Origin of the sequence: Solibaculum intestinale (assembly GCF_040096205.1) — a bacterium.
Lineage (GTDB): Bacteria > Bacillota > Clostridia > Oscillospirales > Acutalibacteraceae > Solibaculum_A > Solibaculum_A intestinale.
On the sequence record NZ_JBBMFD010000002.1, the window covers coordinates 1 to 55,884 of the forward strand.

The window sequence follows — 55,884 nt, forward strand, 5'->3', positions numbered from 1 at the left end:
CCGATCTCCCTACGGTGCGCGGCCTTTTGGTGGACGCAAACGGACTCGAACCGCTGACCTCCTGCGTGTGAAGCAGGCGCTCTAACCAGCTGAGCTATGCGTCCAAAGGAAAGAAGATCAGCGAAGGCCGGCCGGAAACAGCCGGCCTAACGCAAATCTGGTGACGCGTAGGGGAATCGAACCCCTGTTACAGCCGTGAAAGGGCCGTGTCTTAACCGCTTGACCAACGCGCCAAATAAAATACGGACTTTTACTCGACTGATCTGGGGAAAAGTCCGTATTATGGTAGCGGCAGTTGGAGTTGAACCAACGACACTGCGGGTATGAACCGCATGCTCTAGCCAACTGAGCTATGCCGCCGAATGCATGTCCCCGTAAGGGGCGAGTAACATTATAATATGCTTGGTTGCGCTTTGTCAAGAGAATTTCCAAATTTCTTTGTTTTTTTCAATTCCCCGGCATTTATCCCAATGCAAACGCTTTATGCGGCTCTTTTTTGATTGCTTTTGCACCAGGATCGTGTATAATTTTAGATATCGCCTGAATGAAATTGCAAGGAGGATGCCGTATGCCTGTGGGCTTGGTTTTAGAGGGAGGAGGCATGCGCGGCGCATATACCGCCGGCGTGCTGGAGGCCTTTACCGATCGCCAGATTGCCTTTCCCTACGTCATCGGGGTTTCTGCCGGCGCGCTTAATGCCACCGCTTTTGTGTCAGGGCAGCCGGGGCGCACCCGCCGGGTGCTGGTGGACTATTGCCAGGACCCCCGCCTCTTGAGCGTGCAGAACATGATGATTACCGGTTCGCTGTTCGGCTATGACTTTATTTTTAACCAGATCGCCGCCGAACATGCGCTCATTGATTACGACGGACTGCACCGTTCTCCCGTTACCATGCTGGCAGGCGCCACCGACTGCGCCACCGGCGAAGAAGTCTGGTACGGGAAGGAACACATCGGCCCCGGCCGTACCGATGTGCTGGCCGCCTCCTGCTCGGTGCCATTCGTGTCCAAGGTGGTGGAGTACGAAGGCCGTCCGCTTCTCGACGGGGCCTGCGTCTGCCCCATCCCGGTGGAGAAATCCATGGAGGACGGCAATGCCCTCAACGTCATCGTACTCACAAAGCATTTCAGCCATGAGAAAAAGATCGGCTATCCGTTGGGCATGATTAAGTCGGTCTACGGCCGATTCCCAAAGCTGGTGGAGGCCCTTTCCCGTTCCAACGGGATTTACAACGACCAGGTACGGCTCTGCCGCAGGCTGGAGAAAGAGGGCAAGGCGGTGGTTATCCAGCCGCCCGCCTCTCTGATGGTGAGCACCTATGAAAAGGACCCTAAGGTGCTAAACGACCTAGCTGACCGGGGTTATGCTGACGGAGAGGCAAAACTCAAAGAGGTCCGGGCGCTCCTGTCCCGGGGCGTCTAATCTTTGTCCTTCTTTGCTGGCGGGGTTCAAATAGAACCGGGAGTTCCCGTCCATACTAATAGAATACCGCCTCCTTTCGCAAGGGGGGAAAGAAAAAACGCACCGGCAAAACCGCCGGGTCAAACGGAAATGGGGTAGGAACATTGGAATGGCTGCAAAGCTTTGACTTTTTATGGAACGGCATTCTTTCCATCGGCTGGCAGCAGGTGGTGATGTACGTTATCGGCGCGCTGCTGATCTACCTGGCGCTGGCGAAAAACTTTGAACCGGCGCTGCTGATGCCCATGGGCTTCGGGGCGATTCTGGTGAATCTCCCGCTGTCTGGCGTGCTCGACCAGACCATGGCGGGCGTGGGCGAGGTCAAAGGCATCGTCCAGTGGCTTTACGAGGTGGGGATCGAGGCGTCGGAGGCCCTGCCGCTCCTGCTTTTTGTGGGCATTGGGGCCATGATCGACTTTGGCCCGCTTTTGAGCAATCCCAAAGTCATGCTGTTCGGCGGCGCCGCCCAGTTCGGCATTTTCTTCACCGTCATGCTGGCAGTGGTGTTCGGGTTTGACCTGCGCGACGCCGCATCCATCGGCATCATCGGCGCGGCGGACGGCCCCACCTCCATTCTGGTGGCCAACATCTTTAAGAGCAATTACCTGGGAGCCATCGCGGTGGCCGCCTATTCCTACATGGCACTGGTCCCCATCATCCAGCCCTTCTGCATCAAACTGGTGACGACCAAGAAGGAACGGTGCATCCGTATGCCCTATAATCCCAAGTCGGTTTCCCGGACCACGCGGATCTTGTTCCCGATCCTGGTAACGGTGGTGGCCGGCCTGATTGCACCCGCATCGGTAGGGCTGGTGGGGCTTTTGATGTTCGGCAACCTCCTGCGGGAGTGCCTGCGGCTTGACAGCCTCGCCCAGACCGCTCAAAGCGTCCTCGCTAACTTAATCACGATTTTCTTAGGGATCACCATCGCCTTCAAGATGACGGCGGAAAACTTCGTGACCATCGAAACCCTGATAATTTTGGTGCTGGGCCTGGTGGCCTTTATGATCGACACCATCGGCGGTGTCCTTTTCGCCAAGTTTATGAACCTGTTCTTAAAGAAGGACAAAAAGATCAATCCCATGATCGGCGCGGCGGGCATTTCGGCCTTTCCCATGTCCGCCCGGGTGGTGCAGAAGATGGCGCTCAAGGAAGACAACCAAAACCACCTATTGATGCACGCGGTGGGCGCCAACGTATCCGGTCAGATCGGTTCGGTTATCGCCGGCGGTATTATTTTGGCGCTGGTACCGGGCATGTTGTAAGAGAGGGGATGGAGTACGATGCCGCAATTGCTTTGGGTCATTGATATGGCGGATTTCTGGAATTCATTAAAACTGATGGGTTTGGGGATGCTGGGCATCCTGGTGGTCATGGCGCTGATTATGGCGATCATCGCCGTTTTGAACGCGGTGACCAAACCGAAGGAAAAGGGCGGCGGGCCGTCGTCCAAATAAGAACGAGACAAAGAAAAAACCGCCCCGCCGCCAACCGGCTGCCGGGCGGTTTCCATCGGGAGAGCTTACCCCAGCACGATCTGGGTCCGGCCGTTTAAATAAGCGTCGGCAAACTGGGAGAACACCTGCTTGATGAGCTGGTGCCCCTCTTCATTGGGATGAATGCCGTCGTCGCAAAGAAGGTCTTTATAATTGTGTTTGTCTAAGAAGGCGGCCCGCACGTCCACAAACAGGCTCTTCGTCTCGTAGGCCAGCATCATAATGGTATGGGAATAAAGCTCCTGGAACCGGTAAATCATCTGGGTGTCTCCCAGCCATTTGAGAATATTCTCCCGGTTTAGTCCCGCGCGTGTGATCCAGCTGAGGTATTTCTCCGCGTCAATGGGGGGAAGGGACATGAGGATGGGCTGGATGGCGTGATCCTTTAGCGTTGTGAGCATCCGCCGGTAGGTAGCGACAAACTCTTTCAGGGGCGTATGAGGCTGGTGGTCCGCCTCAGGCGCGGCGGAAACCTTGTCCCAGTCATAGTCGCAGTCGTTGCCGCCGTATTCCAAAAGCACCATGTCGCAGTCGAGTCCGCGTTCCAGCTGGCGGCAAAGCTGCTGGCAACCCTTGCCGATGGTGCAGCCGAACTTGGATTTATTGAGAATGTCCAGCGCAAATTCCTCTTTAAAAGCATTTAGGTTGGTGGGCGGCTGAGGATAATAGCGGCTGCTCTTGTGGTCGAGGAGGATTCCTTTCATAATGGAGTCTCCGTAGATCTGGATGCGCCGTACCACGTTCATAAGCGTTTCTCCTTTTACAGACGGGTGATGCTTTCCTTTATTATAAAAGTCTGCTTTCGTTTGGGCAAGCGGAATTTTGTCTTACAATCCGACATGATTTCCTTTATAATTAGTATAAAACAACTCCCAACGGAATATGTGACGAATGCCTAAATTTTCTCCGAAAAATTTTCGCGAAATGCCGAATTTTTTTCTTGCATTCCCCCCTGAATTATGGTATTATAATCGAGCGTGACTGCACAGATATGCGATGATGCGGGAGGTTGCGGCCGGTAGGCCGGTTTTTTCCGCGGAGTATGTCCGATTTTAAACCGGGCGAAATGATACGGCACTGTTTTGAAGCGGCGCGGTTTTCCCGCGGCGTTTGTGCCCTTATGACGTTACAAGACGGAACCCCGGATAAAACTGCGCGCAGTTTGTCCGGCTTTTTCAATGTCCGGGGACGAAACACCCGGAGGCGTAGAACGTTTTTAACGCCGCCCGCCAACTAGTAAAAGGAGGCGACTTTCCGTGGCAGTCAAGGAAAAAATCAGAATCAGGCTCAAGGGTTACGATCATCAGCTCGTCGATCAGTCGGCGGAGAAGATTGTCGAAACCGCAAAACGCACCGGCGCTCGGGTCTCCGGCCCTGTGCCGCTCCCCACTGACAAGCAGGTGGTGACCATCCTGCGCGCGGTCCATAAGTACAAGGACAGCCGTGAGCAGTTCGAGATGCGTACCCACAAGCGCTTGATCGACATTCTCAGACCCAGCAACAAGACAGTTGAGGCTTTAACCGGCCTTGAACTCCCCGCCGGCGTCGAAATCGAGATTCAGCTTTAACCCACTGAATCCGCCGATTCGCACGGACGAGGTCACGTCGGGTTCCCCCGACCAATAACCGAAGGAGGATCATACCATGCAAAAAGGTATCATCGGCAAGAAGCTGGGCATGACGCAGGTCTTCGACGAGAAGGGCAACGTAGTTCCCGTCACCGTCGTGGAGGCCGGCCCGTGCGCAGTGGTCCAGAAGAAGACCGTCGAAAACGACGGCTATGTCGCAGTCCAGCTCGGCTACGGCGACATGAAGGACAAAAACGTCACCAAGCCGCTCAAAGGCCATTTCGGCAAGGCGGACGTGGCGCCCAAGCGTCACCTGCGCGAATTTAGGTTCGACAGCGCTGACGACATGAACATCGGCGATATTGTGAAAGCGGACGTATTTGCGGCCGGCGATCACATCGACGTCACCGGTATTTCCAAAGGTAAGGGCTATGCGGGCACCATCAAGCGCTGGAACTTCCATCGCCTGAAGGAATCCCACGGTACCGGCCCTGTCGCCCGCCACGCTGGCTCCAACGGCGCATGTAGCTCCCCGTCCCGCGTGTTCAAGGGCAAGAAACTCCCGGGCCATCTGGGCGCCGAGCGAGTCACCGTTCAGAATCTCGATGTCGTGAAGGTGGATGCGGAAAACAACCTCATCGCCATCAAGGGCGCGATTCCCGGCCCCAAGGGCGGAATCGTCGTCATCCGCGACAGCGTGAAGAACGCGTAAGGGAAGGAGGAAACACAATGCCTAAGGTTTCAGTATTCGATATGGCAGGCAAGTCTGTCGGCGAGATGGAGCTTTCCGAAGGCGTTTTCGGAATCGAGCCCAATAAGCACGTGATGCATCTGGCTGTGGTCAATTACCTGGCCAACCAGCGTCAGGGCACCCAGTCGGCGCTGACCCGCGCCGAGGTTTCCGGCGGCGGCAAAAAGCCGTGGAGACAGAAGGGCACCGGCCGCGCGCGTCAGGGTTCCACCCGCGCTCCCCAGTGGAGACACGGCGGTATCGTTTTTGCTCCCAAGCCCCGTGACTACCGCCTGAACATGAATAAGAAGGTCCGCCGCCTGGCCATGAAGTCCGCATTCTCTTCCAAGGTGCAGGACAATGAGCTTGTGGTGGTGGATTCCATCGCTCTGGAAGAAATCAAGACGAAAACCGTCGTTGACATGCTTTCCAAGCTGGAAGCCGGCAAGAAGGCTCTGATCGTCATGCCGGAAAAGGATGAAAAAGTCATCAAGTCCGCCCGCAACATCCCGGGCGTCAAGACCGCTCTGGTCAATACCCTCAACGTTTACGACATTCTCAACTGCGACAAGCTGATTGTCGCCAAGGGCGCCGTAACGCAGCTCGAGGAGGTGTATGCGTAATGACAAACGCGCATGATATCGTAATCCGCCCCATCATCACCGAAAAGAGCATGGCGGGCATCCCCAACATGCGGTACACCTTCGCAGTGGCGAAGGACGCCAATAAAATCGAAATTGCCAAGGCCGTGGAGAGCGTCTTCGATGTGAAGGTCGCCAAGGTCAACACCATCAATGTCCGCGGCAAGATGAGACGGCAGGGCCGTTTCGAGGGCTACACCCCCTCATGGAAAAAGGCCATCGTCACGCTCAAGAAGAATTCCAAGCCGATTTCCTTCTTTGAGGGTATGTTCTAAATTTCGATGGTTTGACGCAGGCTTTTTTACCTGCGAACCGGCAACGTATGGGGAACAGACAGCCCCGCAAAGCCAATATGAGGAGTGTGAGATTCCAACATGTCTATCAAGGTTTTTAAGCCGACGACCAATGCCAGACGCAACATGTCGGTTACCGATTATGCCGGCCTTTCCAAGGTCAGCCCTGAAAAGAGCCTGCTGGCTCCCCTGAAGAATACCTCCGGCCGCAACAGCTACGGCCGTATCACCGTCCGCCATCGCGGCGGCGGCAACCGCCGCAAGTACCGCATCATCGACTTCAAGCGCAATAAGCTGGACATGCCGGCGACCGTTCTCACCATTGAGTACGATCCCAACCGTTCCGCTCACATTGCGCTGGTGCAGTACGAGGACGGCGAAAAGCGCTACATCATCGCGGCCAACGGCCTGAAGGTGGGCGACACGGTGGTTTCCGGCGCGTCTGCGGACATTAAGCCCGGCAACGCCCTGCCCCTGGTCAATATCCCGGTTGGTACCTTTGTCCACAACGTGGAGCTTTATCCCGGCAAGGGTGCGCAGCTTGCCCGCTCGGCCGGCAACATGGCCCAGCTGATGGCAAAGGAAGGCGCTTACGCGCTCCTTCGTCTGCCCTCCGGTGAGCTTCGCAACGTATCCGTTCAGTGCATGGCCACCATCGGCCAGGTCGGAAACGTGGACCATGAGAACGTCAAGGTTGGTAAGGCCGGCCGCAAGCGTCACATGGGCTGGCGTCCGACGGTGCGCGGTTCCGTCATGAACCCCTGCGACCATCCGCACGGCGGTGGTGAAGGCAAGTCCCCGGTGGGCCGTCCCGGCCCGGTTACCCCGTGGGGTAAGCCTGCCCTTGGTTACAAGACCCGCGCGAAGCACAACCGCTCCGACAAGATGATCGTCAAACGTCGCGGCGGCAAGTAAGGTGTGGAAAGGAGACTAAGAACTCATGGGTAGAAGCGTGAAGAAAGGCCCTTACGTGCAGCCGGTGCTGCTCAAGAGGGTTGAAGAAATGAACAAAAATGGCGAGAAGCGCATCCTGAAGACCTGGAGCCGCTCTTCCACCATTTTCCCGGATTTTGTCGGCCACACCTTTGCTGTTCACGACGGCAGAAAGCATGTTCCGGTCTATGTGACCGAAGATATGGTTGGCCATAAGCTGGGCGAGTTCGCGCCAACACGGACCTTCAAGGGCCATGCTGGCTCCAAGACGTCCAATAACGGCAAGTAATAGCGGCCGAAAGGAGTGTACGGTATGGAAGCAAGGGCAAACCTGAAATATGCCCGTATTTCACCCCGCAAGGTGAAAATTGTTTTGGACTTGATCCGCGGTAAGGACGCAGAAACCGCCGCGGCCATTCTGAAATATACCCCCAAGGCCGCCTGCGAGTATCTCGAGAAGCTGCTCAAGTCGGCCGTTGCGAATGCGGAGAACAACCATCATATGGACGTTTCGAGGCTCTACATCGCCGAGTGCTATGTGTGCCCCGGCCCGATCCTCAAGCGCCTGCGTCCCGGTCCGCACGGACGTGGCTTTCAGATTCAGAAGAAGACATCCCACGTGACCCTCGTGCTCAGGGAAGCGGAATAAGCGTCAAAGGAGGTTAGTTTATGGGCCAGAAAATTCATCCCCACGGTTTGCGCGTGGGCGTCATCAAGGACTGGGATTCCCGCTGGTATGTGGGCGACAAGGATTTCGGCGACACGCTGGTCGAGGATTACAATCTCAGAAAGACGCTTAAGAAGCAGCTCTACGCCGCAGGCGTCCCGAAGATCGAGATCGAGCGCAATTCCGCTCGCGTTGTGCTTCACATCCATTGTGCGAAGCCCGGCATGGTGATCGGCAAAGGCGGTTCGGAAATCGAGAAGCTGCGCCTGCAGTGCGAAGCCATGCTGAAGAAACCGGTTTCCATCAACATCGTCGAGGTGAAGAACCCCGATTTGAACGCCCAGCTGGTGGCGGAAAACATCGCAGCCCAGCTGGAGAAGCGTATTTCCTTCCGCCGCGCCATGAAGCAGTCCATCGGCCGCGCCATGCGCATGGGTGCGAAGGGAATCAAGATCAACGTGTCCGGTCGTCTGGGCGGCGCGGAAATCGCCCGCAGTGAGCATTATCACGAGGGCACCATTCCGCTGCAGACCATCCGCGCGGACATCGACTACGGCTTTGCCGAAGCAAATACCACTTACGGCCGCATCGGCGTGAAAGTGTGGCTGTACAAAGGCGAGGTTCTGCAGGATGCCCGCCCGTCCCGTAAGGAAGGAGGCCGCAGATAATGCTGTTACCCAAGAGAGTCAAATACCGCAGAGTCCAGAGAGGCCGCCTTACCGGTAAGGCCATGCGCGGCAACACCGTTACCTATGGTGATTTCGGCCTGCAGGCCTTGGAGCCCGCCTGGATTTCCAGCAATCAGATTGAAGCCGCCCGTGTCGCCATGACCCGTTACATCAAGCGCGGCGGCCAGGTTTGGATCAAAATTTTCCCGGATAAGCCCATCACCGAGAAGCCGGCGGAAACCCGAATGGGTTCCGGTAAAGGCTCCCCCGAGTACTGGGTGGCAGTGGTTAAGCCCGGCCGGGTCATGTTCGAAATCGCTGGTGTCTCTGAGGAGATTGCCCGCGAGGCTATGAGACTGGCAGCCAACAAGCTGCCCATCAAGTGCAAGTTTATTGCCAAGGAAGAAACGGGTGGTGAGCAGTAATGAAGGCCAAAGACATCAGAGAATTGACCGCTGCCGAGCTCAACACGAAGCTCAAGGATTTGAAAGAGGAGCTTTTCAACCTGCGATTCCAGAACGCGATCAACCAGCTCGACAATCCCATGCGCATCAATGCCGTCAAGAAGGACATTGCCCGGGTCAAGACGGTTCTGCGGGAGCTTGAGCTCAAAGAAGCGCAGGGCGCATAAGGGAAGGGAGGAGTAAGCTGTGGAAGAACGCAACCTCAGAAAGACGAATGTAGGCAAAGTCATCAGCAACAAGATGGATAAGACCATCGTCGTAGCGATTCAGGACAATGTCAAGCATCCTCTTTATAAGAAGATCATCAAGCGCACGGTTCATCTGAAGGCGCATGACGAAAAGAATGCGTGCAACGTCGGCGACCGCGTGCTTGTAATGGAGACCCGCCCCCTTTCCAAGGACAAGAGATGGCGTCTGGTCGAGATCCTGGAGAAGGCAAAATAAGCAATCACGCTTGTTGAAAGGAGGAACACCTGAATGATTCAGCAGCAGACATTCCTCAAGGTGGCCGACAACACAGGCGCGAAGGAGCTTATGTGCATTCGCGTGTTGGGCGGCTCCGGTAGGAGATATGCAAACATCGGCGACGTGATCGTCGCTTCGGTCAAAAAGGCAACACCCGGCGGCGTAGTGAAAAAGGGCGAAGTGGTCAAAGCGGTGGTCGTTCGTACCGCCAGCGGCCTTCGCCGTGAGGATGGCTCATACATCCGCTTCGACGAAAACGCAGCCGTTATCATCAGAGAGGATAAGAACCCGAGGGGCACGCGTATCTTTGGCCCGGTGGCCAGAGAGCTTCGCGAAAAGGATTATTTGAAGATCCTCAGCCTTGCCCCTGAGGTGCTCTAATGGAGGTGCGCAGATGAACAACAAATTACACGTCAAAAAGGGCGACACCGTCATGGTAATCAGCGGCACCAGCAAGGGCAGGAAGGGAAAAGTGCTTGAGGTCAGCCCCAAGGAGGGCAAGGTCATCGTGGAAGGCATCCACATGGTCACCAAGCACGTCAAGCCCCGCAAGATGGGCGATCCCGGCGGCATTGTGAAAGCCGAAGGCGCGCTCTACGCCAGCAAGGTTATGCTTGTCTGCCCCAAGTGCGGCAAGCCCACCCGCGTAGCAACCAAGGTGTACGGCGACGGCACCAAGGAGCGGGTATGCAAACACAAAGACTGCGGCGAGACCTTTTAAGGAGGATAAGACATGGCTCGACTCAAGGATTTTTATAAAAGCGATGTCGCTCCCGCTCTCATGAAGAAATTCGGCTACAAGAGCTGCATGCAGATTCCGCAGCTCAACAAGGTCGTCATCAACGTGGGCGCAGGCGAGGCCAAGGAGAACTCCAAGGTCATCGACGCTATTATCAGCGACATTACCGCGATCACCGGCCAGAAGGCCGTCCCCACCAAAGCGAAGAAATCCGTCGCGAACTTTAAGCTGCGCGAAGGCATGCCCATCGGCGTAAAGGTTACCCTGCGCGGCGATCGGATGTATGAGTTCGTCGACCGCCTGTTCTCGGTGGCGCTGCCCCGGGTGCGCGACTTCCGCGGCATCAACCCCAATTCCTTTGACGGCCGTGGCAATTACAGCATGGGTGTCAAGGAGCAGCTCATATTCCCCGAGATCGACTACGATAAGATCGACAAGGTCCGCGGCATGGACATTTGCTTTGTCACCACCGCGAACACCGACGAGGAAGCCAGAGAGCTGTTGACGCTCATGGGCGCCCCGTTTGCGAAGTAAGGGAGGAATGAAAAATGGCGAAAACATCCATGAAGGTCCGGCAAAAAAGAGAGCCTAAATTCAGCTCCCGTGGCTACAACCGCTGCAAAATCTGCGGCAGACCCCACGCTTATCTTCGCAAATTTGGCATCTGCCGTATCTGCTTCCGCGAGCTTGCCCATAAGGGCGAGATCCCGGGCGTAAAGAAGGCAAGCTGGTAAAGCTACAGCAAAGGAGGAAACGGCATGCAGATCACCGATACCATTGCGGATATGCTCACCAGAATCCGCAACGCAACGAGCGCCAAGCATGATTCCGTGAACGTGCCCGCGTCGAATATGAAGAAAGCCATTGCGCAGATTCTTCTCGACGAAGGCTACATCCGGAATTTCCAGGTAGTGGACGACGGCAAGCAGGGCATCATCAAGATCAACCTGAAATATGCCCCCGACAAGACCCCCGCCATTACCGGCCTGCGTCGGGTTTCCAAGCCCGGCCTGCGCATTTATACAAGCTGTGAAGATATGCCCCGCGTCATGAAGGGCCTCGGAATAGCGATTATGTCCACCTCCAAGGGTGTCATGACCGACCGTCGTGCACGCAAGGAGAACATTGGCGGCGAAGTTCTCGCCTTTATTTGGTAAGGAGGGCTTAGGAAATGTCTCGTATAGGAAGAAAGCCCATCACGATTCCTGCCGGTGTAGACGTAAAGCTGGATGGCACCGTTATTACCGTCAAAGGCCCCAAGGGGACTTTGACCCAGAGCCTGCATCCGGATATGCAGGTGGCGGTTGACGCAGGTGTGATCACAGTGACCCGTCCGTCGGACGACAAAGAGCACCGTTCTCTGCACGGCCTGACTCGTACCCTCGTGGCCAACATGGTCGAGGGCGTGACCAACGGCTTCAAGAAGGAGCTGGACGTCAACGGCGTGGGTTACCGTGTACAGAAGCAGGGCAAGAATCTTGTGATGAACTTAGGATATTCCCACCAGGTTATTGTCCCGGAGATCGACGGCATCACCATCGAGGCCCCGACTCCCAATAAGATTGTCATTCTCGGCCCCGACAAGCAGAAGGTCGGCCAGTTTGCAGCAGAAGTCCGCGAGAAGCGTCCGCCGGAGCCTTACAAGGGCAAGGGCATTAAGTACGTCGACGAGGTCATCCGCCGCAAGGAAGGCAAGGCCGGTAAGGGCGGCAAGAAGTAAGGAGTGAAACATTATGGTAACTAAGGTTGACAGCAACAAGGCAAGGCTCAACCGCCACACCCGTGTGCGCGGCAAGATTTCGGGCACTGCTGCACGTCCGCGCCTGAATGTATTCCGCTCCCTTTCCAACATCTACGCCCAGCTGATTGACGACGTAAAGGGCGTGACCCTGGCTTCCGCTTCCACTCTGGATAAGGAATTCAACGGTTACGGCGGAAACAAAGAGGCTGCCCGGGAAGTGGGCAAACTGATCGCAAAGCGCGCGGCGGAAAAGGGCATCACGGAAGTGGTCTTTGACCGCGGCGGCAACATCTATCACGGCCGAGTCAAAGAACTGGCCGAAGGCGCCCGTGAGGGCGGTCTGAAGTTCTAAGTAAGGAGGAGAAAGGCTTGGCTAAAATTGACGCAACTCAGTTGGAATTAGTGGAGCGCGTGGTTTCCATCAACCGCGTATCCAAAACCGTCAAGGGCGGACGCATCTTCAAGTTCGCGGCTCTGGTCGTGGTCGGCGACGGCAACGGCACGGTGGGCTACGGCTTGGGCAAGGCCGGTGAAGTTCCGGACGCGATCCGCAAGGGCATCGAGGATGCCAAGAAGAATCTGATCAAGGTTTCCCTCCGCGGAACGACGATCCCCCACGAGGTTATCGGTAAGTTCGGCGCGGGCGCGGTTCTCCTGAAGCCCGCCGCTCCCGGTACCGGCGTTATCGCCGGCGGTGCCGTGCGTGCGGTCGTCGAGTCGGTCGGCATTAAGGACATCCGTACCAAGGCCCTGCGTTCGAACAATCCCTGCAATGTGGTCAGCGCCACCATCGCGGGCCTGAAGCTGCTCAGAAATGCTGACGAGGTCGCCGCCCTGCGCGGCAAGCCCGTCAAAGAAATTATCGGTTAAGGGGGGCGGCTGAAATGAAGAAGATTAAGCTCGTCAAGAGCCTCATCGGCAGTAAGAAGGATCAGATCGCCACCGCCAATTCTCTGGGCCTGCACAAGATCGGCGACGAAAGCGTTCAGCCTGACAACGCCGCGACTTGTGGAAAAATCACAAAAATAAGCCACCTCATAGAGGTAACCGAAGCGTAAGCAAGGAGGTGCAAGTAAATGAAACTGCATGAACTTTCGCCTGCGCAAGGCTCCAATATGGAGGTAAAGCGTATAGGCAGAGGACACGGCTCCGGCAACGGCAAGACTGCCGGTAAGGGCCACAAGGGTCAGAAGGCGCGTGCCGGCCGCGGTATGCGTGCTGGGTTTGAAGGCGGCCAGATGCCCCTGATGCGCCGTATCCCGAAGAGAGGCTTTGTCAATATCTTTGCAACGGAATATGCAGCGATCAACGTCGATGCACTGGAGGCGTTTGAGGCCGGCTCCGTCGTGGATGCCGAGGCTCTCAAAACCGCCGGCGTCATCAAGAAAGTCTACGACGGCGTGAAAATTCTGGGAAATGGCGAGATTACCAAGGCGCTCACCGTGAAGGCGGCGAAGTTCTCGGAATCCGCGAAGCAGAAGATCGAAGCAGCCGGAGGAAAGGCCGAGGTGATCTGACATGTTCGAGACATTCCGTAATGCATGGAAGATCGCGGACCTGCGCAAAAAGATCCTTTATACCCTGATGGTTATCGTGGTGTTCCGGATCGGCGCCGCCATTCCGGTTCCCTTTATCGACCTGGAGGCGCTGAAGACCCTCATGGGTTCCATGACGGGGGACACCGGGCTGCTCGGTTACTTCAACATCATTTCCGGCGGCGGACTGGAAAAGGCAACCCTTTTCGCCCTGTCCGTCACCCCGTACATTAACGCATCCATTATCATTCAGCTGCTCACCGTCGCCATTCCGCCTCTGGAACGTATGGCAAAGGAAGGCGAAGAGGGCCGCAAAAAGATCGCGAAATACACGCGTTATTCTACCATTGTCCTAGGTTTGATCCAAGCCGGCGCCTACTATGCCTATTTGTACAACAGCAACATCGTTAAGTATAACTCCGGTTTTGACGGCGTATTCACCGCCATCGTCATCATCCTGACCTTTACCGCCGGTTCTGCTTTGATGATGTGGCTGGGCGAGCAGATCAACGAAAAAGGCATTGGCAACGGCATTTCCATCCTCCTGTTCGCCGGTATCGTTTCCCGCGGCCCCTCCATGGTGCTGCAGCTGGTGGAGTACTTCAAGATGGGCTTTGAGGGCCAGACCCAGTACTTCTTCATTGTCCCGGCGATCGTGGTGATCTTTATCCTGATCATCGCCTTCATCGTTCTGATGACCGATGCGGAACGTCGCATCCCGATTCAGTACGCCAAAAGAGTGGTCGGGCGCAAGGTTTACGGCGGGCAGTCCACCCATATGCCCATCAAGGTCAATATGTCCGGTGTTCTTCCCATCATCTTCGCCTCTTCGTTCCTGTCCATCCCGTCCACCATTCAGATGTTTGTGCAGGCGAAGGAAGGGTTCTGGAAAGGCTTCTTCGACGCCTTCTCCACCACCGGCTGGCTTTACGGCGTCCTTTACTTCCTGCTCATTATCTTCTTTAGCTATTTCTATATTTCCATCCAGTATAATCCGATTGAAATGGCCAATAATCTCAAGAAGAACAACGGCGCGATCCCGGGCATTCGTCCCGGTAAGCCCACCTCGGACTTCATTATGAAGATCATCTCCAAGGTCTGCCTCATCGGCGCGCTCTTCTTGGGTGTGGTTGCGATCCTGCCGATCATTTTCGGCGCGGTTACCGGCATTCACGGCCTGTCGCTGGGTGGTACTTCCATCCTCATCGTGGTCGGCGTCGCCATCGAGACCGTTCGTCAGATCGAGTCTCAGATGCTTATGCGCCACTACAAGGGTTTCCTTGAATAAGAGCAACTTGCGTTGCTTAGGGATTAGGGACTGTTTCGTTTGGATAAGGCGATGGTGCCGCCGAGAACAGAGAAAAGTCTGATTCGACGCGGTCACCATGGCCCTAACCCCTAGAACCTAATGCACAAAAGGTGCATTCTTGCAAGGAGTGCGTTTTGTTATGAAGTTGATTCTTCTCGGCGCCCCCGGCGCCGGTAAGGGTACCCAGGCAGAGGTGATCTGTCAGCATTATCCGATTCCTGCGATTTCTACGGGTAATATTATCCGTGAAGCGCTGAAGAGCGGCTGTGAGCTGGGAAAGCAAGCAAAGTCCTATATGGACGAAGGCAAATTGGTTCCCGATGAACTGGTCATCGAGATCATCAAAAACCGCCTCTCCAAGGAAGACTGCAAAAACGGGTTTATTCTCGACGGCTTCCCCAGAACCATCACTCAGGCCGAGGCCCTGGACCGCATGGGCATCGACATCGACCGGGTCATCGACATTGAGGTCCCGGACGAAACGATCGTTCAGAGATTGTCCGGGCGCCGTGTCTGCGAGAGCTGTGGCGCCACCTATCATGTGCTTTATAAAAAGCCGGCGATTGAAGGGGTGTGTGACAAGTGCTCCGGCACCCTGATTCAGCGTAAGGATGACCGTCCGCAAACCATTGAGGAACGCCTGCGCGTGTATCACGAGCAGACCGAGCCGCTCAAAGCCTTCTATGAGCGCAAACACATTCTGTTTGTGGTAGAAGGCCAGGAGGACGTGGCGGAAACCAGCCGCCTGACTCTGGCGGTCATTGAGGATTTGGCATGATTGTACTGAAAACTTCCCGCGAACTCGCGCTCATGCGTGAGGCGGGCCGGATTTCGGCAAACGCGCTGAAGCTGGCCGGCGAGGCCGTCGAACCTGGTGTAACCACCGAGGAAATCGACCGCATCGCCCGCAAGTATATCGAAAGCTGCGGGGCCACCCCAAACTTTCTCCATTACAACGGCTTCCCTGCGACTGCATGCATTTCCGTCAACGACGAAGTCATCCACGGCATACCGAAGAAGACCCGTGTTTTGAAAGCCGGCGATATTGTGTCCATTGACCTGGGCGCGCAGATCCACGGCTATCACGGAGACAACGCCTACACCTTCCCCTGCGGCGCCATTTCCAAAGAGGCCGAAGCCCTTTTGGAGGCCACCCGGGAAAGCCTGTACTGCGCCATCAAGGCGGCGGTACCCGGCGGAAGGCTGGGGGATATCTCCAGTGCGGTGCAAAAGTATGTCGAGGCGCGCGGTTACTCGGTGGTACGCGAATTTGTCGGCCACGGAGTAGGCGCGAGTCTTCACGAAGACCCTAGCGTTCCCAACTACGGCACCCCCGGCAGAGGGGTCCGTCTGCTGCCCGGCATGACCCTGGCTATTGAGCCCATGATCAACGCCGGGAAAAAGGAGGTCCACGTTCTGGCCGACGGCTGGACCGTAAAGACCAATGACGGCAGCCTGTCTGCCCACTTTGAGCATTCCGTCGCGATTACCCCCGACGGTCCGGTCATTCTGACCCAGCCCGATTGATGCAAAGAGGAGGTCAGCATGGTCAAAGGTCGTGTGGTTATATCGCGAGCCGGCCGGGACAAGGACAAAGCGCTCACCGTGCTTTGGGCCGATGAAAGATCGGTGCTGGTCGCGGACGGAAAGGAACGGTTGCTTGAACGTCCCAAACGCAAAAACGTCAGGCATGTCCGAAAAACCGGCGTCGTCCTTCCTGACGACGCTCTGAGAACCAATCGCTCGTTACGCAAGGCACTACGCAGTTTCGTCTCTTCCCAGGAAGACGGCGGACCTCGCAACGGGACTGGAGGGAATTAATCTTGTCCAAAGAAGATGTCATTGAACTCGAGGGCGTAGTTGTTGAAGCCCTTCCGAACGCCATGTTTAAGGTAGAACTGCCCAACAAGCATCAGGTCCTGGCCCATATTTCCGGAAAGCTTCGGATGAACTTCATCCGCATTCTGCCCGGGGATAAGGTGACGCTGGAGATGTCTCCGTACGACCTGACCCGCGGGCGGATCACCTGGCGTTCCAAATAAGGCGTCTGAACGCAACGATAGGACGCCGCTTGTCCGAATCATGCCTGCATCCGCAACAATAAGGAGGCGTTTTCCATGAAGGTCAGACCTTCCGTAAAGGCTATTTGCGAAAAATGCAAGATCATCAAACGCAAGGGGAAAGTCATGGTTATCTGTGAGAACCCCAAACATAAGCAGCGTCAGGGCTAAGCCTTGGGCGTAATTAATGGAGGTGTAATGCTATGGCGCGTATTTCTGGTGTGGACCTGCCCCGCGACAAGCGGGTGGAGATCGGCCTGACCTATATCTATGGGATCGGCCGCAAAACCAGCAATGAAATCCTTGCCGCCACGGGCGTCAATCCGGACACCCGCGTGCGTGATTTGAGCGAGGACGACGTATCCAAGCTCCGTGAATACATCGACCACAACCTGCGGGTAGAGGGTGACCTCCGCCGCGATGTGGCGTTCGACATTAAGAGACTCATCGAGATCGGTTCTTATCGCGGGATTCGTCACCGCAGAGGACTCCCGGTGCGCGGACAGCGGTCCAAGACCAATGCCCGTACCCGCAAGGGCCCGAAGAAGACCATCGCCAACAAGAAGAAGTAAGGAGGGATATCAGAAGATGGCAGGAAAAACTCAAGTCAAGAAGGGCGCAACCACCCGCCGCCGCCGCGAGCGCAAGAATATTGAAAAGGGTGCGGCGCATATCCAGTCTACCTTTAACAACACCATCGTGACCATCACTGATGTTCAGGGCAACGCCATTTCTTGGGCGTCCGCCGGCGAGTTAGGCTTCCGTGGTTCCAGAAAGTCCACTCCCTTTGCCGCGCAGACGGCCGCCGATACCGCCGCGAAAGCCGCGATGGAGCATGGCCTGAAGTCGGTCGAAGTGTACGTCAAGGGTCCGGGCGCCGGCCGCGAGGCCGCCATCCGTGCGTTGCAGGCTGCTGGCCTGGAGGTCAATCTGATCAAAGACGTGACCCCGATCCCGCACAATGGATGCCGTCCGCCTAAGAGAAGACGCGTCTAAGACCGAATAATTGGAGGTGCAAGAATATGGCAAGATATACCGATGCTGTTTGCAGACTTTGCCGCCGCGAAGGTAAGAAGCTCTTCCTGAAGGGTGAGAGGTGCTATACCGACAAGTGCGCGGTGGTCCGCAGAGCATATGCACCTGGCCAGCATGGTCAGGGACGCAAGAAAGCTTCCGAATATGGAATCCAGCTGCGCGCCAAGCAGCAGGCCAAGCGCTACTACGGCGTTCTGGAAAGCCAGTTCCGTCATTATTTTGAACTGGCTGACCGCAAGCAGGGCGTGACCGGTGAAAACCTGCTCCGCCTGCTGGAAAGCCGCCTGGACAATGTCGTGTATCGTCTGGGCTTTGCCTCCAGCCGTCCCGAAGCGAGACAGCTGGTAACCCACCGTCACTTCACTGTGAACGGCAAGCGGGTGAACATTCCGTCCTTCCGCGTAAAACCCGGCGATGTGATCGCGGTTTATGACAAAAGCCGCAACAGCGATAAGTTTAAAATGATCATGGAGGCCAACGGCTCCCGTCCGGCCCCCAAGTGGCTGGAAGTGGATCGCGCGAACTTCAAGGCGACGGTCCTGTCGCTGCCGAACCGTGAGGACATTGATCTTGATGTCGAAGAGACCCTCATCGTCGAGCTTTACTCCAAGTAATGCCATCCTTTTGACAAAGGCGTTAGCGGATAGACACATTATCTGCACACATGGCAGGCGCGGGCATTTGCCGCCGCCCGCGCGCATCGGCTGTTTGCCGGTGTCGGCTTTTGGTTCGGCAAAAAACAAGTCCTGCATGTGTGCAGGTTCAACCTGCTAAGGAGGGTTTTATGATAGAGATAGAAAAGCCCAGAATTGAAACGGTCGAATTGGCGCCGGACGGTTCCTACGGTAAATTCGTGGTGGAACCTCTCGAGCGCGGATACGGCACTACGCTGGGCAACAGCCTGCGCAGAGTTCTGCTGTCCTCCCTTCCGGGCGTCGCGGTCAACAGTGTGAAAATCGACGGTGTGCTGCACGAGTTTTCCACCATTCCCGGTGTGAAAGAGGATGTCACCGAGATCATCCTCAACATCAAGGGCCTGACCGCCCGTATCCACGGAGAGGGTCCGAAGATCGTCTATATCGAAGCGGACGGGGAGACCGACGTGACGGCCGGTTCCATCAAGTGCGATTCCGAGGTGGAGATTCTCAATCCCGACCTGCATATCGCCACGGTGGGCGCCGACGGAAAGCTTTATATGGAGATCACCCTCACCAAAGGCCGCGGATACGTTCCCGCGGAGCGCAACAAGCAGACCATGGCGGCAGAGATCGGCGTGATCCCTGTGGACTCGATCTTTACGCCGTGCCTGAAGGTCAATTACACGGTTGAGAACACCCGTGTCGGCCAGATTACCGATTACGACAAGCTTACCTTAGAAGTTTGGACAAACGGTACCATTTCCGCAAAGGAAGCGGTTTCCCTGGCGGCCAAGGTGCTCACCGAGCATCTCAACCTGTTTGTGGACCTGTCGGATGAAACCTACTCAACCGAGATCATGGTGGAGAAGGACGAAAAGGGCAAGGAAAAGGTTCTGGAAATGACCATTGAAGAACTGGATCTGTCCGTACGTTCCTTCAACTGTCTCAAACGCGCTGGCATCAACACGGTTGAGGATTTGATTAATAAAACCGAGGACGATATGATGAAGGTGCGCAACCTGGGTCGTAAGTCTCTCGAAGAGGTCATCGGCAAGCTCAACGCCCTTGGCTTCTCTCTCCAGTCGGACGACGAATAACAGCCGTCCCGCGTTTATACACCAACAACTTCCGTAAAGGAGTGATTCGAATGCCAGGTACCAGAAAGCTCGGCAGAGCCACCTCCAACCGCATGGCGATGCTTCGGGCGATGGTGACCTTCCTGCTGGAAAAGGGGAAGATCGAGACCACCGTCACCCGCGCCAAAGAGGTCCGCGCGCTGACCGAAAAGTTCATCACCATTGCGAAGGAAAACAATCTTCATAATCGGCGTCTTGCCCTCGGCTTCATCACGAAGGAAACCGTCGTCAAGAAGCTGTTCGATGAGATCGCCCCGAAGTACGCCGACCGTAACGGCGGCTACACCCGCATTACTAAGACGGGTCCCCGTCGCGGTGACGCGGCGGAGATGTGCATCATCGAGCTGCTCTAAGAGCAAACAGGACGATAAAAAAGACCGCTTTCAAAACGAAAGCGGTCTTTTTTGCGTTGATTTGCCAAAATTTAACCGGTGATGGACAGCAGCATTCGAATGATTTAACGTAACGTAATCCGTACGCGTTCATTTGAGAAATCATGCTTGTCTGCCTAAAGGGAGCCAACACTCACTCGACTAGACGCAATAAAATCGTCTCTCTGCGGCAGGGTGTAGGAACCGTCTAAGAAAGATGAAAGCGTGGGCCTAGAAAAAGCAGTCCCCTAAGAACAAGCAGACTTGCCTGTTCTGGAAACACAATCGCCCTATTCCCCAAAACTTTTAATAGGTAAAAGCGTTTGATCTTCAATCCCAACATTGAGAAAACCCCATGCAGGCAGGTTTTTACACTGCCTGCATGGGGCCCTTTTGGTTACTTACTTAATCGCTTTTCCCACCTTCGATAAAGCTCACGCCGTTATAGAAGGAGCGAGCCACGATACCGCTGACGTTGGGCGCCAGCACAAAATACCGGCTTTCCAGGTAAAGGGGAATTGCCGCCACGTCGCTGTAAACAAGGGCTTCACATTCATAGAGCGTCTCCACGGCCTTGTCGTCCACAATGGCACCGGAGAGTACCTGTGAGAGCTGGTCATTGTAAATGGAAGAGGAGAACCCGGTCACATTTGCGGGTACGTCAGTCTGGAAAGTGGCCAGCAGGGAAGAAGCCCAGTCGTTTCCCCCTTGAATGGAGTAAAGTGCCATCTGATAATCGCCCCGTTCCACCCGGGCGTTTAAGTCCGTCACAGGCAATGGAACCAGATTCACATAAAGTCCTAAATGCTTTTGCAAAGACTGGAGAAGAAAACCCAAAGACAGCTTAATGTCCGCCTGGTCCGGACAGAGCAGATCAACTTGCGGGGACTCGGTAAGCCCAAGCTCCGCCGATCCAGCGGCAAAGTAATCCTGCGCCGCCTGCGGATTCTCTGCAATAGGGAAAGAGGACAATGCATTCTCCCGGTACGGCTGATCGCCCACAACGGCTTCCGGCGGCACCAGGCTGAAGGACGCCTGCAAATAGGAAGGCAGGGAAGAATACATGGATGCCCGGTCCATCACGCTTGCAATGGCTAGACGCATATTTTTCGAGCGGAAAATTTCGTCCTTCTCATTGAAGCAGAGGGACCAAACCGTATCCTGAAACTCAGTCACATGATAGTCGGTATCCTTGAATTTCCGGATCAGATTCCCCGGCACCGTCGCTGCGTCCACCTCGCCGTTTAACAGGGCGGTGGGCATTTCTTCCGGCTTTACACCAATGGTAAAGAGAACTCCCGAAGGAGTAGGGGCCAGATGCCCCTTATAATTGAGGTTTTGCTTCAGGCGCAGCGTTTTGCCGTGCTCCCACAGCATCATCCGGAAGGGACCGTTATAGACCAGGGTATCCTTATCCCGGCCGTACCGTCCCGAAGATTCTTCAAAGGCAGGCTGATAGCAGGGGAGCCAAGCGGTGGAAGCCGCCTGCCGGTGCAGGTCCTCCGACGGATACGCCAGATGTAGCACCAGCGTATAGTCGTCTACCTTTTCCGCCCCCAGCTGATCCGGTGCCAGCGTGCCTGACGCGATAGCAGAAGCATTTTTGATTACCTGGGCCTCGTGAACCAGTGTCGAATGGGTGCCGGGATCCACCAGCCGCCGCAGGGCAAATACAAAGTCGTCCGCCGTCACCGGTGCAACCCGCTCTCCATTGTAGGTAGACCAGTAGGTGTCCCGGCGCAGGTAGAAGGTCCAGGTCAGTTTGTCCTCGGAAATGTCCCATCGGGCAGCCACGCCTGGAATGACCGAGCCATCCGAGGCGATGCGGGTCAAACCCTCCATGCAGTTTTGCAGCAGGATTTTCGATTCGTAGGAATCCGCTAGCTGTGGGTCCAACTGGGTTGGATCCGCCTCCAGCGGATAGTTGAGCAGCTTGCCGGAAGTGGAGTCTTCCGAGCATCCGACAAGCGAACATGCAAGAAGCAGTGCAAGCAAAAGGCTGAGAAACGTTCTCATCAATTACTCCTAGTAAAAAACAATAGATATTATACCGAATATTGGACGGTTTGCAGGAAATGCGTCGTTTTTACTGTACGCCCACACCTTTACCCGGCTCGTCGCCGCGGGCCTTGTCAAAGACATAATTGACGTCCATCATCTTCCACACCTGAGTGCGGGCGGTGGGCTGGCCGTTGGCCTTGACCGCGTCCGGGCCTTCCTCCAGGCAAGTGCGCAGGGTCAAGCCGTCGATGTTTTTGCGGTCGTCAAATACGTAGCCAGCATCGTACACCTTCTGATAGGTGTTGATGCCGACGCCGGAGAAATAGTTGAAGCCGTATTCCACCAGCACATTGTATTGTGGCGTGCCATGGTCGGGATATTCGCCGTAGGGGAACAGGTAAACGCTGGTCTCTCCAATCAGGGACTCCACCTCGTCCTTCCAGGCCTGGCAGTCCTCCCGGATGGACTCGGCGCTCATTTTGGACATATGATGATGCCCATAGCTGTGAGAAGCGAACTGGAAGCCGTCCTTTTTCAGGCACTCGATAACCGGCTTGACCGCTTCGATTTCCTTTTGCCGGTCATCTGGGGAATCCGCCTGGGTGTGGTAACCGAGGATACCGTTATACCCGGTCAGGCCTACAATGGCCTTGGCGCCCTCAAAGGAGAAATCCGGGTGCTCTTCGACAAACTGATTGAGGATGGAGAAGACTTCGTTGCCTTGGGTGATGACCTCTTTTCCCGTCTTCGGATCCACGCTCATCTCCGCGATGTGCCCGTCGTCTCCGACTACCATCTTCCAGTTACAGCCGTTATCCCGCATGTACTGGTAATAGTTCATATCGTCGGTGGAAATAATCAGCGGCTTTTTGCCCTTGGGCAGCTTAAAGGGAAGACGGCCGTAGGAGGTGGTTCCATCGTCATTCTGGATTTCGCCGTACATCTGGTCGATGTTGACAAGAATATAATTGTTCTTATAAAGTTCTTCCAGCATCCGTTTGAACTCGGTGACGGTGGTCATGTAATCGTCCATCCCCTTGGCGGAGGCATCTCCGTCAAATGCCAGCTCCGGGTATACCACCAGCGGATGTACAAAAATATGCTCAATCGCACCCTTATATGTCACATAATTGCTCCGGTCGTACACCGGCTCGGAGGAAACCGGCGCTGTAGAGGAAGGCTCCGGCTCGGAAGAAGACGCCGGCAGTTCACTTGGCAGCTCGCTGGGGCTTTGGGACAAAACAGCGCTGTCCACCGTTCCCCCCGTGGGGACGCTGACCCCATTGGCAATCGCCACACAGACCACCGCACCGGACAGCACCACCAGCGCGATAATCACAATTGGCATAATATTCTTAATTGGATTTCTGCGCCGGTTGCCGCCCCGGCTAGTCCTTCGGTTCATATCCACTACCCCTTTTGCATTGGTTCCTTTTTGTTTTTCGGGAAGCTTCCGGAATCCCTATTTTTATACAAAAGAATCCCTTGTGTATTCTTATCTTTTATTATCATACATTTTTGTACAAAATGCAAGGGAAGCTTGCCCGTTGTAACCATTTGTTACAACGCGGATACAGTTGTGGAAACCAAGGCGGAAGACAAGAAGCCGAATAAAAACGAATTGTATAATATGCTAACGATTATACGGTTTTAGGCGGGAGCGAAAGGGATGGACCGTTTTGAGACGCAGGAACAGATGGACCGCCGAAGGGGAGATAAAGATAGAATTCCGTAGCCTGGGTGCTGCTTTTAGCGGCGATGGTGCCTCTGTGCAGCTCGACGATTTCCTTGGCGATGGCAAGTCCCAGCCCGGCTCCGCCGGTTTTGGTGGAACGGGCGGAATCCAGCCGGTAGAATTTCTCGAAAATACTCCCCAGCTTATGCTCCGGAATCTGGGGGCCATGGTTGCGAAACACGATGCGTACTCCCTGGCCGCTGACAGCAGCCTCGATGTCGATGGGGGTATTTTCGTAGCTGTAATTGATGGCGTTTCGCAGTACATTGTCAAATACCCGGGCGAGCTTGTCCGAGTCCCCGTAGACCATCAGGTCGGCGGGCACATGTATCCGGCAGGTGAGCTTTTTTTGAGAAAGCAGCGGATAGAACTCGTCCGCCAGCTGCTCGAGCAGCATGGAAAGATTGAAGCGGGTGACCTGCAGCGTGATGTTCTGCAGGTTAAACCGGGTGATTTCAAAAAACTCGTTGATCAGATCCTCCAACCGTTCCGACTTTTCCAGCGCAATGGACAAATACCGCTTTTGCAGCTGCGGGGAAATCCCTACTTCCTCGTTGAGGAGGGACAGGTACCCGATGACCGAGGTCAGCGGCGTTTTCAGGTCGTGCGCTAGGTAAACCACCAGGTCATTTTTGCGCTGTTCGGCCTCCTTGGCAAGCTGCTCGTTCTTTAAGGCGTCGAACTTGATGGAATTGAGCGTGTTCTCTATCTCCTTGAAATCTCGGGGCAGCACCACCAGGCTTTCGTCCTTGCGAAAAACCTTGTTGATAGACTGCACGAACACATCCATATATTCGGTGGACTTGGAGATGGTAAAGTACACCACCACGACGGTGATCCCCGCGAAGGCCACAAATATCAGCTCCATCTTATAGGAGACGAAAAAGCGGTAAAGGTCCGGGCTGAGCCGGTGCACCAGGTTTGCCAGCAGGTCGTTGAAAATGCCATCAGCCAAAAACAGGCACAGCAATAGCCCAATCAGGCACAGCCCGATGATCAGCAGGATTTTTCCGAATAGTTTCCTGCGGTACCGGCGAAGAAAATTATTGTTCAATTTTGTATCCAACCCCCCATACCGTTTTGATAAATTTCGGGTTGCGCGGCGGCTCGCCCATTTTTTCCCGAAGCCGGCGGATGTGAACCATGATGGTGTTGTTGGAGTCGAGATACCGTTCCCCCCACACCCGCTCGAACAGCTCCTCTGACGATAGAACCCGTCCCCGGTTTTCGCAAAGCAGCCACAAGAGGCTAAACTCAATGGGCGTCAAATTCAATTCCCGGTCGTAGAGGGTGCAGCTATGGGTGTCCTTGTTGATGACTAAGCCCGCGAAATCAATGACGTTTTCCCCAGGCTTGGGCCCCCCGTCGTTGTAGCGAGTATACCGGCGCAGCTGGGCTTTCACCCGGGCAACCATCTCCAGCGGGTTAAACGGCTTTGTGATATAGTCGTCCGCCCCGATGGTAAGACCGGTAATTTTATCCATGTCTTCCACCTTGGCGGTGAGCATGATGACCGGGAAGGTATAGGTCTCCCGGATTTTGCGGCACAGATCGAAGCCGCTCAACTGCGGCATCATCACGTCCAGGATCGCCAGATCCACCGCTTGGCCGCTCTTGATGAAGGACAGGGCCTTAAGCGGCTCATAAAAGGTGTGCACCTCATAGTTCTCGTTTTTCAGATAGACCTCGATCAAATCGGCGATTTCCTTTTCGTCGTCTACGACCACAATCGACGTTTCCATTTTCCCACATCTCCTCATTCGGTTGCTGCAAATTCATTATAGGAGAAGGCGCCTGCAAAAGCAAACGGTTAAGAAAATCTTAAGATTCCCATAAAGGAAGCGGTTTGCCGCCTTTCTTTTATTTTCTGCATGTAAGAAGCTTCCATGCATCCTTTCTTCAAACGGTGCAAACCATAATGTGGGAGGGATGACATTGAAAAAATTAAAAAAAACCGCCCTGCTTTTTTCCATCGGCTGCGGCGGCTACAGTCTCATCGAGGTGCTCTGGCGGGGATTTACCCACTGGACCATGGGCGTCACCGGCGGGGTGTGCATGTGCTTACTGAATTCGATCAACCAAAAATGCAAAAAGGCCAGCCTGCCCCAAAAATGTGTCTTAGGTTCAGCGGTCATCACCGGAATGGAGCTGTTCGTCGGCTGCATCGTCAACCGCAAGCTTAAATGGGACGTTTGGGACTATTCGGACCTGCCGTTTAATGTAAAAGGCCAGATTTGTCCCTTTTTTAGCATCCTGTGGTTTTTCCTCTGCATCCCGGTGATGCATCTGAGTACCTTTTTACAGAAAAATGTCCGGGCGCTGCGGTAAGAAGGAGGCACTTTTGCAGGAGAAGCCGCATGCAAGCGGCCCGATCCCCCGTTCTCTGTGAAAGTTTCACAAAACCGCACGTCTGTGAAAACAATAATTGCTATTGTGATTTTTCCCGTTTTAGTGTAGAATTCTGTAGTAGTAAGAGTGGCGGAAATCCTGCATCCGAAAGAGAACGCAGGAAGCTTCCGTCAAAGGAAGCAACGCGGTTGCGTTTCGAATTTTGCGAACGGGAGATCGATAGCATGAGAATGAGCATGTTTGACACAAATGTGCAGGAGCTGAAATATAAAGTGCTGCGCGAGGTGGCGAGGCTGGCCTTCGAGGAGAAGCTGGAAACCGACCTTATTAAAATCCCCGAGAAGATCATGCCCGGCCCTCAGGCCACCCTGCGCTGCTGCATTTATAAGGAGCGGGCCATTATCACGGAGCGTGTGAAGCTTGCCATGGGCGGCAATAAGGAGAACGACAACGTAGTGGAGGTGCTGGACATTGCCTGCGACGAGTGTCCGGTTACCCAGATGAGCGTTGGGGAGGCCTGCCGCGGCTGCATCGCCCACCGGTGCATGAACGTCTGTCCCAGGGGCGCGATTTCTCTCATTGACCACAAGGCGCACATTGATCCCAAAAAATGCGTTTCCTGCGGCAAGTGTTTGAACGTTTGTCCCTATAACGCCATTTCGAAAAATTTGCGTCCCTGTGAAAAAGCGTGCAAGGCGAACGCCATCGCCATGGACGAGGATAAGAAGGCCCGTATCGACAACGACAAGTGCGTCGCCTGCGGTGCCTGCGTCTATCAGTGTCCCTTTGGCGCTTTGATGGACAAATCCTACATACTCGACGCCATCTCTATTTTAAAGAATTCCGCCAACAATAAGAATTACAAGGTATACGCCATCGTGGCCCCCTCCATTTCCGGCCAGTTCGGCAACGCCAAGATCGGCCAGGTGGTTTCCGGCCTCAAAGCACTGGGATTCTATAACGTGGTCGAAGCGGCCCTGGGCGCGGACATGGTGGCCAATAAGGAGGCCCAGGAGCTTTACGAAAAGGGTTTTCTGACCAGTTCCTGCTGCCCCGCCTTCGTCAGCTACATCAAGATCAATTTCCCCAGCATGGTGGAGCACATTTCCCACAACCTTTCGCCCATGGCCACCATTGCCGAATACCTCAAGAAGATGGATCCCAGTGCCAAGATCATCTTCATCGGTCCGTGCATCGCCAAAAAGGCGGAGCGCAAGCTTGACCGGGTCAAAGACATCATCGACGTGGTCATCACCTTTGAGGAGCTTCTGGCCCTCTTTGACTCGCGCAACATCGAAATTCAGGATCTGCCCAACGACGTGCTGGACAACGCCTCCTATTACGGCCGCATCTTTGCCCGCAGCGGGGGCTTGACCGAAGCGGTGCGGCAGGGCCTGAAAGAGAACGGCATTACCGAGGAGGATTTCGATTATAAGCCGGTGACCTGCTCGGGCATCGACGAATGCCGTATGGCCCTGCTCAAGGCCTCCAAGAACGTGCTGGGCGGCAACTTCATCGAAGGAATGGCATGCGAGTCCGGCTGCATCGGTGGCGCCGCCTGCCTGACCCACGGGCCAAAGGATAAATCCGAGGTGGATAAGTACAGCCGGGAGGCCATGGAAAAGACCATTAAAGACGCCATCGGCGTGCTGCAGCTGTCGGATAAATAGAGATAGGATGCTTTGTGAACGTTTTCCCCTTGCGGCGTGCTTCGCCGCAAGGGGAAATTTTTATCCCGATAAAGCAGAGCGGGATAAAAGCCCACTGACTTTTCCGAGAGAAGGAACTAGGTCAACCCCTTTTTTAGGCGGCAAGAAACCGGCCTCATTTTCCGAATTTGACAAAAATCGAGAAAAGATTATAATCAGAGTATTATAGGAAAGAAAAGAACGGGCAGAAACCACCCGCGCGCCAGCCGTCAGCCAAACGCGTACCGCGGGCAAACAAAAAGGAAGGAGCCTATATGAAACGAATCGGAATAACCATATTGGCGGTTTTACTGGGATTGTCTCTTTCCGCCTGTACCGATGGCGGAGTGGTGAGCGGTCCGTCGTCTTCGCTGCCGCTGCAGTCCGAGCTGGCAAGTGCCCCCCAGTCGCTGCCGGAACAGAGTGACTTGCCTTCATCGCAGGAGCCGGAATCGAACACGGATTCCTCCACTGCGCCTGAGACGCCGTCAACCACGCCCCAGACCCCCTCTTCCAGCGAAGAACCCCAGGGCCGCCAGACGGTGGATGTGACCATTCCCGAGGGGTTTACCCTTGCGCAGATTGGGGAACGGCTGGAGGCCAACGGCGTGTGCACCAAGCAGGCGCTTTTGGACATCGTCAACACCTATGATTTCAGCTATTACCCCTTGGTTGCGGGGATCGGGAACAGTCCCAACCGATGCTATCTGCTGGAGGGATACCTTTATCCGAGCACCTATACCTTCTATGTAAACATGAAGCCTCAGGACGTGGTGGGCAAGTTTTTGCGCGCCGCCGAGGCCAACATCACGGCCGCCGACCGGGCCCGGGCCGTCCAGCTTGGCATGACCGTGGATGAGCTGATTACCCTGGCGTCCGTCATCGAGAAGGAAGCGGGCAATCCCAATGAGGTGGCCAATGTCTCCTCGGTTTTTCATAACCGGCTAGCTATCGGCATGCCCTTGCAGGCGGACGCTACCCGGGAATACGTCAACCGGTATTTGACGCCGGACTATGCGGAAGCCTACAATACCTATAAGTGTGCCGCTCTGCCCGCCGGCCCTATCTGTAATCCCGGCCGCCGGGCGATTAACGCCGCTCTTTACCCGGCGGACACCGGGTATCTCTACTTTGCCACCAGCAGCGATTCGCCGCCCCGGTATGTGTACGCGACCACCTTTGAGGAGCACCAGCAGAATCTCAGAGACCTGGGCCTTCTGTAGCGTTTGGCCCGGCTGCGTTTGTTGGTGCGGGAAAGGCGCTGGCCCTGAACAGCCGCTGCCCCGGCACCCAGATAAAAGGCGTCGTTTGGCCCGCGTTGGACGGAAAAACGCTTACCCGGCAGCGGAAACCGGTGTTCGTTCTTGCGGCAAATACCTGGAATTTCCCGGGTTTTTGCCGTGCCGGAGACATTTCCCCAAGGATTTTTCATGTAAAAAGCAAAAAGGCCCCGGGCAAATCGCCCGGGGCCTCTTTCTCTTATCAGTCACGCGAGTACCATTTGTGTACCGGCTTTCTCCCTTAGTGATGGAACAGCCGCACGCCGGTAAAGGCCATGGTCATGCCGTAGCGGTTGCAGGTGTCGATCACATGGTCGTCCCGGATGGAACCGCCCGGCTGGGCGATGTACCGTACGCCCGAGCGCTTTGCCCGCTCAATGTTGTCGCCGAAGGGGAAGAACGCGTCCGAGCCCAGCGAAACGCCCGACAGGGTCTCAAGCCAAGCTTTCTTTTCCTCCTGGGAAAAGGGCACGGGCTTCTCGGTGAAGAATTCCTCCCATTTTCCGTCCGCCAACACGTCCATAGAGTCGTCGGACAGGTAAACGTCAATGGTGTTGTCCCGGTCGGGACGGCGAATGTCCGCCTTGAAGGGAAGGGCCAGCACCTTGGGATGCTGCCGCAGATACCAGATGTCCGCCTTGTTGCCCGCCAGGCGGGTGCAGTGGATGCGCGACTGCTGCCCCGCGCCGATGCCGATGGCCTGCCCGTCCTTGGCGTAGCAGACGGAGTTGGACTGGGTGTATTTCAAAGCGATCAGAGCCACGATCAGGTCCCGCTTCGCCTCGGCGGGCAGCTCCTTGCTGCCGGTCACGATGTTTGTAAGCACGCTTTCCTCTATACGCAGCTCGTTGCGCCCCTGCTCGAAGGTGATGCCGTATACGTCCTTGTGTTCGATGGGATCGGGCCGATAGTTTTCGTCCATCTGCAGAATGGTATAATTCCCCTTGCGCTTTCCTTTGAGAATGGCAAGCGCTTCGTCGGAATAGCCGGGCGCGATGATCCCGTCGGATACTTCCCGGGCAATCAGGGCCGCCGTCTCTTTGTCACAGGGGTCGGAGAGGGCGATAAAGTCCCCGTAAGAGGACATCCGGTCGGCCCCTCTGGCTCTCGCGTAGGCGCAGGCAAGCGGGGAAAGGGGAAGATCGTCCACAAAGTAAATCTTCTTGAGCGTGTCGCTTAGGGGCAGAGCCAGCGCCGCGCCGGCAGGGCTGACATGCTTAAAGGACGCGGCGGCCGCGATACCGGTGGCCTCCTTTAGCTCGTGCACCAGCTGCCAGGAGTTGAGCGCGTCGAGAAAGTTGATGTAACCGGGCCGGCCGTTTAACACCGTCACCGGCAGCTCCCCGTGCTTGACGAAAATCCGTGCGGGCTTCTGATTGGGATTGCAGCCGTACTTGAGTTCCAACTGCGTCGCCATAGGCAATCCATCCTTTCTGATTCGACAAATTCCATTGTTTTTATTATAGCACGGTTTTTCCCTGATACAATGCGAAAGCGCCCCAAACCGGTTGGGCAATCTAAACAAAGAATCTAGGCGGCTGCCCGGCAGGACATTCGCACTAAGCAGACAAGACTCTGGACCATGTGCCGGATCTCCTGCCGCAGGGAACACAGGAGGCGGTTGTGTGCCCAGCTGTGGAAGCGGGGCATTACCTTTTTTCGATTTCGGCTTCCTTACTGCCGAAAGGAAAGCAACGCATACAAAAAGGCCCGCGGCGAACGCCGTGGGCCGGGCTTTTGATTATTGATCCGCCATCAGCGAACAAACCAGGTTCGAATATGCTACCGGATCCTCGATGGGGAACCCTTCGATGAGCAAAGCCTGGTCGTAAAGCAGGGCGGCGTAATCCTTGAGCTTCTCCTTGTCCGTCTCGTACAGGCGGGTCAGGGTAGCGAAGATGGGATGGCCTTCGTTGATTTCCAGCACCCGTTCCGCCTTCACCTTCTCGTCAGTGGGCATGGCATTCAGCACCTTCTCCATCTCCAAAGAAAGCTCCCCGTCGCTGGAAAGGCACACCGGGTGGGACTTCAGCCGCTTGGATGCCCGTACCGCCTTCACCTTGCCGGCCAGCGCTTCGCCCATAAAGGTGAAAAGCTCCCGGCTTTCCTTCTCCTGGGCCTCGTCCTCCTTCTTTTCTTCCTCGGTTTCCTCAAACCCAAGGTCCCCGGCGGACACCGACTTGAATTCCTTCCCGTCGAACTCATGAAGCACCTTGAGTGCAAACTCATCCACATTTTCCGTCAGGTACAAGATTTCGTACCCCTTGTCTTTGACCAGCTCCGTCTGGGGCAGCCGGTCGATTTTTTCCACCGTGTCGCCGCAGGCGTAGTAGATGAACTTCTGGTCCTCCTTCATCCGCTCGACATATTCCTTGAGCGTAACGAGCTTTTTCTCCGCAGAAGAGTAGAATTCCAGCAGGTCCTTAAGCAGCTCCTTATGGGTGCCATAGTCGTTATAAACGCCGAATTTCAGCTGCAAGCCAAAGTTCTTGAAAAACGCGTCGTATTTCTCCCGGTCGTTTTGCTGCATGGAAAGAAGCTCGCTCTTGATCTTCTTTTCCAAGCGGGAGGCGATGATTTTCAGCTGCCGGTCATGCTGGAGCATCTCCCGGGAAATATTCAGAGAAAGGTCCTGGGAATCCACTAGGCCCTTGACGAAGCTGAAATAATCAGGCAGAAGGTCCGCGCACTTTTCCATGATCAGCACGCCGTTTGCGTAAAGCTGCAACCCCTTTTCGTATTCCTTGGTATAATAGTCGAAAGGCGTGCGAGCCGGGATGAAAAGAAGGGCCGTATAGGTCGCCGTACCCTCGGTGCTTGAACGGATGACCCGGGCGGGATCGGTAAAGTCGAAGAACTTCTCCTTATAGAACTGGTTGTAGTCGTCCTCGGTGACCTCTGCCTTGGTTTTTCTCCAGATGGGTACCATGCTGTTGACCGTTACCTCTTCCGTGTACGTTTCGTATTCGCCCTCGCTGCCCTCCTTGGGCCTGCTCTTCTCCACCATCATTTTGATGGGGTAGCGGATGTAGTCGGAATACTTCTTGACGATCCCCTGAATGCGGTAGGAATCCAGATACTCGTCGTAGTCTTCCTCCTCCCGATTTTCCAGGATGTGCAGGATAATCGTCGTGCCGTAGGAATCTTTTTGGCATTCCTCGATGGTATACCCGTCGGCCCCCTCGGACTCCCACTTATAAGCCGTGTCCGACCCGTAGGGTCGGCTGATTACCGTCACCTTGTCGCTGACCATGAAGGCCGAATAAAAGCCTACGCCAAACTGGCCGATGATGTCAATGTCCTCCTTGGCCTCGTTTTCCTGCTTGAAGGCCAGGGACCCGCTTTTGGCGATAACGCCCAGGTTGCTTTCCAGCTCTTCCTTGGTCATGCCGCAGCCGTTGTCGGAAATGGTCAGCGTGCGGGCTTCCTTGTCCAGGTCAATGCGGATTTCAAAGGCAGCACTGTCCACCTTTACGTTCTCCTCGGTGAGAGAGCGGTAATGGAGCTTATCAATGGCGTCGCTGGCGTTGGAAATGAGCTCGCGCAGGAAAATCTCCTTGTGGGTGTAGATGGAGTGAATCATCAGGTCCAAGAGCCGCTTGGATTCCGCCTGAAACTGTTTGACTTCCATGAAAACGTCCTTCCTTTCGATGGGTTCTTTTTATCCGGCGAATAATGCCATTTTGATTTTAAAATTAGCACTCATTATCATAGAGTGCTAATCTATGATAATACCAAATTCATGAAATTGCAAGCTTTTTTCTGTGAACGTTTTGTGACCACCCGCTTCCCAAACCTGCGGTTTCGTGGTATGATACTCCCTGCAAACGAAAGGGGACTCTTCGATGAAACGAAATCGTATTCTATATGCCGTCCTGGCGGCGGCCTGCATCGGGCTGGGGCTTGCTTCCCGGGCCTTCCGGGCAGACCTGCCCGCGTTTTTGGGCGAGTACGGGGGAGACACCATCTGGGCCATGATGGTCTACTTCCTTTTTGCCGTCTTATTGGCGCGAAAACCCGTGTGGCTCGTATCCCTGTGCGCTCTGGTCTTTTCCTATGGGATTGAGTTTTCCCAGATATATCACGCGCCTTGGATTGACTCTGTGCGCGCCACTACCCTGGGAGGGCTGGTGCTGGGCCAGGGCTTCTTAGTCAGCGACCTGATTTGTTACGCGGCGGGCATCCTTATCGCTTTGCTGATCGACACACTCATCGAAGGCATCCGCCGGCGCAATACCCCGCCCAAACGGCAAAACCGCTATATCAAATGAAAAAATGCCTTCTTGCAGCTGCAAGGAGGCATTTTTGTGCGTTATTCTCCATTCAGCGCCCGCCGCCCCGCCAAAGGCGCGTCGTTTCGCCGAAGCCCCGGCTTTCGCTCCCGGCAGAACTCGGTCATCTCCTCCCAGTACCGCTTCGGCATGTGGTTTACACGGCATTTGGGGTTATACCGCCCCTCAATGGCGATGGCGTCATAGTATTCGCACCACAGGTCCCGGTATTTTTGCTCTTCCTCGTCCGGGTCGTTTCGCTCGAAGGAATCCACCGGCACAATGGCCCACTGGCCCGGCCGGTAGACGAGGGCCATGCCGTGGGTCTCGTCGTAAATGAGGAACGCCTCCTCCGGATACCGGTCGATAAAATGAGGGGCAATCAAAGGCAGCACCTGGTTTAAAGGTTTGATGACGCTGGTGAGCACCTTGCCGGACACCGAGAAGCGGACAAACTGCTTGTACCGGTGGCTTTCGTTGTAAAGATGCCGCTGGGCCTTCAAAAGAGCCGCCACCGTGTCGTGCGTCAAATGGCGCATCACGTTCGGGCCCATGTCAAACCCCAGCTGCACAAACCGGAGCATAAAAAGCTCCTTTTGCTCCAGAAAGGTCAAAAACGCGTGCTCCAATAGGGTCATCCCCTCCCAGGACAGCTTCTTGGGGATGGCCCGCCGCACCCGTTCGGCCTTCTTAGAGTCGGTCTCAATGGAGCGCACCGGGGAAAGGGTCATCTGGGGCGAACAAAAGGGCCGCACATCAGCGGGCGTCTCCTTGCGCCGAAAGCTTTCGAACACGCAGCAGAAAAAGCCGTCCAGCGTCCCGTCGTACTCGTACACTACATCCCCGCCCGCAAACATGTCACCGCCTCCCTTCCTCCGATACGCCCCTGGGAAAAGAGGCTCAGCTGCTCGTACTGCTCGGCCGACTGCCCCCGCAGGTATTCCACCCCCTGCTGGGAGATGAGGCTGCGCAGAATGCCGTCTTGGGTGATGCGAAGCCCGTCGTTGAGCTTGCCGTTTACCGTGATGAAATACTGCGCCCGCTTGAGCACCACCCCGATCTTCTTAAGCCCCTCGTAGCTTAAAGGCCCTACCCGCCGGGCCGCCAGAATCCGCTTCGCGCTGTTGACCCCAATGCCCGGCACCCGCAAAAGCTCCTCGTAGTCTGCTTTCCCCACCTCCACCGGAAACCGGTCCATGTGGGACAGCGCCCAGTTGCACTTGGGGTCGATAAGCGGGTTAAAGCTGGGGTTTGCCTCGTCGAGCAGTTCGTGGGCCTCGAAGCCGTAGAAACGAAGGAGCCAGTCGGCTTGGTAAAGCCGGTGCTCCCGCAAAAGAGGCGGGGGCGTGTCCGCCGCCGGCAGCAAGGGGTTGGAGGACACCGGCATGTACGCCGAAAAAAACACCCGCTTGAGCTTATACTTCTTATATAGAGCGCTGCTCAGAGAGAGAATCTGGTAATCGGTTTCCCCGCTGGCCCCCACAATCATCTGCGTACTCTGCCCGGCAGGGGCGAACTTCGGCGCGTGCCGGTACTGCACCAAATCCCGCCGGTTTTCCTGAAGCTTGCCGGTGATGAACCCCATGGGCTTTAGGATGGAGGTTTTCGACTTGTCCGGCGCCAGAAGGGACAGGCTCTTTTCGCTGGGCAGCTCAATGTTCACGCTCATCCGGTCCACCAGCAGCCCGAGCCTCGTAAGCAGCGCGTGATCCGCGCCCGGGATGGCCTTCGCGTGGATGTAGCCGTAAAAATGGTATTCATTTCGCAGGATCTGAACGGTTTTGATAAACTGCTCCACCGTATCGTCCGGGCTTTTGCGGATGCCGGAGCTCAAAAACAGCCCCTCAATGTAGTTTCGCCGGTAGAACTGCATGGTCAAATCCGCAAGCTCCCGGGGCGTGAAGGCTGCCCGTGGAACCGGGTTGCTGCGCCGGTTGACACAGTAGGCGCAGTCGAATATGCAGCAGTTGGTCATGAGCACCTTCAGAAGGGAAACGCACCGCCCGTCCGCCGAGAAGGTGTGGCAGATGCCGCAGCTCACGGCGCTGCCCATACCGTGGGACCCGTTTTCCCGGTCCACGCCGCTGGAAGTGCAGGCCACGTCGTATTTGGCGCCGTCGGTGAGGATTTTGAGCTTGTCGAACAGATCCAAGACGATCCCTCCTTATGAGGATAGTATACGATAAAACATATGTTCTAGTCAAGGAAATTCGAACAAATATTCGGAATTAGCGGGTGAAAATACGCCGCCGCTTACCCATGGGGGAATCCCTTCGCTTCTTCCAGATGCTCGAGTGCAAAGGCGACGCATTGGTTTACCAGCTGGTTGAAGGAAACGTTGTATTGATAGCTCAGTTGCATCAGCCGGTCGTAATAATCCTGTCTGAACCGGATGGTGGATGCGATCCGCTCTTTGGTTGCCTCAATTCGAAAGCCGTCCATCGCCATTGCATCCTTTCTTAATGATTTTCTTTATTATAGTGAGCATGTTCGAAAAAGGTAATGTGCAAAATTGTAATCATTTTGTGGTATGAAAAATAGTACCATCCAAATTCTTTAACAAGGTAAGTTTAACCGATTTCATTGAAAAAAAGGTTACCTCAATTGAGATAACCTTTTTACTTTGCTGGCAAAGCCGCAGACAATATGTCTCTATCCGAAACCTGGCAGACCCATAAGAAAAGGGCGGGAATCCCCGCCCTTTTTCCGTTTTCGTTAGGACTTGTCGTGGGATTTTCCCACAAGCCCCGCCAGCAGGCCGAACAAAATCGCCGCCATAACGCCACCGGCCGCCGCCGTAAAGGGGCCGGTCAGCGCGCCCAGAAGCCCGTGCTCCCGGATGCCTTCCTCCACGCCCGTCGCCAGCAGGTACCCGAAGCCGCTTAAGGGCACCGTCGCGCCCGCGCCCGCCCATTCCACCAGCGGCCCGTACAGGCCCACTGCGGTCAGGATGACGCCGGCCACCACGTAGCCCACCAGAATCCGCGCCGGGGTCAGCTTCGTGCGGTCGATGAGCTGCTGCCCGATGAGGCACAAAGCGCCGCCCACCAGAAAGGCTTTCAAATATTCCAAAAACATATCCATAATCCTTTCACCTCCCGAAAGCGGCTAGCAGCCGGTGATCCACACCGCGTGCGCGATGCCGGGGATGCTTTCCCCCTGCTGCACGCTGGTGGGGGACATGAGCGCCCCCGTGCCCACGAACAGCACGTTCTTCAAATTCCCCGCCTGCATTTCCTGTAGCACATACGAACACAGCACCGCCGCCGAGCAGCCGCAGCCCGAGCCGCCCGCCGCCACGTCCTGGGTTTCCCGGTCGTAAATGAGCAGGCCGCAGTCGGCGTGTCTCTCCTTGAGCTCGATTTGGTTTCGAACCAGGATCTGGTTCATCAGATCGCTTCCCACCTGGCTCAAATCGCCGGTGAGCACCATGTCGAAGTTGCCCGGCGTTAAGCCGGTATCGGTAAAGAACGTGGTGATCGTGTCCGCCGCCGCGCCGGCCATGGCGCTGCCCATGTTGTTCATGTCGGTGATGCCCATGTCCACAATCTTGCCGAAGGTCACCGCCTGCACACTGGGAACGCCTGTGTTCCCGCCGGGGGTCAGCACCGTGCTGCCCGCCGCCGTGGCCGTCCACTGGGAGGTGGGGGCCCGCTGCCCGCCGTAGTCCAGCGGATAGCGGAACTGCCGCTCCGCCGTGCAAAAGTGCGAGGAGGTGACCGCCGCGCAGTTTTGCACCGCGCCGCTCTCCACCAGAACCGCCCCCGTCCCCAAGGACAGGGCCATGGTCGAGCACGCGCCGAACAGCCCCAGCATCGGCACATTAAGTTCCCTTAACCCGTAGGTGGAGCTGATGCACTGGTTGAGAAGATCGCCCGCCAGAATCAGCTGCAAATCGCCCGCGGTCAGGTTCGCCTTGCCCAAGGCCAGGTTTACCACCTCGCCCTGCATGGTGCTCTCCGCCTTTTCCCAGGTGGTCTGGCCCAGGTGGGTGTCCTCATAGAGCTTGTCGAACCGCCGGGCCAAGGGGCCTTCCCCTTCCTTTTTGCCCGCCACCGCCGCAAAGCCGGAGATGCAGGGCTTATTCTGCATCATAAGTGTGTGTTTGCCCGCTCTTGAAGCCATGTGTCGCCCCTCCTATACAAACAGCCGCAGCAGCCACGCGAGGATGCCGTAAAGCACCGCCGCCACCGGGCCGTATACCAGCACCGGTCCCGCGATGATGAACATTTTCACGCCCGTACCCAGAATGAGCCCCTCGCTTTTGAACTCGATGGCCGCCGCCGCAATGGAGTTGGCAAACCCGGTGATAGGCACCAGCGTACCCGCGCCCGCGTAGGTTGCCAGCTTGCAGTAGAGGCCCAGTGCCGTAAACAGCGCGGATAAGAAGATCAGGGAGCAGGAGGCGGCGATTTTCGCGTCGTCCAGGGGCAGTACCATGGACCACAGGTTAATGAGCGCCTGGCCGATCACGCAGATCGCGCCGCCCACCACAAAGGCTAAAATCGAATTGCGAAGAAATTTAGACGGAGGCGAAGCCTTGTCCGTCATGTTCGAATATTCATTTTGCGTCAGATTCAAGATTCAGTCACATCCCTTTTGGAGTAAAGTTAATGCCGTTGCGGAAAATAGTGTTACCGGAATGCGTCGTAAAATACGTGGACCTACTAGGAACGGCCCGGCCGGAGCGCGTCCGGCGGAAGGATGGACAGGAAAGCTGGCCAGCTGCTTTTGACTGGGCATCCCGCCTTATAGCCGTACCGGGCGAAACCGAAAATCCGTCCTTTTTAGCGGTGGACAAAAAGATATTTTTATTTTTTGCTCAGACATTTATGCTAAAAATCAAAAGTGAAATTTGATTATTTTGTCAATTGAATCAGAGATAGGAGTCTTATAAAATTAATATATCTTACATTAATTGGTTAATTTATTCGATTTTTTAGCCTTATTTGCACCGAGAACGGCGGGAGCTATTCCAGAAACTTCGTCCCGCTTTCTTTTTTCAGGGATGAAATCCCCAAAGTCCGCCGGCCCACTGGGATGCCGGTTTTTCTAAGTTTATGCGAAATTGCCGTCAATATAATTTCATTTTGCAGCGAAGCGCCCGGTACCCGGCGGCTTTTTCCGGGCGTACCCGTGACGGCGCCGGTCCGGGTGTGCCTCTGCCGCCGCTGGACTTTTATATTGCGTCAATTGATCCGAATAAGAAGGGAGGGACAGGGGCCTGCACGCAGTCGAATTTGAAAACAGGAAAAAGGAACGACAAAAAAGAAAGAAGGGAACCAAATTTGAAAAAAAGTCTCCATAAGGCAATCAGCGGGATTTTGTCCTTGGCCTTGCTTTTTTCCACCGTATCCATGATTTCCATTCCGGCGGTTGCCGACAACGATGCTTACCATACCCGCGACAACGGGGAAACCCTTTATCTGAGCGAACCGTTTGACCAGCTGGAGAACCTGTCCCTTTATCCGGAGCTGGATGCTCAGATCGCCGAAGGGGAGGGCCGCACCTATTTGTCAGTGAAATCCTCCTCTGGGGACTTTACCGCCAACGACGCCGTCGACGACCGTTCACCGGCGGCAACCCGGCAGATCGACGTGGCTTCCATCCCGAAGGAGATCTACATGGTGGAGTTTGACGTCTTGTTCACCGCAGCCAACTGCGGAGCCATCCAGCTGTACCGCGGCCTGCCGAAGGTGGATCTCGGACCGACCATCGTTTATGACGGAACCAATATCAAATCCATGACCGGTTCGAATAAATATGTGACGATGTTTTCCAATGCCCAGGCGAACCAATGGTACAACGTCAAGCTGATTATCAACAGCACCTCGACCATCCACAGTGTCGTCACCGACGAAGCGGGCAAGTCGCAGACCTGCACCAGCAACCTGCGCCGCAACTTCAGCAAAGGAACGCTGGGCGCGGTTAAAATCCAGGGGCTCTCCTCCCAAAACCCCCTTTATGTGGACGAGCTTACCGTCTATAAGCCTGCGCCGGACGCGTTTACCCTGACGGCTGACGAAACGCAGGTAAACATCCCCCTGGAAGGGGAGAATACGCTGACCTATTCCACCTCTGAAATCTATTATGGTGATATCGATCTGACCGCTTACGATCCCTTTGCGAGCGGCTTGGTGGTATATAAGCTGTACGACGAAGACAACGCCGAGGATTTGACCGGTGCCATGCCCCAGGGCGTTTCTATTGACGCGCAAACCGGCGTTGTGACGGTGGATCCAACCGCTCAGCCCGGCCGGTATACCGTCCGTGCGGAAAACTATACCGGAACCTATTCGAGCTCGATGGAGCTGACCATCACCGGGCAGGAGCAAGTCGACCAGGTGGTGATGGCCGACACCAATCCGTCCGGCTTGCCTCGTCCCCATGAAGGTGCACAGAGCGTCTCCTTCGGCGCGGTTTCCCTGACCCAGTACGGAGAGGAAATCTCGGTAGGGGACTCTTATCAGTGGGAGCTGGTGGATGCCGTCGGCGCTCCTACCGTCTATGAAGGGGTAAGTGTGGACGCCGCCACAGGCGAGGTGACGGTCCTGAATACCGCAGATCTCGCTACCGTTTACCTCAAGGCGACCTCCAACCTCAATCCGGCGAAGTCGGTGGTTTCCGACGCCATCCCCATGTACCAGATGGAGGCGGCCCGCATCGAGGTAATGGGGGACAGCTACGCGAAGGTGGTGCGGGGCCAGACCGTCACCTACCAATACACGAAAGCCTATTATGACCAGAATGAAGTGCTGATGCCTCCTGAGGAGAAGGTGGTCTGGTCCCTCAAGGGTGCGTCCGGAGGCGTCCAAATCAGCCAAGACGGCGTTTTGACCGTCCCGGATACCGCCCCCGACCAGACCATTGAAGTGGTTGCTACCAGCGTGGAAGGAACGAGCGGCTCAAAGACGGTGAACGTCTACCATGCGGTTGCGTCCGACATCGAGGTCAAGGGCAACCAGGCCGGCGTCATTCCGCCGCAAGGGGAGCCGGCCAACCGCTATACCTACCGCGCCGTTACCCTTGACCAATACGGCTTTGCATTTGACGACGAGGTGTACACCTGGTCGCTGGCGGCTGAGGACGCCGCCGGCCTGTCCGTCTCGCCGGACGGCGTGCTCACCGTCGAATGCGGTGCAGTCAATGAACAAACGGTGCAGGTGGTAGCCACGCCTGCAAGCAATCCGGAGAATGCAAAGGCATACGATGTGATTATATCCGAGCAGGTGTATACCTATCTCCCGGTAAAGGGCGGGTTTGAGATTGTCAACGGCTCCTCCCGTTACACCCGCCCCTTGTATTCCTCCCACGTCAACGATTCCCAAGGGACGTCCAGGCGGATGATTGGCTTTGTGGGCGACGACCCGGATTTCCTGATGCTTCAGGCAAATAAGGAAAAATCCTTCGGGCTGTATGCCCACATGTTCCTGGGCATCGAAAACGGCTCCTCCACCAAATGGCTTGCACAGATGGACAACATCGTGTTCCGTTATGTCTATGGCCGCGCGGAATACGAAATCACGGATCCCTCCTTTGACGGGACCATCTATATCACCTATACCCGCACCGATCAGTTTGACGGCTTCCTTACCAAAATTACCCTGCCGGACGGGCTGACGGATAAGTTGGTGGTGGCCACGGCCGGCGACGGCGGGGCCTCGGTTTCCCAGCAGACGGGGGGCAATACCTCCGGCTATGAATTTAAGGACAAAAACGCCAAATCCACCGCCGCCGCGCTGCTCCCCTCCAACGCCTTTGAGATTACAAAGGACGGCAAGTTTACCGTCAGCGGCAGCGCCAGCGTTGAAATGCATTACGCCGTAAAGGACGCTTCCAAATATTCCGATTTAAGCGCTCTGCTCCAATCCACCGAGGGCAGCGCCCCGATGGTGGTGGGGAAAACTGTCGCCAACACGGAAAACGACGTGTACCTCCTTTTGACCACCGACTCTTTGGAGCTGGAAGGGATTCAGGAGTATCTTTGCGACCCCAAGGACCTCTTTGAGGAAGGAATGGCCTATTTTGAAGGCGTCTCAAAGGCGGTGGATGTCAATACCCCCGACCCCTATTTCAACTCCATGATCGCCGCCCAGACGGTGGCGGTGGACGCAGCCTGGATCGACAAAACCGTCATGCACGGCCCCATCGCGTGGTTTGTCGCCCATGCGGGCTGGCGCTCCTCCTATGGGCAGACAGCGTCCGGGTACTTCGACCGGGTGGAGACCAACGCCCAGCAGTATTGGAAGAACCAGAAGAGCGACGGCCGTATCACGGCGTTCCCCACTTCGGACAAGCGCTACAACATGGGGGAGGTACTGGTAGACCAGTATTTGTATAATTGGCTGTATACCGGCGATCTGGAAGAGATGCGAAACGGCGGCTACGAGTTCGTCACCAAGCATCTCGCCTTTATGGACGCCCAAATGCGGGTGGAAGGCACCAATCTCTATGAAAACTTCCTAAATGCCTGGAACACCGACAACAAATGGGCCAACGGCGGGCCGAGCACCATCGCCAGCGCCTATGTGTGGCGTGCGTCCACTATCATCGCCGACGTGGCCCAGCGGCTCGGATACACCCAGGACGCAGCAAAATACGCCGCCAAGGCCGACGCCATTGCGGCCGAAATGAAGGAGTCGCTTTGGAGCGGCGAATCGGGCGTCTATGCGGAATACCTCGATTATTACGGCAACGCCCTGCTCCATGATGCCCCCGACCTTTCCTCCCTGTATACCCCCATCGACGTTGGCCTCACCGACCTCTTTGAGGAATACCAAATGATCCACTACGGCGACGAAGCCATTCCCAACCTGACGGCCGAGCTTCCCCGGGACGCGATCTTCAAGGAGTGCTCCAACTGGCTGCCCAGCGTCTACTCCAGCCGCGGCGTCTACCAGGGGGAATTGGCCAACTTCGCCCTCGCCGCCTACATGTCCGGCCAATACGAGCTTGCCGACCGGATGATGCGCGGCATTGAGCACGGGCTGTTTCAATCCAAGGGGGCCGGCCCGGGCCTGGTATCCCATCAAAACAACGAAAACGGCGAAAATATCGGACATCTTGACTTTGCGGACGTTTCCTCCATGGTGGTGCGCACCGCGGTGGAAGGAACCTTCGGGATTGCGATGAACGTACCCGACGGCACCGCCTCCATCACCCCCGGCTTCCCCGCCGATTGGGAGGAAGCCTCCATCGACACCTCTTACCTGGGATATTCCTATCAACATGAGGGCGCCACCGAGACCCTCCGCATCCATTCCGAAAAGGAGCTGTCCTATCAGCTGTCCCTGAAGATGCGCTCTGCGGACGTGGTGCGGGTCACCGTCGACGGGGTGGAAACGCCTTATACCATTGAGGCGGGTGTGGAGCACAGCTATCTCCATGTCACGACCCCCTCCTCGACCAGCGCCCAAATCGTCGTGGAATACGGCTCTGCGGCCCTGCCGCAACTGGAGGCGGACGACGTCGCCACGCCCCAGGAGGCTTATTCTTTTGCTGTGGCAAACGGCACTATTTCCGACGTGTACGATCCCCAGGGCGTCCTTGCGTCCTGCGACTATGCGCAGAACGCCGCCTCCGTCACCTTCCGCGGGGGGCTGGAAGGAAGCCATACCTTCTTCGTCCTAGCAAAGGCGGGAGAGGCTTCGGTTTGGTTGCCGGTCAACGTGACTCTTCAGGATGCGATTGAGCTGACTGGCCTTTCCTTCGCCTCCGGCCCTTCCCTAACCTTTGCGCTTGCCAACCACACCCAGACCCCCAAAACCATCTCCGCCGAGGTTTCCATTGGCGAAAACCGCGCTACCTTCCAGGGAACCATCCCGGCCTTGTCCACCAGCGAGCCGCAAACCCTTGCGATCGCGGACATCACCGGCCTCGGCGACGGGGACAATTTGGTACAGGCGAAAATCACAGGGGATTATACCGCAGACATCGAAGGGATCGCCACCGACTGGTCGGTGAGCAAGCTGGTGGAGGAATCCCTATATTCCTCCGATAAAATCGCAATGGTCGATCTGGATGGGGTGGTCAACCAGGATCTGCGCACCCTGCATGAAAACACCTACACCATTACCTGCGGCGGGGATACCGATTACTTTATCCCCAATTTCTACTGGTGCTCGGATACCACCCGTTCCGTCACCCAGACCGGACGCGCCTGGTGGGAGGACAGCTCCCGCGGGAAGAACGGCGTGCCCGACAGCCTGAACCTTCCCTCCTCCGGCGGGACCTATGTGACGGGGGCGGGAATCCCGTTTGACCTTTCCGGCGCCGGCGGCAAGAACGCCGTGTTTACTTCTCTGTACAACCAGTTCCCGGAAACGGTTACCATACCGGTAAATGAAACCGGCCAGAAAATCTATTTTATGGTGGCCGTATCCACCAACCATATGCAAAGCTATGTGGAGAACGCCCGCATCACCGTTCATTTCGCAGATCAAACGCAGCAGGTGCTCTCCCTGTCCAATCCAGAGAATATCGACGACTGGCTCAATTATCAGACCAGCAGCTCGTATGCCCAGTCCGGATATGTCCAAAGCCTCGGCTCCAAAGCGCATGCAAACATCCTCTCTTTGGACTTTGGCAAGAATAAGGAAATTACCAGTGTGGAATTGACCTGTGTCGCCAACGAGGTGCTCGCCGGCATCCTTGGGATTACGGTGGTCAAAGGAAACGATGGACAGGAAGCGGCGGCGGACAAGACCGCGCTGCTCAACGCCATCAACGCCGCCGCTGCCTATGAGGGGCAGGAAGATTGGTACACGCCGGGGACCTGGGCCGTGTTTGACGAAGCCTACGAAACCGCGAAGGCCGTCTATCGCGATCCGGACGCGGATCAAAATACGGTGGAAACTGCGGCCGCCGCCCTTCAGGCAGCCGTCGCCCAGCTTGCACGTAAGCCCTATGCTTCCGCCGACAAGCAGGCTTACCTTCCGGACGAAGCGATAACCGTTACCGCCGTCCTTCCGGCCGGGTACGAAAAGGTATACCTAGTCAACGAAGCGGGAAACGGCCTTGTCTCCACCAGGATGGTGACGGATGAGAAAGACGGCATGGAAACCTGGGAGCTGAGCCTTTCCCTTTCGAGCATAGGACAGCGTACCCTCAAGCTCTATGCCGACGGCGCCGATACCGGATTGACGGTGTCCTTCGCCATCTCCCAGGGGGCCTTGTGCGGACCGGGTGAGCCGGCTCTGCTTTCGGCAGGCATTTCCGGATCGGATACGGTAATCCTCGGCGAACCCTTTGCCGTTACCGTCGTCACCAACAAGAGCACGAAAAACGTAACCCTCTTTAATGAATCAGGCGTCGGGCTCGCACCGATTTCCCGGACGTATGTCGACAGTGAAACCGACGAGGTACGGACCTGGACCCTGACCTTCTCGGTGGGTACCACCGGATCGCGCAGCTTTGACGTCCGGCTGCAAAATGAGAAGGATCTCTGGCTGGATACCGGAGCAGCCTTATCGGTGCAAATTACTAGATGACAATTCCTTCGATTACTCTCTAAGGACGTTGGGCAAAACCGCCCCTGTGGATTCATCCGCAGGGGCGGTTTTTAGTTGCAGCTGAAACAAAATGGGCCCGCCGGCTATGCCGGGAAGGAGGAAAAGCATCCGCTATTCCCGCATAGGGTGAAACGGATAAAACCAACCGTTTCTCTTGGAGCAAAAAAGCGGTGGGGATCAAACGGCATTCGCCGCTGCGGCGGGTGTGATGCAGCCGGCCGTTTTTCCGCGCCTCTCATAAGGCCCGGCCGGTAAATGCTTTTTCAGGGCTTGCGTGTACCATACGTTTCACGCCCGGTTTTATTTTTAAGCGGGGAAAGGCGTTCTTGTTTTGCATTTTAAGAAAAAATAGTTTCGCTCAAATGGGCATGGGCATACGTGAATGAAGGATCGGCGGGACATACTAAGGAAACAAACTGTGCTTAGGAGAGATGCATCATGGATTCCTATCTGATTGATCTGAGAAACATTTATAAAATCTATAACGCCGGGGAAAACGAGGTGCGCGCCCTCGACGGCGTGGACCTGCAGATTGCCGCGGGGGAATTCGTCGCCATCGTCGGCCAGTCCGGCTCGGGAAAGTCCACCCTGATGAACATTCTCGGCTGTCTCGACGGACCTACCAGCGGGGAGTATTATCTCAATGGAAACGACGTCTTTCACCTAAATGACGGAGCCTTGAGCGACATCCGCAACCGCCAGATCGGCTTTATTTTCCAGGGCTTTAACCTCATCAGCAGCCTAAACGCCCTGGAAAACGTGGAGCTGCCTTTAATTTACCGGGGCATTGAGAAAACCGAGCGCCGCCGCATGGCCACCGACGCCCTTCGTCAGGTTGGCCTGCAAAACCGCATGCACCACCGTCCGGCCCAAATGTCCGGCGGCCAGCAGCAGCGTGTGGCCATCGCCCGGGCCATCGCCGCCCGTCCGCCCATCATCATGGCCGACGAGCCCACCGGCAACCTGGATTCCGCCTCCGGCGCCGAGGTGCTTTCCGCCATCACGTCCCTCAACCAGGCGGGGCATACCATCATCCTCATCACTCACGACAACGGCATCGCCCAGTCCGCCAAGCGCACCGTGCGCATCCACGACGGCAGGATTGAGGAGGACCGGGTACTCCGGGAAGCGGTCTCTTGATCGGTCAGAGGACTTGTCCATAGAAAGTTTTCAGAATAGCGGTTGTTTTACCCGGACGGCTTTGTTATAATAATTTCTTAATCAGTAAGCAGAGCGCGGCGCTGCTCGGATTAGATTATGAGAAACGGAGCGGTCGGAAATGAATTGGTTTCAGAACTTTATGATGGGGCGGCACGGCCTGGACCAGCTTGGGTTTGCCTTGATGATTACCTGGTTTGTGCTGGCGATGGTGGGAAACTTCACCACGTATCTTCTGGTGATCCTCGCGCTGATTCCCCTGGCATTCTGTGTCTTTCGCATGTTTTCGCGCAACCAGTACCGGCGTGCCAAGGAAAACGATGCGTTTTTGAAGGTGTGGCGTCCGATTCCGGCCTGGTTTCGCCGGGTGAAAAACCGGCTCAAGGGGATGAAGACCCACCGATATTATAAGTGCCCTAACTGCAAGAATACCTTACGCGTTCCCAAGGGAAAAGGAAAAATCTGCATCACTTGCCCGGTGTGCAGAACCGAGTTTATCAAAAAAACGTAAAAAACCAGCCCGGCGTCCGCATACGGCGCCGGGCCTTTTGCATCCGTGTGGTTTGCAGAGCCTCCGGAAAGATATCGGTTTTCTCTCCGGCTGCCGCCCGGACCGGATATCGGAATAGGATTAGCGGGATGCAGAAAAAGAGCGTCCGTTGCCGATTCGCAACGAACGCTCTTTTTCTCAAACCAGATAGGTCACAATGATATACAGGGAAAAGAAAATAATATACACGACCAGTGAAGCAATGGACCACTTGCCGTTTCGCGTCACGCCCGCGAACCCGCCGGCAAACGCTCCGGCGATGACCGAGATGGCCAGCGAGCCCAGAGCCACAATGGAAAGAATGAGAAAAATCGTACCGAGCATCTAAACTCCCCCTTATCCCCGGTTATTTTTCCTGAACGATCCGGTAATAGGTCCGGGCGGTCAGGGAATAGACGATGGCGTAGACAACGGCGAAGAACAGCACCGTCAATATGGTGCACACCAGGTTGAGGGTGGTGTCGGTCATGTTGAAAATAAGCAGCAGCTTGGAGATGACCGGGAACGCCACTGTAATGTGTACGCAGGCGAAAAGCAGCGGCAGGAAGAACACCATGAGAATCTGCTTATGGATGGTTTTCTTGACCTCCTGTTTGCTCATCCCCACCTTCTGCATGATGGTAAACCGGTCGTGATCGTCGTATCCTTCGGAAATCTGCTTGTAGTAGATGATGAGCACCATGGCCATCATAAAGAGCATCCCCAGGAACAGACCCAGGAACAAAAAGCCGCCGAAGGTGGAGTACCAGTCTTCCCGGCTGAGCTCCCGGCTGTCCACCCGAACGCCGGGAATTGCTGTCCTGCACGCCTGGCGCAGGTCGGCCGAGAACGTCGCCACGGCCTCGTCGCTTCCGGCGATATTAAAGGTGGTGACATGGTCGATGGTGGCGGGGGTCTCCTCCTGGGGATAGGAAGCGAGAATGTCGTTTATCACGTCCATGTCCGCCAGGATGACGAAAAAGCTGTTCTGCGAAACCTGATCCACCTTTTCCCGCAGTACAAAGGAGTCGAGCTCTTCCTTTACGGAAAATTCCCGCTCGTCGATCCACAGCGTCTTGCTGCCAAACCGGCCCGCCCGGGTAAAGACCAGGGCTTCGTCTTTTCCTAGGGTTTCGTCCTTGCCTTCCATGCGGTTATAATCCGAAAGCGGGATCAGGGTCACGCTGCTGATGTAGTTGGTGGCGTTTCCCTGGAAATCGCCGGGCACGTCGGAAAGGATCATATTTTGCTGGGAGAAGCCCACATATTGGAAGCAACGGTAGTCGTAACACTCGGTCACCTGTACGCCGCTTGTTTCCTGCTGTGTGCGGATGGCCAGATGCACCGCGTCAATCTGCTCCTGGTTGTCGGCACACTGCACCGTTACATCCATGGGAAAGCGTTCGTCGAGCATCCGCTCCTGCCCTAGGTACAGGGAAACGGTGGTGGAGATGACCACCAGCACCATGGTGCTGAGAATGCAGATGTTGGCAAGGCCAACCGCGTTTTGCTTCATGCGGTAAATCATCCCGGAGACTGAGATGAAGTTTTTGGGCCGGTAGTAAAAACGCTTGTTGCGCCGCAGAAGCTTTAACAGCGCGATGCTGCCGGAGGTGAAAAGAGCAAAGGTGCCGATGATCACCAGCAGCGCCGCCAGGAAAAAGAGAAGCAGCGCGTCCAAAGGGGACTGAACGGTCAGCGCAATGGCGTAACCGCCCCCCAGAGCCAGAAGGCCGATGAGGGTCAAAAGCCAGGAGGACTTGGGTTCCTTTTCTCCCGTCTGCCCGCCTTTTAAAAGGGCAATGGGGTTTGCAATGTGGATCTGCCAGAAGTTCGTCAACAGCGTCAGTAAAAAGATGCAGGCGAACAGAATGGCGGTGACGCCCATGCCGCCCCAGGAGAGGGTGAAGACGATGGGGGTCGCTAAGTTGAGCAGGTAAAGCAGAATCAAAAACAACAGCTTGGAAATCAGGGCCCCCACCAGAAGCCCCAGCGCAATACAGAGTACGGAGATGAACAGCGTCTCAAAAAACAGGGTCTTGACGATGTGGCGTTTTTCCATTCCAAGGATGCTGTAAAGGCCCAGCTCCTTTTTGCGCCGTTTGATGAGAAAGCTATTGGTATAGAAAAGAAGGGCGGCGGAAAAAAGGGCGATGATGATCGTTCCCAGCCACAAAATAGAGGTGAGAACCTCGGTGCCCGGCATGTCGGCAAGGCCAGGATTGTCCGCAATGGAATACATGGTGTAGAAGGTAGCGATGGAAACGACGCAGGTGAGCATATAGGGAAAATAGGTGCTGCGGTTCTTTTTGAGGTTGGTGACCGCCAGCTTTGGGTAAAAGAGCTTATGCAAGGCCGCCACCCCCTGTAGTCAGCACCGTCAGCGTGTCGGACACCTTCTGATACAGCTCTTCGTTGGACATAGCCCCCCGGTAAATCTGATGAAATACCATCCCGTCCTTGATGAACAGCACCCTCCCCGCGTGGCTGGCGGCCATGGTGGAATGGGTGACCATCAGGATGGTCTGGCCGGAGCGGTTGATGTCGGAGAAAAGGTGAAGCAGATGAGCCGCCGCCTTGGAATCGAGGGCACCGGTGGGCTCGTCGGCCAAGACGAGCTGGGGATGGGTAATCAGGGCCCTGGCCACCGCCGCGCGCTGCTTTTGCCCGCCGGACACTTCATACGGGTACTTTCCCAAGATATCCGTGATCTCCAGCTTTTCGGCGATAGGGGTCAAACGCCGGCTCATTTCGGGGTAAGACTTGCCGGACAAAACCAGCGGCAGAAAAATATTGTCCTGCACCGAGAAGGTATCGAGCAGGTTAAAGTCCTGGAACACAAAGCCCAGATGCTCCCGCCGGAAAGCGGCCAGTTCCCTGTCCTTGATTTCCACGATATCCCGCCCGTTTAGGAGCACCTCGCCGCTGGTGGGCTTGTCCAGGGAGGCGAGAATGTTGAGCAGGGTGGTTTTCCCCGAGCCGGACTCGCCCATAATCGCCACATATTCGCCCTCTTCCACCGTGAAGGAGACGTTTTCCAGCGCCTGGACCTGATTGCCCCCAAAGCGGGTGGTATAGATTTTTTTAAGATTCTTGACTTCCAGTAACGGCATATGACCGACCTCCTGTTTGAAATCTGTCCTTAGTATAAGAAAAAAAGAAATGCGCTGCCATCGATTTGGCTTACATTTCTTTTTTCAGTCTTACACTTCGGTAAGATTTCCTATTCCATTGGAAAGGCCGCTTCGCTCAGGTCGATTTTCATGCGCGTGCCTTTTCCCACCTGGGAGGAAAGAAAGATACGGTGGGAAAGCCTTTTGAGCGTTTGCCGGCACAGATATAGCCCCAGCCCCGTAGACTTTTTGTCCATCCGCCCGTTATATCCGGTAAAGCCCTTTTCAAAGACCCGGGGCACGTCCTCGGGCCGGATGCCGATGCCGGTGTCCTCGATGACGAGGGACTTGTCCTCCTGCGGGTCGAGATAGATGGAGATGCTCCCGCCGGCCGGCGTGTATTTGAGAGAGTTGGACAGCAGCTGCTCGAGCACAAAGGTGAACCATTTCTCATCGGTCAGCACCGTGCAGGGCGTCTCGGTCAGGTGCAGGGAAATGTTCTTGCGGATAAAGGTCATGGAATACTTTTTGACCGCCCCGCGCACCATGGGGAAGAGGGGTACGCGTTTGAAAAGCAAGTCGCTGGCGTCGTTTTGTAGGCGCAGATAATGCAGCGTCATCTCCACATACTGCTCGATCTGAAAGAGGGACTGTCCGAGCTCCACCCGTGCCTGGGTCGGCGGCATTCCCTGAAGAACCAAGCGCATGGCGGCAATGGGCGTTTTAATCTGGTGCGCCCAAAGGGTGTCGTATTCCATCCGGTCCTGATAAGCGGCGTCGGCCTTGGAAATCTGTTTCGCCCGGTCGTCGAACAAGGTCCGGATCAGCGCTTGGTTGTCCTCTTCGGGCAGGGTGCGGGGCGGAGGAAGTCGGTCGAGGCTGACGGTGATTTCTTCGCGCAGCATAGTAAGCAGCCGGTGACGGTCATAAAACCTGAAAAAGTCATACCCGCCGTACAAAAGCCCTCCGGCCAGGGTGACGGCACTCCCGTACAAAACCGCATCGTAAGGAAGGCGCAGAAGGAAAAACAAAAGCCAGAAAAGCAGGAGAAACAAAACAAACCCCACCATTACCCGATACCGTGCTTTCAAATACGCGGCAAGCACCGGCCAAAAAACCTTCTTTTCCATTTATCCCTCCACCAGGTAGCCCACGCCTTTTTTGGTCTTGATCAGGGAAGAAAGCCCGATTTGCGAAAGCTTTTTTCGCAGGCGGGTGACGTTGACCGTCAGCGTGTTGTCGTCAATAAAGCTGTCCGAATCCCAGAGCCTTTTCATAATGTCTTCCCGGCAGACTATCTGCCCCTTCTGTTCAAACAGCAGCTGCAGGATTTTTAGTTCGTTTTTGGTCAACTCCATGGTGCTGCCCTCATAGGAAAGGGACCCGTCGCCTAAATTTAGAATGACGCCCTTGTGCTCCATCAGGATCCCAGTCCCGCCAAAGGAATAGGTTCTTCGCAGCAGAGCCTGGACCTTGGCGGTGAGCACGTCCAGGTCAAACGGCTTTGGGACGAAGTCGTCCCCGCCCATATTGATGGCCATGACCAGATTCATGTTGTCGCTTGCAGAGGAAAGAAAAAGAATCGGGACCTTGGAGCGTTTGCGGATTTCCCCGCACCAATAATACCCGTTGTAGTAGGGAAGGAGAATATCGAGAATCACCAGCTCCGGGGAAAAAGCGGCGAATTCCTCCAGCACCCGGTCGAAGTCGGTCACCTGTTTCACTTCAAAGCCCCACTTGGACAGATGCTGTTCGATGGCGTTTGCAATGATGCGCTCGTCTTCCACAATCAGGATTTTATACATAGCGGCCTCCTGTCATCCCAGTGAGTGGGGAACGGTTTTATTGTACCAGATTAGGCAAGCGGTGTCGAATTTGTCCGCGCATCAACCGGCTTGACGGCATAGACTGGCAGTGGGGAAACCCTTCCCCGAAACGATTCTAAGGAGGTCTCCATTTTGCACATCTACAATGGCAATTGCGGCTGTCCGGATCCCTGTAATCCTTGCCAGCCTGTTTGTCAGCCTTGCTTGATCCCCGGCCCTCCCGGCCCTCCCGGCCCTGCCGGCTCTGCGGATACCATTGTCATTCGCAGCACCGTTACTGCAGCGCCCGGCGCCTTTGCGGAGGTACGCGATGTCACGGGCGGACCGGAACATGTCCTTGATTTCATCATTCCGCAGGGGATCACTGGTCCCACCGGAGCCACTGGGGCGGACGGAACGGTTGGGATTGCCGGTCCCACTGGGCCGACCGGAGCCACCGGAGCCACTGGCGCAACCGGTCCTGTGGGTGTTACGGGCCCGACCGGCCCGACCGGGCCGTTCCTATTTGGATAAAACCAGATTGTGCATTCCCGGGAGTTATGGAGGTGAAAAATGCGGTGGCGGCTTCACGGACAAGCCAGCCGTACAAAAACAAGGGATTATTCCTCCCATTGAAAAGCCGCCTGTGATTTTGATCACAGGCGGCTTTTCGTTTAAAAACCTTCGGAAAGATCCACGAAATAATCGGTACGAACCATACAGGTGTAATGCTTTTCCGTGTTTCCCCATTTGCAGATGAGCTTGAACCCCCTTATGCTGGTGCCCGGTTCATAACCGCCTTCGCTGTCTAAGGTGGCGGCTGGATGGTCCCTGAGGGCGAATGCCGCCTTTCCATCGTGAAATTCCAGGGAAAGGATCATCGGCGTTTCCCAGCGGTCCAGATTTTCCAGCTTAAGAGCGTAGTCCTCCAATCGGATGGAATCGGGCTGTTCCCCGCGGATGCGGATTTGTACCGGCTCGCCAAGCGCAACGTAGGGAATGGACGCGGGTACATAAAATACGGAATTCCCCTGATAGGGGGTGATTTCAGTTTCCCGAAGGTCAAGAACCTCCGAATGGGCGCTGATGAGAACAGGAAGCGCATAATCCTCCGGAAATTCCAGGAACGAAAGATCGGACGGCACGGAAAAAAACGCATAGTAGGGATCCGGATCCGACATGGAAGGAACGCTGGAGGAAGCCGTCTGCGGCGGGCTGCAAGAGGATAAGAAAAGCGAAAGAACGGCGAATAGAATGACGGGTGGCAAAAGCCTTTTCATCGAAGCCTCCTAATAAGCTGCAATCAATGCCAATAGGTAAATGACGTGGTGTCTTGGTAATATGGACAGTAGTCAACGGTATGCCGGAACAAAGGCTCTGGTCCCCATTTGGAAACAACCATCTGTTTCTCCGGCCGGGCGGCCAAGGATACAGATTCAAGGACAGCGGAATGGTGGCCGTTCACGTACCATACAATATCTCCAGCTTTCGCATTTGGTAAGCTGACAGAATAATAGCTCCCATCGTACCGATAGGCGGAAGTATCCTCTAACCAATAGATGTTATCGGGAGATCGCAGCACCCAAGCATAAGAGTGACAGTTATATCTTGGGGTAGCAGGAGCCAAATACCATGCTGCAGGATAGGTTTTTGCATAATATTCCTTTCTTATTTGCTGTATCGTTGCCGTATATTCCTCGTTTTTCTTGATGACAGTAACAGGAGAACCATTTGGCGTATGAATGGTGATGTATTCCCACTGTTCTTCACTATATGGAGAAATAGAATTGCCGGAAAAACGGCCTAATGTCAAAAGGTCGTTCAGAATCATCTGTTCAAAGGTCAATTCAGCCGATCGGCTTCTGTCCAACGTCCTTTGTACCTGGAGCCTCACCGCAAGCTTCTCAGCTCGGTCTGGTCTCGTCATTAGCTCCAAAAATGCGTCGGATTCTCTTAATATGGCATCTAACCCATCGTCATAGGTGTCGAATGCGTAGAAATCAATGAGCAACGGATAATGTAAGGCGGCCTCTACCACTTCTTCTGTTGACATGGTTTTCAGCATTTCCTGAGGGATTCTACAAGCCTCGCGCATATCGATAACAGAATCAAATTCCAGCCATTCCGGATCATCTGGAGTGATGGGATAGTGATAGACGGTTGACTGCTGTACATAGGCTTCTGCCGCGGTTAATGATGCATTCTCTTCTACTGCAATGACCGGCATCCCGGTAGATAGGGCAAGTGTTGTGCCTGCAAGAATCAGCGCAAGAGTTTTTTTCATTTTCTCCATGTTTGCCAAGCCTCCTAAATAGATAATTTTTGCATATTATATATAAGATATAAAATATACAAGAAAATAATATCAATTTTTTTGTAATAAAGAAACGGTAAAATTGACATATTTTTATACCAATAAATGACTATTCATTCGTAGTGGGAGAAAATCCATCTTTTTACCGATGAATTTTCTCTGGGGATATTTTTCTGTTTATACACAATTTGTAGAGATGTATTTAGCGGAATGGAAATAATTCTTAATTTTTGAACTTATATCACTAGTTTTTAGAGGTTTGAATGTTGACTTCTGGAGAACAAAAGATGTATTATTATTAACATATTAATGAAATGTGATGATAAAAAATTATATAATTTCACAATATGTACACAGATATTCACTTTGCACATCGGCTTTGACGGTTTGCGTCACATTTGCCGGATATTCGACCGCGTTGCGGATGGTTACGATGTCCCTGCGGCTGTGCCGCAAGCGCTGAAAGAAGGCGTTTGTATAAGGGATTCGTATAAATTGCCTCCCGAATCAAATTCAGGAAAGGAAGAATGGGGCAGATGGAATCCGGGCAGGCGTAAAACACAGTCCATCAAAATGGCGTTGAGCTGCCTGCGGTATACGGCCGTTTTTGGAGCCTGCTGTTTTCATGGAAAGGGGAACAAAACGCATGGCAATGAAGAAGGGAGCGAATCAAGTGAAAAAAGCTGTTTCAATTGTGGTACTGCTATGTATGATTCTCAGCTTGTTTACCTTACAGGTTGGCGCGGCAGGAGAACCCGCCACCCCGAAGAACATTCTGTTTACTCCGGTCACCACAGATTCCGTCACCATTACATGGGACGCGTCGGAAGGCGCCACCGGCTACAATGTGTACCGCCGCGAAGCCGGCAAGGGTACGCTGGAGAAAATTGCAGAGGTAACCACTCCTACTTATGTAGACACTTCCGTGGAAAAAGCGCATGACTATTATTACAGCGTGACCGCGGTCAACGCCAACGGCGAGTCCGCCGGGACCAACGAAGCGTTCATCATGACGGCGGGCGACCGTGCCGTTCTGCTCAACTACTTCAACATCAAGGAAATCGCCGGTCCCGCCTGCCGCCTGCGCATCGGCGACCTGGACGGCGACGGCCGCAACGATATTCTGGCCGTCAACACCGCCCAGAACACCAGCGATGCCAGAAACCCCCGTGTGGTGTGGTCTGTGACCGCATTCAGCATTGAAGGCGAAATGATGTGGCAATGGTTTGCCAATCCCGAAAAGCCGCTGCCCAACATGTGGATCACCAAAACCGGCGCCGACGAGCCCTGCCAGATTCAGGACGTGGACGGCGACGGCTATAACGAAGTCGTTTTGGTCGGCAACCCCACCTACGACCCGTACAAATCCTCTAACGTGAGCACTTCCGGCGACGTATTCTACATTCTCGACGGCAAAGACGGCAGCATCAAGCATCAAAAGAGCTTTGCCGAGGCCGGTTTGGGCAACAATCTCCACGACTGCATCGTGCTCGGCAACTTTGACGGCCGTACCGTCAACGGCCGGGATGTCAATCAGTTCATGGTGCTCAAGGAGCGCTATGGCAATATCCAGGTGTTCGAGCTGTTTGACAAAGAAACCCAGGAATTTACCTTCAAAAAAGTATGGGGCTACAACGAGTCTACAAAAGGCCAGGCCGTAGCGGGCCATATGCCGCTTGCCACCGATCTTGACGGCGACGGCAAGGACGAATTGCTTTTTAATTACACCGTGATGAACGGTGACGGAACGGTTCGTTGGAAGGTACCCAACGAGATTCGTGACGAAGAGGGCAATCTGCTGGGCACCGCCACCGACCACGTGGACACCATCCAGGTGGGCGACGTAGACGGCAACCCTGAAAACGGCCTGGAAGTCGTTTTGGGCGGCGGCGGCGCCGGCATGTCCACCTTCTGCTTTACCGCGGACGGCGAACTGCTTTGGACCAACAACATCGCCCATGAACCCCAGTCCCTGATCCTGGCGGATTTCCGCACCGAGGCAAAGGGTCTGGAGCTCTACGGTCTTGACCGCAGAAACCGCAGCAATTACCCGGTGGGCCATGACGGTCTGTTCCTGGTCGGTTCTCAGGGCGAGGACCTTTACAAAGAACCCGACAACCCGCAGGGCTGGTCCACCATCGTGGTGCGTATGCCCAACTGGACCGGAACCTGGGCGCCGC

63 protein-coding genes and 3 tRNA genes (1 of these 66 only partly in view) are annotated in these 55,884 nt (G+C 55.3%); 43 read left to right on the top strand and 23 right to left on the bottom strand.

All coding sequences use genetic code 11. The features are described 5' to 3' along the window. Positions 1-27: 27 nt before the first annotated feature. From WMO26_RS02140 to WMO26_RS02150, 3 genes are all read right to left on the bottom strand, one after another. A tRNA-Val gene (locus tag WMO26_RS02140) sits at positions 28-104 on the bottom strand. 54 nt (positions 105-158) lie between these two features. After that, positions 159-233 (bottom strand) — tRNA-Glu (locus WMO26_RS02145). Positions 234-283: 50 nt separating this feature from the next. After that, positions 284-360, bottom strand: a tRNA-Met gene (locus WMO26_RS02150). A gap of 208 nt (positions 361-568) precedes the next feature. Here WMO26_RS02150 and WMO26_RS02155 point away from each other — a divergent pair. The 3 genes from WMO26_RS02155 (at position 569) to WMO26_RS02165 (ending at position 2,919) form a co-directional block, all read left to right on the top strand. Continuing rightward, complete coding sequence (locus WMO26_RS02155) at positions 569-1,423, top strand: patatin-like phospholipase family protein (protein WP_349217890.1); 855 nt, start codon at positions 569-571, stop codon at positions 1,421-1,423. Between the two features lie 143 nt (positions 1,424-1,566). Next, positions 1,567-2,727: a sodium ion-translocating decarboxylase subunit beta gene (locus WMO26_RS02160; RefSeq protein WP_353963365.1), complete on the top strand. Its 1,161-nt coding sequence runs from the start codon at positions 1,567-1,569 to the stop codon at positions 2,725-2,727. Between the two features lie 18 nt (positions 2,728-2,745). Further along, entirely contained in the window at positions 2,746-2,919 is a 174-nt protein-coding gene (locus WMO26_RS02165; protein ID WP_349217891.1) for a hypothetical protein, read from the top strand. Positions 2,920-2,984: 65 nt separating this feature from the next. On the opposite strand, the gene WMO26_RS02170 is transcribed toward WMO26_RS02165, so the two are convergent. Beyond that, complete coding sequence (locus WMO26_RS02170; protein ID WP_349217892.1) at positions 2,985-3,704, bottom strand: SGNH/GDSL hydrolase family protein; 720 nt, start codon at positions 3,702-3,704, stop codon at positions 2,985-2,987. Positions 3,705-4,214: 510 nt separating this feature from the next. On the opposite strand from WMO26_RS02170, the gene rpsJ reads away from it, so the two are divergent. The 32 genes from rpsJ (at position 4,215) to rplQ (ending at position 19,933) form a co-directional block, all read left to right on the top strand. After that, positions 4,215-4,526 carry a 30S ribosomal protein S10 gene (rpsJ, locus tag WMO26_RS02175; RefSeq protein ID WP_349217893.1) on the top strand — a complete coding sequence of 104 codons (312 nt, stop codon included), beginning with the start codon at positions 4,215-4,217 and terminating at the stop codon, positions 4,524-4,526. Positions 4,527-4,602: 76 nt separating this feature from the next. After that, positions 4,603-5,238 (top strand): 50S ribosomal protein L3, encoded by a 636-nt coding sequence (gene rplC, locus WMO26_RS02180; protein WP_349217894.1) that lies wholly within the window; start codon positions 4,603-4,605, stop codon positions 5,236-5,238. Positions 5,239-5,255: 17 nt separating this feature from the next. Next, positions 5,256-5,879 carry a 50S ribosomal protein L4 gene (gene rplD / locus WMO26_RS02185; protein ID WP_349217895.1) on the top strand — a complete coding sequence of 208 codons (624 nt, stop codon included), beginning with the start codon at positions 5,256-5,258 and terminating at the stop codon, positions 5,877-5,879. Then, positions 5,879-6,172, top strand: coding sequence for a 50S ribosomal protein L23 (rplW, locus tag WMO26_RS02190; RefSeq protein WP_349217896.1), 294 nt, complete (start codon positions 5,879-5,881; stop codon positions 6,170-6,172). Before rplD ends, rplW begins: the two co-directional genes overlap by 1 nt. 99 nt (positions 6,173-6,271) lie before the next feature. After that, positions 6,272-7,105, top strand: coding sequence for a 50S ribosomal protein L2 (gene rplB / locus WMO26_RS02195; protein ID WP_349217897.1), 834 nt, complete (start codon positions 6,272-6,274; stop codon positions 7,103-7,105). Between the two features lie 25 nt (positions 7,106-7,130). After that, entirely contained in the window at positions 7,131-7,412 is a 282-nt protein-coding gene (gene rpsS / locus WMO26_RS02200) for a 30S ribosomal protein S19 (protein WP_349217898.1), read from the top strand. 24 nt (positions 7,413-7,436) lie between these two features. Further along, positions 7,437-7,772 carry a 50S ribosomal protein L22 gene (gene rplV / locus WMO26_RS02205; protein ID WP_349217899.1) on the top strand — a complete coding sequence of 112 codons (336 nt, stop codon included), beginning with the start codon at positions 7,437-7,439 and terminating at the stop codon, positions 7,770-7,772. 20 nt (positions 7,773-7,792) lie between these two features. Next, the gene (gene rpsC / locus WMO26_RS02210; protein ID WP_349217900.1) at positions 7,793-8,458 is read left to right on the top strand and encodes a 30S ribosomal protein S3; all 666 of its coding nucleotides are present in this window, start codon (positions 7,793-7,795) and stop codon (positions 8,456-8,458) included. After that, positions 8,458-8,883, top strand: a complete 426-nt coding sequence (rplP, locus tag WMO26_RS02215; RefSeq protein ID WP_349217901.1) for a 50S ribosomal protein L16 — start codon at positions 8,458-8,460, stop codon at positions 8,881-8,883. The genes rpsC and rplP overlap by 1 nt, the downstream gene beginning before the upstream one ends. Beyond that, positions 8,883-9,089, top strand: coding sequence for a 50S ribosomal protein L29 (gene rpmC, locus WMO26_RS02220; RefSeq protein ID WP_349217902.1), 207 nt, complete (start codon positions 8,883-8,885; stop codon positions 9,087-9,089). The genes rplP and rpmC overlap by 1 nt, the downstream gene beginning before the upstream one ends. A gap of 19 nt (positions 9,090-9,108) precedes the next feature. Continuing rightward, positions 9,109-9,366, top strand: a complete 258-nt coding sequence (rpsQ, locus tag WMO26_RS02225) for a 30S ribosomal protein S17 (RefSeq protein WP_349217903.1) — start codon at positions 9,109-9,111, stop codon at positions 9,364-9,366. Positions 9,367-9,399: 33 nt separating this feature from the next. Then, positions 9,400-9,768 carry a 50S ribosomal protein L14 gene (rplN, locus tag WMO26_RS02230; RefSeq protein WP_349217904.1) on the top strand — a complete coding sequence of 123 codons (369 nt, stop codon included), beginning with the start codon at positions 9,400-9,402 and terminating at the stop codon, positions 9,766-9,768. A gap of 13 nt (positions 9,769-9,781) precedes the next feature. Beyond that, a complete protein-coding gene (gene rplX, locus WMO26_RS02235; protein ID WP_349217905.1) occupies positions 9,782-10,108 on the top strand; it encodes a 50S ribosomal protein L24 in 327 nt (108 codons plus the stop codon). A 12-nt stretch (positions 10,109-10,120) separates the two neighbouring features. Then, positions 10,121-10,660: a 50S ribosomal protein L5 gene (gene rplE, locus WMO26_RS02240; RefSeq protein WP_349217906.1), complete on the top strand. Its 540-nt coding sequence runs from the start codon at positions 10,121-10,123 to the stop codon at positions 10,658-10,660. A gap of 14 nt (positions 10,661-10,674) precedes the next feature. Then, entirely contained in the window at positions 10,675-10,860 is a 186-nt protein-coding gene (locus WMO26_RS02245) for a type Z 30S ribosomal protein S14 (RefSeq protein WP_349217907.1), read from the top strand. 24 nt (positions 10,861-10,884) lie between these two features. Further along, the gene (gene rpsH, locus WMO26_RS02250; RefSeq protein ID WP_349217908.1) at positions 10,885-11,283 is read left to right on the top strand and encodes a 30S ribosomal protein S8; all 399 of its coding nucleotides are present in this window, start codon (positions 10,885-10,887) and stop codon (positions 11,281-11,283) included. A 14-nt stretch (positions 11,284-11,297) separates the two neighbouring features. Beyond that, on the top strand, positions 11,298-11,846 hold the full coding sequence (rplF, locus tag WMO26_RS02255) for a 50S ribosomal protein L6 (RefSeq protein WP_349217909.1): 549 nt from the start codon (positions 11,298-11,300) through the stop codon (positions 11,844-11,846). Between the two features lie 13 nt (positions 11,847-11,859). Next, complete coding sequence (rplR, locus tag WMO26_RS02260; RefSeq protein ID WP_349217910.1) at positions 11,860-12,219, top strand: 50S ribosomal protein L18; 360 nt, start codon at positions 11,860-11,862, stop codon at positions 12,217-12,219. Between the two features lie 17 nt (positions 12,220-12,236). Further along, complete coding sequence (gene rpsE, locus WMO26_RS02265) at positions 12,237-12,737, top strand: 30S ribosomal protein S5 (RefSeq protein ID WP_349217911.1); 501 nt, start codon at positions 12,237-12,239, stop codon at positions 12,735-12,737. Positions 12,738-12,751: 14 nt separating this feature from the next. Continuing rightward, on the top strand, positions 12,752-12,925 hold the full coding sequence (rpmD, locus tag WMO26_RS02270; protein WP_349217912.1) for a 50S ribosomal protein L30: 174 nt from the start codon (positions 12,752-12,754) through the stop codon (positions 12,923-12,925). 18 nt (positions 12,926-12,943) lie between these two features. After that, positions 12,944-13,384, top strand: a complete 441-nt coding sequence (gene rplO, locus WMO26_RS02275; RefSeq protein ID WP_349217913.1) for a 50S ribosomal protein L15 — start codon at positions 12,944-12,946, stop codon at positions 13,382-13,384. Position 13,385: 1 nt separating this feature from the next. Continuing rightward, complete coding sequence (gene secY / locus WMO26_RS02280; protein ID WP_349217914.1) at positions 13,386-14,690, top strand: preprotein translocase subunit SecY; 1,305 nt, start codon at positions 13,386-13,388, stop codon at positions 14,688-14,690. A gap of 160 nt (positions 14,691-14,850) precedes the next feature. Further along, on the top strand, positions 14,851-15,489 hold the full coding sequence (locus tag WMO26_RS02285; RefSeq protein ID WP_349217915.1) for an adenylate kinase: 639 nt from the start codon (positions 14,851-14,853) through the stop codon (positions 15,487-15,489). Next, the gene (gene map / locus WMO26_RS02290; protein ID WP_349217916.1) at positions 15,486-16,238 is read left to right on the top strand and encodes a type I methionyl aminopeptidase; all 753 of its coding nucleotides are present in this window, start codon (positions 15,486-15,488) and stop codon (positions 16,236-16,238) included. Before WMO26_RS02285 ends, map begins: the two co-directional genes overlap by 4 nt. A gap of 18 nt (positions 16,239-16,256) precedes the next feature. After that, a complete protein-coding gene (locus WMO26_RS02295; protein ID WP_349217917.1) occupies positions 16,257-16,532 on the top strand; it encodes a KOW domain-containing RNA-binding protein in 276 nt (91 codons plus the stop codon). 2 nt (positions 16,533-16,534) lie between these two features. After that, the gene (gene infA, locus WMO26_RS02300; protein WP_349217918.1) at positions 16,535-16,753 is read left to right on the top strand and encodes a translation initiation factor IF-1; all 219 of its coding nucleotides are present in this window, start codon (positions 16,535-16,537) and stop codon (positions 16,751-16,753) included. A gap of 75 nt (positions 16,754-16,828) precedes the next feature. Beyond that, positions 16,829-16,942, top strand: a complete 114-nt coding sequence (rpmJ, locus tag WMO26_RS02305; protein WP_349217919.1) for a 50S ribosomal protein L36 — start codon at positions 16,829-16,831, stop codon at positions 16,940-16,942. A 32-nt stretch (positions 16,943-16,974) separates the two neighbouring features. Beyond that, positions 16,975-17,343, top strand: a complete 369-nt coding sequence (rpsM, locus tag WMO26_RS02310; RefSeq protein ID WP_349217920.1) for a 30S ribosomal protein S13 — start codon at positions 16,975-16,977, stop codon at positions 17,341-17,343. Between the two features lie 16 nt (positions 17,344-17,359). Further along, a complete protein-coding gene (rpsK, locus tag WMO26_RS02315) occupies positions 17,360-17,767 on the top strand; it encodes a 30S ribosomal protein S11 (protein ID WP_349217921.1) in 408 nt (135 codons plus the stop codon). Positions 17,768-17,793: 26 nt separating this feature from the next. Then, positions 17,794-18,420, top strand: coding sequence for a 30S ribosomal protein S4 (gene rpsD, locus WMO26_RS02320; protein ID WP_349217922.1), 627 nt, complete (start codon positions 17,794-17,796; stop codon positions 18,418-18,420). Positions 18,421-18,590: 170 nt separating this feature from the next. Next, positions 18,591-19,541, top strand: coding sequence for a DNA-directed RNA polymerase subunit alpha (locus WMO26_RS02325; protein WP_349217923.1), 951 nt, complete (start codon positions 18,591-18,593; stop codon positions 19,539-19,541). A 50-nt stretch (positions 19,542-19,591) separates the two neighbouring features. Next, the gene (gene rplQ / locus WMO26_RS02330) at positions 19,592-19,933 is read left to right on the top strand and encodes a 50S ribosomal protein L17 (RefSeq protein WP_349217924.1); all 342 of its coding nucleotides are present in this window, start codon (positions 19,592-19,594) and stop codon (positions 19,931-19,933) included. 423 nt (positions 19,934-20,356) lie between these two features. Here rplQ and WMO26_RS02335 read toward each other — a convergent pair whose 3' ends face one another. From WMO26_RS02335 to vanR, 4 genes are all read right to left on the bottom strand, one after another. Then, positions 20,357-21,967, bottom strand: a complete 1,611-nt coding sequence (locus WMO26_RS02335; protein WP_349217925.1) for a peptide ABC transporter substrate-binding protein — start codon at positions 21,965-21,967, stop codon at positions 20,357-20,359. A 70-nt stretch (positions 21,968-22,037) separates the two neighbouring features. Further along, complete coding sequence (locus tag WMO26_RS02340) at positions 22,038-23,357, bottom strand: polysaccharide deacetylase family protein (RefSeq protein ID WP_349217926.1); 1,320 nt, start codon at positions 23,355-23,357, stop codon at positions 22,038-22,040. A 235-nt stretch (positions 23,358-23,592) separates the two neighbouring features. Then, positions 23,593-24,741: a sensor histidine kinase gene (locus WMO26_RS02345; RefSeq protein WP_349217927.1), complete on the bottom strand. Its 1,149-nt coding sequence runs from the start codon at positions 24,739-24,741 to the stop codon at positions 23,593-23,595. Further along, positions 24,731-25,429, bottom strand: coding sequence for a VanR-ABDEGLN family response regulator transcription factor (vanR, locus tag WMO26_RS02350; RefSeq protein ID WP_349217928.1), 699 nt, complete (start codon positions 25,427-25,429; stop codon positions 24,731-24,733). The genes WMO26_RS02345 and vanR overlap by 11 nt, the downstream gene beginning before the upstream one ends. Positions 25,430-25,622: 193 nt before the next feature. Between vanR and WMO26_RS02355 the strand changes: the two genes are divergently transcribed. From WMO26_RS02355 to mltG, 3 genes are all read left to right on the top strand, one after another. Further along, on the top strand, positions 25,623-26,015 hold the full coding sequence (locus WMO26_RS02355) for a putative ABC transporter permease (RefSeq protein WP_349217929.1): 393 nt from the start codon (positions 25,623-25,625) through the stop codon (positions 26,013-26,015). A gap of 251 nt (positions 26,016-26,266) precedes the next feature. After that, entirely contained in the window at positions 26,267-27,706 is a 1,440-nt protein-coding gene (locus tag WMO26_RS02360) for a 4Fe-4S dicluster domain-containing protein (RefSeq protein WP_349218040.1), read from the top strand. 293 nt (positions 27,707-27,999) lie between these two features. Continuing rightward, complete coding sequence (gene mltG / locus WMO26_RS02365; protein WP_349217930.1) at positions 28,000-28,947, top strand: endolytic transglycosylase MltG; 948 nt, start codon at positions 28,000-28,002, stop codon at positions 28,945-28,947. A 298-nt stretch (positions 28,948-29,245) separates the two neighbouring features. On the opposite strand, the gene WMO26_RS02370 is transcribed toward mltG, so the two are convergent. Both WMO26_RS02370 and htpG read right to left on the bottom strand, forming a co-directional pair. Continuing rightward, positions 29,246-30,421, bottom strand: a complete 1,176-nt coding sequence (locus WMO26_RS02370) for a phosphoribosylaminoimidazolecarboxamide formyltransferase (RefSeq protein ID WP_349217931.1) — start codon at positions 30,419-30,421, stop codon at positions 29,246-29,248. A 324-nt stretch (positions 30,422-30,745) separates the two neighbouring features. Then, a complete protein-coding gene (gene htpG / locus WMO26_RS02375; RefSeq protein ID WP_349217932.1) occupies positions 30,746-32,635 on the bottom strand; it encodes a molecular chaperone HtpG in 1,890 nt (629 codons plus the stop codon). Positions 32,636-32,849: 214 nt separating this feature from the next. On the opposite strand from htpG, the gene WMO26_RS02380 reads away from it, so the two are divergent. Beyond that, complete coding sequence (locus WMO26_RS02380; RefSeq protein ID WP_349217933.1) at positions 32,850-33,275, top strand: ribosomal maturation YjgA family protein; 426 nt, start codon at positions 32,850-32,852, stop codon at positions 33,273-33,275. Between the two features lie 41 nt (positions 33,276-33,316). On the opposite strand, the gene WMO26_RS02385 is transcribed toward WMO26_RS02380, so the two are convergent. The 6 genes from WMO26_RS02385 to WMO26_RS02410 all read right to left on the bottom strand — a co-directional run bounded on the left by WMO26_RS02385 (position 33,317) and on the right by WMO26_RS02410 (position 37,856). Further along, on the bottom strand, positions 33,317-34,132 hold the full coding sequence (locus WMO26_RS02385; protein ID WP_349217934.1) for a TIGR03915 family putative DNA repair protein: 816 nt from the start codon (positions 34,130-34,132) through the stop codon (positions 33,317-33,319). Beyond that, positions 34,111-35,427: a putative DNA modification/repair radical SAM protein gene (locus WMO26_RS02390; RefSeq protein ID WP_349217935.1), complete on the bottom strand. Its 1,317-nt coding sequence runs from the start codon at positions 35,425-35,427 to the stop codon at positions 34,111-34,113. Before WMO26_RS02390 ends, WMO26_RS02385 begins: the two co-directional genes overlap by 22 nt. Positions 35,428-35,528: 101 nt before the next feature. After that, complete coding sequence (locus WMO26_RS02395) at positions 35,529-35,717, bottom strand: hypothetical protein (protein WP_349217936.1); 189 nt, start codon at positions 35,715-35,717, stop codon at positions 35,529-35,531. Positions 35,718-35,990: 273 nt separating this feature from the next. Continuing rightward, entirely contained in the window at positions 35,991-36,359 is a 369-nt protein-coding gene (locus WMO26_RS02400) for a SpoVA/SpoVAEb family sporulation membrane protein (protein WP_349217937.1), read from the bottom strand. Between the two features lie 24 nt (positions 36,360-36,383). Further along, positions 36,384-37,400, bottom strand: a complete 1,017-nt coding sequence (gene spoVAD / locus WMO26_RS02405; RefSeq protein WP_349217938.1) for a stage V sporulation protein AD — start codon at positions 37,398-37,400, stop codon at positions 36,384-36,386. 12 nt (positions 37,401-37,412) lie between these two features. Then, entirely contained in the window at positions 37,413-37,856 is a 444-nt protein-coding gene (locus WMO26_RS02410) for a SpoVA/SpoVAEb family sporulation membrane protein (RefSeq protein ID WP_349217939.1), read from the bottom strand. Between the two features lie 707 nt (positions 37,857-38,563). Between WMO26_RS02410 and WMO26_RS02415 the strand changes: the two genes are divergently transcribed. From WMO26_RS02415 to WMO26_RS02425, 3 genes are all read left to right on the top strand, one after another. Further along, positions 38,564-44,764, top strand: coding sequence for a DUF4450 domain-containing protein (locus tag WMO26_RS02415; RefSeq protein WP_349217940.1), 6,201 nt, complete (start codon positions 38,564-38,566; stop codon positions 44,762-44,764). Positions 44,765-45,223: 459 nt separating this feature from the next. Continuing rightward, positions 45,224-45,925, top strand: coding sequence for an ABC transporter ATP-binding protein (locus WMO26_RS02420; RefSeq protein WP_349217941.1), 702 nt, complete (start codon positions 45,224-45,226; stop codon positions 45,923-45,925). A gap of 139 nt (positions 45,926-46,064) precedes the next feature. Beyond that, entirely contained in the window at positions 46,065-46,454 is a 390-nt protein-coding gene (locus WMO26_RS02425) for a hypothetical protein (protein ID WP_349217942.1), read from the top strand. Between the two features lie 177 nt (positions 46,455-46,631). Here WMO26_RS02425 and WMO26_RS02430 read toward each other — a convergent pair whose 3' ends face one another. From WMO26_RS02430 to WMO26_RS02460, 7 genes are all read right to left on the bottom strand, one after another. Continuing rightward, complete coding sequence (locus WMO26_RS02430; RefSeq protein WP_349217943.1) at positions 46,632-46,817, bottom strand: hypothetical protein; 186 nt, start codon at positions 46,815-46,817, stop codon at positions 46,632-46,634. A 22-nt stretch (positions 46,818-46,839) separates the two neighbouring features. Beyond that, a complete protein-coding gene (locus WMO26_RS02435; RefSeq protein WP_349217944.1) occupies positions 46,840-48,825 on the bottom strand; it encodes an ABC transporter permease in 1,986 nt (661 codons plus the stop codon). Next, the gene (locus tag WMO26_RS02440; protein WP_349217945.1) at positions 48,818-49,585 is read right to left on the bottom strand and encodes an ABC transporter ATP-binding protein; all 768 of its coding nucleotides are present in this window, start codon (positions 49,583-49,585) and stop codon (positions 48,818-48,820) included. The genes WMO26_RS02435 and WMO26_RS02440 overlap by 8 nt, the downstream gene beginning before the upstream one ends. A gap of 110 nt (positions 49,586-49,695) precedes the next feature. Beyond that, positions 49,696-50,715 (bottom strand): sensor histidine kinase, encoded by a 1,020-nt coding sequence (locus tag WMO26_RS02445; protein ID WP_349217946.1) that lies wholly within the window; start codon positions 50,713-50,715, stop codon positions 49,696-49,698. Beyond that, positions 50,716-51,390: a response regulator transcription factor gene (locus tag WMO26_RS02450; protein WP_349217947.1), complete on the bottom strand. Its 675-nt coding sequence runs from the start codon at positions 51,388-51,390 to the stop codon at positions 50,716-50,718. Positions 51,391-52,064: 674 nt separating this feature from the next. Next, complete coding sequence (locus tag WMO26_RS02455) at positions 52,065-52,670, bottom strand: hypothetical protein (protein ID WP_349217948.1); 606 nt, start codon at positions 52,668-52,670, stop codon at positions 52,065-52,067. 23 nt (positions 52,671-52,693) lie between these two features. Beyond that, entirely contained in the window at positions 52,694-53,683 is a 990-nt protein-coding gene (locus WMO26_RS02460; RefSeq protein WP_349217949.1) for a hypothetical protein, read from the bottom strand. A gap of 694 nt (positions 53,684-54,377) precedes the next feature. Between WMO26_RS02460 and WMO26_RS02465 the strand changes: the two genes are divergently transcribed. Then, positions 54,378-55,884, top strand: the 5' portion of a protein-coding gene (locus WMO26_RS02465; protein ID WP_349217950.1) for a fibronectin type III domain-containing protein. Its footprint extends 1,184 nt past the window's final position; 1,507 of the gene's 2,691 nt are visible here — the first part of the coding sequence; it begins with the start codon at positions 54,378-54,380; its stop codon lies off the right edge, out of view.

Coding starts and splice junctions, on each gene's coding strand:
- WMO26_RS02325 (WP_349217923.1), top strand. CDS start 18,591: ATGATAGAGATAGAAAAGCCCAGAATTGAAACGGTCGAATTGGCGCCG.
- WMO26_RS02155 (WP_349217890.1), top strand. CDS start 569: ATGCCTGTGGGCTTGGTTTTAGAGGGAGGAGGCATGCGCGGCGCATAT.
- WMO26_RS02370 (WP_349217931.1), bottom strand. CDS start 30,421: ATGGCGACGCAGTTGGAACTCAAGTACGGCTGCAATCCCAATCAGAAG.
- WMO26_RS02425 (WP_349217942.1), top strand. CDS start 46,065: ATGAATTGGTTTCAGAACTTTATGATGGGGCGGCACGGCCTGGACCAG.
- rplX (WP_349217905.1), top strand. CDS start 9,782: ATGAACAACAAATTACACGTCAAAAAGGGCGACACCGTCATGGTAATC.
- rplP (WP_349217901.1), top strand. CDS start 8,458: ATGCTGTTACCCAAGAGAGTCAAATACCGCAGAGTCCAGAGAGGCCGC.
- WMO26_RS02380 (WP_349217933.1), top strand. CDS start 32,850: ATGAAACGAAATCGTATTCTATATGCCGTCCTGGCGGCGGCCTGCATC.
- WMO26_RS02340 (WP_349217926.1), bottom strand. CDS start 23,357: ATGAACCGAAGGACTAGCCGGGGCGGCAACCGGCGCAGAAATCCAATT.
- mltG (WP_349217930.1), top strand. CDS start 28,000: ATGAAACGAATCGGAATAACCATATTGGCGGTTTTACTGGGATTGTCT.
- map (WP_349217916.1), top strand. CDS start 15,486: ATGATTGTACTGAAAACTTCCCGCGAACTCGCGCTCATGCGTGAGGCG.
- WMO26_RS02455 (WP_349217948.1), bottom strand. CDS start 52,670: ATGAAAAGGCTTTTGCCACCCGTCATTCTATTCGCCGTTCTTTCGCTT.
- secY (WP_349217914.1), top strand. CDS start 13,386: ATGTTCGAGACATTCCGTAATGCATGGAAGATCGCGGACCTGCGCAAA.
- rpmC (WP_349217902.1), top strand. CDS start 8,883: ATGAAGGCCAAAGACATCAGAGAATTGACCGCTGCCGAGCTCAACACG.
- WMO26_RS02450 (WP_349217947.1), bottom strand. CDS start 51,390: ATGTATAAAATCCTGATTGTGGAAGACGAGCGCATCATTGCAAACGCC.
- rplF (WP_349217909.1), top strand. CDS start 11,298: ATGTCTCGTATAGGAAGAAAGCCCATCACGATTCCTGCCGGTGTAGAC.
- rplD (WP_349217895.1), top strand. CDS start 5,256: ATGCCTAAGGTTTCAGTATTCGATATGGCAGGCAAGTCTGTCGGCGAG.
- rpsC (WP_349217900.1), top strand. CDS start 7,793: ATGGGCCAGAAAATTCATCCCCACGGTTTGCGCGTGGGCGTCATCAAG.
- WMO26_RS02245 (WP_349217907.1), top strand. CDS start 10,675: ATGGCGAAAACATCCATGAAGGTCCGGCAAAAAAGAGAGCCTAAATTC.
- WMO26_RS02400 (WP_349217937.1), bottom strand. CDS start 36,359: ATGGATATGTTTTTGGAATATTTGAAAGCCTTTCTGGTGGGCGGCGCT.
- rplC (WP_349217894.1), top strand. CDS start 4,603: ATGCAAAAAGGTATCATCGGCAAGAAGCTGGGCATGACGCAGGTCTTC.
- rplR (WP_349217910.1), top strand. CDS start 11,860: ATGGTAACTAAGGTTGACAGCAACAAGGCAAGGCTCAACCGCCACACC.
- rplE (WP_349217906.1), top strand. CDS start 10,121: ATGGCTCGACTCAAGGATTTTTATAAAAGCGATGTCGCTCCCGCTCTC.
- vanR (WP_349217928.1), bottom strand. CDS start 25,429: ATGGAAACGTCGATTGTGGTCGTAGACGACGAAAAGGAAATCGCCGAT.
- rplB (WP_349217897.1), top strand. CDS start 6,272: ATGTCTATCAAGGTTTTTAAGCCGACGACCAATGCCAGACGCAACATG.
- rplW (WP_349217896.1), top strand. CDS start 5,879: ATGACAAACGCGCATGATATCGTAATCCGCCCCATCATCACCGAAAAG.
- spoVAD (WP_349217938.1), bottom strand. CDS start 37,400: ATGGCTTCAAGAGCGGGCAAACACACACTTATGATGCAGAATAAGCCC.
- rpsK (WP_349217921.1), top strand. CDS start 17,360: ATGGCAGGAAAAACTCAAGTCAAGAAGGGCGCAACCACCCGCCGCCGC.
- rpsM (WP_349217920.1), top strand. CDS start 16,975: ATGGCGCGTATTTCTGGTGTGGACCTGCCCCGCGACAAGCGGGTGGAG.
- rpsD (WP_349217922.1), top strand. CDS start 17,794: ATGGCAAGATATACCGATGCTGTTTGCAGACTTTGCCGCCGCGAAGGT.
- rplO (WP_349217913.1), top strand. CDS start 12,944: ATGAAACTGCATGAACTTTCGCCTGCGCAAGGCTCCAATATGGAGGTA.
- WMO26_RS02430 (WP_349217943.1), bottom strand. CDS start 46,817: ATGCTCGGTACGATTTTTCTCATTCTTTCCATTGTGGCTCTGGGCTCG.
- rpsS (WP_349217898.1), top strand. CDS start 7,131: ATGGGTAGAAGCGTGAAGAAAGGCCCTTACGTGCAGCCGGTGCTGCTC.
- WMO26_RS02395 (WP_349217936.1), bottom strand. CDS start 35,717: ATGGACGGCTTTCGAATTGAGGCAACCAAAGAGCGGATCGCATCCACC.
- WMO26_RS02165 (WP_349217891.1), top strand. CDS start 2,746: ATGCCGCAATTGCTTTGGGTCATTGATATGGCGGATTTCTGGAATTCA.
- WMO26_RS02335 (WP_349217925.1), bottom strand. CDS start 21,967: ATGAGAACGTTTCTCAGCCTTTTGCTTGCACTGCTTCTTGCATGTTCG.
- WMO26_RS02460 (WP_349217949.1), bottom strand. CDS start 53,683: ATGGAGAAAATGAAAAAAACTCTTGCGCTGATTCTTGCAGGCACAACA.
- rplQ (WP_349217924.1), top strand. CDS start 19,592: ATGCCAGGTACCAGAAAGCTCGGCAGAGCCACCTCCAACCGCATGGCG.
- WMO26_RS02360 (WP_349218040.1), top strand. CDS start 26,267: ATGAGCATGTTTGACACAAATGTGCAGGAGCTGAAATATAAAGTGCTG.
- htpG (WP_349217932.1), bottom strand. CDS start 32,635: ATGGAAGTCAAACAGTTTCAGGCGGAATCCAAGCGGCTCTTGGACCTG.
- rplV (WP_349217899.1), top strand. CDS start 7,437: ATGGAAGCAAGGGCAAACCTGAAATATGCCCGTATTTCACCCCGCAAG.
- WMO26_RS02285 (WP_349217915.1), top strand. CDS start 14,851: ATGAAGTTGATTCTTCTCGGCGCCCCCGGCGCCGGTAAGGGTACCCAG.
- rpmD (WP_349217912.1), top strand. CDS start 12,752: ATGAAGAAGATTAAGCTCGTCAAGAGCCTCATCGGCAGTAAGAAGGAT.
- WMO26_RS02385 (WP_349217934.1), bottom strand. CDS start 34,132: ATGTTTGCGGGCGGGGATGTAGTGTACGAGTACGACGGGACGCTGGAC.
- WMO26_RS02295 (WP_349217917.1), top strand. CDS start 16,257: ATGGTCAAAGGTCGTGTGGTTATATCGCGAGCCGGCCGGGACAAGGAC.
- WMO26_RS02440 (WP_349217945.1), bottom strand. CDS start 49,585: ATGCCGTTACTGGAAGTCAAGAATCTTAAAAAAATCTATACCACCCGC.
- WMO26_RS02170 (WP_349217892.1), bottom strand. CDS start 3,704: ATGAACGTGGTACGGCGCATCCAGATCTACGGAGACTCCATTATGAAA.
- WMO26_RS02420 (WP_349217941.1), top strand. CDS start 45,224: ATGGATTCCTATCTGATTGATCTGAGAAACATTTATAAAATCTATAAC.
- rplN (WP_349217904.1), top strand. CDS start 9,400: ATGATTCAGCAGCAGACATTCCTCAAGGTGGCCGACAACACAGGCGCG.
- rpsH (WP_349217908.1), top strand. CDS start 10,885: ATGCAGATCACCGATACCATTGCGGATATGCTCACCAGAATCCGCAAC.
- rpmJ (WP_349217919.1), top strand. CDS start 16,829: ATGAAGGTCAGACCTTCCGTAAAGGCTATTTGCGAAAAATGCAAGATC.
- WMO26_RS02445 (WP_349217946.1), bottom strand. CDS start 50,715: ATGGAAAAGAAGGTTTTTTGGCCGGTGCTTGCCGCGTATTTGAAAGCA.